The organism is Sporosarcina koreensis (assembly GCF_001531445.1).
In the GTDB taxonomy this organism is placed as follows: Bacteria; Bacillota; Bacilli; order Bacillales_A; family Planococcaceae; genus Sporosarcina; species Sporosarcina koreensis_C.
In genome coordinates this window covers 46,797-101,817 of sequence record NZ_LQYA01000053.1, presented here as the reverse complement: position 1 = coordinate 101,817, position 55,021 = coordinate 46,797, and the positions used below count along the sequence as shown (strand labels likewise).

59 protein-coding genes, 1 pseudogene, 1 riboswitch and 1 other annotated feature are annotated in these 55,021 nt (G+C 43.0%); of the genes and pseudogenes, 15 read left to right on the top strand and 45 right to left on the bottom strand.

All coding sequences use genetic code 11. The features are described 5' to 3' along the window. From AWV70_RS24425 to AWV70_RS08955, 10 genes and pseudogenes are all read right to left on the bottom strand, one after another. Positions 1–221: pseudogene (locus AWV70_RS24425) on the bottom strand (23S rRNA (adenine(2503)-C(2))-methyltransferase RlmN); the annotation flags it as partial. Between the two features lie 95 nt (positions 222–316). Continuing rightward, complete coding sequence (locus AWV70_RS08995; protein WP_060206301.1) at positions 317–499, bottom strand: hypothetical protein; 183 nt, start codon at positions 497–499, stop codon at positions 317–319. 80 nt (positions 500–579) lie between these two features. Continuing rightward, the gene (gene hisC / locus AWV70_RS08990; RefSeq protein WP_060206299.1) at positions 580–1,644 is read right to left on the bottom strand and encodes a histidinol-phosphate transaminase; all 1,065 of its coding nucleotides are present in this window, start codon (positions 1,642–1,644) and stop codon (positions 580–582) included. After that, positions 1,637–2,278, bottom strand: a complete 642-nt coding sequence (hisIE, locus tag AWV70_RS08985; protein ID WP_060206296.1) for a bifunctional phosphoribosyl-AMP cyclohydrolase/phosphoribosyl-ATP diphosphatase HisIE — start codon at positions 2,276–2,278, stop codon at positions 1,637–1,639. Before hisIE ends, hisC begins: the two co-directional genes overlap by 8 nt. Further along, positions 2,275–3,036 carry an imidazole glycerol phosphate synthase subunit HisF gene (gene hisF / locus AWV70_RS08980; protein ID WP_060206294.1) on the bottom strand — a complete coding sequence of 254 codons (762 nt, stop codon included), beginning with the start codon at positions 3,034–3,036 and terminating at the stop codon, positions 2,275–2,277. The genes hisIE and hisF overlap by 4 nt, the downstream gene beginning before the upstream one ends. Next, positions 3,033–3,749 carry a 1-(5-phosphoribosyl)-5-[(5-phosphoribosylamino)methylideneamino]imidazole-4-carboxamide isomerase gene (hisA, locus tag AWV70_RS08975; protein ID WP_060206292.1) on the bottom strand — a complete coding sequence of 239 codons (717 nt, stop codon included), beginning with the start codon at positions 3,747–3,749 and terminating at the stop codon, positions 3,033–3,035. The genes hisF and hisA overlap by 4 nt, the downstream gene beginning before the upstream one ends. 13 nt (positions 3,750–3,762) lie before the next feature. After that, positions 3,763–4,347 carry an imidazoleglycerol-phosphate dehydratase HisB gene (hisB, locus tag AWV70_RS08970; RefSeq protein ID WP_060206286.1) on the bottom strand — a complete coding sequence of 195 codons (585 nt, stop codon included), beginning with the start codon at positions 4,345–4,347 and terminating at the stop codon, positions 3,763–3,765. Beyond that, complete coding sequence (gene hisD / locus AWV70_RS08965) at positions 4,344–5,624, bottom strand: histidinol dehydrogenase (protein WP_060206284.1); 1,281 nt, start codon at positions 5,622–5,624, stop codon at positions 4,344–4,346. The genes hisB and hisD overlap by 4 nt, the downstream gene beginning before the upstream one ends. Then, positions 5,621–6,256, bottom strand: coding sequence for an ATP phosphoribosyltransferase (gene hisG / locus AWV70_RS08960; RefSeq protein WP_060206282.1), 636 nt, complete (start codon positions 6,254–6,256; stop codon positions 5,621–5,623). The genes hisD and hisG overlap by 4 nt, the downstream gene beginning before the upstream one ends. Before the next feature lie 14 nt (positions 6,257–6,270). Next, positions 6,271–7,233: an ATP phosphoribosyltransferase regulatory subunit gene (locus AWV70_RS08955; protein WP_060206280.1), complete on the bottom strand. Its 963-nt coding sequence runs from the start codon at positions 7,231–7,233 to the stop codon at positions 6,271–6,273. A gap of 106 nt (positions 7,234–7,339) precedes the next feature. Here AWV70_RS08955 and AWV70_RS08950 point away from each other — a divergent pair, with 106 nt between their 5' ends. Further along, complete coding sequence (locus AWV70_RS08950) at positions 7,340–8,134, top strand: histidinol-phosphatase HisJ family protein (RefSeq protein WP_060206279.1); 795 nt, start codon at positions 7,340–7,342, stop codon at positions 8,132–8,134. A gap of 228 nt (positions 8,135–8,362) precedes the next feature. On the opposite strand, the gene AWV70_RS08945 is transcribed toward AWV70_RS08950, so the two are convergent. The 7 genes from AWV70_RS08945 to gdhA all read right to left on the bottom strand — a co-directional run bounded on the left by AWV70_RS08945 (position 8,363) and on the right by gdhA (position 16,674). After that, positions 8,363–8,944, bottom strand: coding sequence for a YdcF family protein (locus AWV70_RS08945; RefSeq protein ID WP_235588593.1), 582 nt, complete (start codon positions 8,942–8,944; stop codon positions 8,363–8,365). Between the two features lie 63 nt (positions 8,945–9,007). Beyond that, on the bottom strand, positions 9,008–9,673 hold the full coding sequence (locus AWV70_RS08940; protein ID WP_306464379.1) for an ABC transporter ATP-binding protein: 666 nt from the start codon (positions 9,671–9,673) through the stop codon (positions 9,008–9,010). Position 9,674: 1 nt separating this feature from the next. Beyond that, complete coding sequence (locus AWV70_RS08935; protein ID WP_060206274.1) at positions 9,675–10,805, bottom strand: ABC transporter permease; 1,131 nt, start codon at positions 10,803–10,805, stop codon at positions 9,675–9,677. Continuing rightward, positions 10,802–12,025: an ABC transporter permease gene (locus AWV70_RS08930; protein ID WP_060206272.1), complete on the bottom strand. Its 1,224-nt coding sequence runs from the start codon at positions 12,023–12,025 to the stop codon at positions 10,802–10,804. Before AWV70_RS08930 ends, AWV70_RS08935 begins: the two co-directional genes overlap by 4 nt. Positions 12,026–12,043: 18 nt before the next feature. Beyond that, complete coding sequence (locus AWV70_RS08925) at positions 12,044–13,633, bottom strand: DUF6583 family protein (protein ID WP_060206270.1); 1,590 nt, start codon at positions 13,631–13,633, stop codon at positions 12,044–12,046. A 201-nt stretch (positions 13,634–13,834) separates the two neighbouring features. Next, complete coding sequence (locus AWV70_RS08920; protein WP_060206269.1) at positions 13,835–15,043, bottom strand: argininosuccinate synthase; 1,209 nt, start codon at positions 15,041–15,043, stop codon at positions 13,835–13,837. A gap of 251 nt (positions 15,044–15,294) precedes the next feature. Then, entirely contained in the window at positions 15,295–16,674 is a 1,380-nt protein-coding gene (gdhA, locus tag AWV70_RS08915; RefSeq protein ID WP_060206267.1) for an NADP-specific glutamate dehydrogenase, read from the bottom strand. A gap of 312 nt (positions 16,675–16,986) precedes the next feature. On the opposite strand from gdhA, the gene AWV70_RS24125 reads away from it, so the two are divergent. Beyond that, positions 16,987–17,127 (top strand): hypothetical protein, encoded by a 141-nt coding sequence (locus AWV70_RS24125; RefSeq protein ID WP_201024340.1) that lies wholly within the window; start codon positions 16,987–16,989, stop codon positions 17,125–17,127. Positions 17,128–17,183: 56 nt separating this feature from the next. Here the strand turns inward: AWV70_RS24125 and AWV70_RS08910 are convergent, their stop codons facing one another. Continuing rightward, positions 17,184–18,467, bottom strand: a complete 1,284-nt coding sequence (locus AWV70_RS08910) for a LysM peptidoglycan-binding domain-containing protein (RefSeq protein WP_060206265.1) — start codon at positions 18,465–18,467, stop codon at positions 17,184–17,186. Positions 18,468–18,627: 160 nt separating this feature from the next. Between AWV70_RS08910 and AWV70_RS08905 the strand changes: the two genes are divergently transcribed. Then, positions 18,628–19,266, top strand: coding sequence for a spore coat protein (locus AWV70_RS08905; RefSeq protein WP_235588592.1), 639 nt, complete (start codon positions 18,628–18,630; stop codon positions 19,264–19,266). A gap of 189 nt (positions 19,267–19,455) precedes the next feature. On the opposite strand, the gene AWV70_RS08900 is transcribed toward AWV70_RS08905, so the two are convergent. Continuing rightward, positions 19,456–20,355: an RluA family pseudouridine synthase gene (locus AWV70_RS08900; RefSeq protein WP_153009934.1), complete on the bottom strand. Its 900-nt coding sequence runs from the start codon at positions 20,353–20,355 to the stop codon at positions 19,456–19,458. A gap of 107 nt (positions 20,356–20,462) precedes the next feature. Between AWV70_RS08900 and AWV70_RS08895 the strand changes: the two genes are divergently transcribed. Then, positions 20,463–21,125 carry an HAD family hydrolase gene (locus AWV70_RS08895; protein ID WP_060206261.1) on the top strand — a complete coding sequence of 221 codons (663 nt, stop codon included), beginning with the start codon at positions 20,463–20,465 and terminating at the stop codon, positions 21,123–21,125. 179 nt (positions 21,126–21,304) lie between these two features. Here AWV70_RS08895 and AWV70_RS08890 read toward each other — a convergent pair whose 3' ends face one another. From AWV70_RS08890 to AWV70_RS08850, 8 genes are all read right to left on the bottom strand, one after another. Beyond that, complete coding sequence (locus AWV70_RS08890) at positions 21,305–21,607, bottom strand: hypothetical protein (RefSeq protein WP_060206259.1); 303 nt, start codon at positions 21,605–21,607, stop codon at positions 21,305–21,307. Between the two features lie 295 nt (positions 21,608–21,902). Next, positions 21,903–22,343, bottom strand: coding sequence for a histidine phosphatase family protein (locus AWV70_RS08885; protein WP_306464378.1), 441 nt, complete (start codon positions 22,341–22,343; stop codon positions 21,903–21,905). A 65-nt stretch (positions 22,344–22,408) separates the two neighbouring features. Continuing rightward, entirely contained in the window at positions 22,409–22,849 is a 441-nt protein-coding gene (locus AWV70_RS08880; protein WP_060206383.1) for an NUDIX hydrolase, read from the bottom strand. A gap of 124 nt (positions 22,850–22,973) precedes the next feature. Then, positions 22,974–23,969: an anti-sigma factor gene (locus AWV70_RS08875; protein ID WP_060206256.1), complete on the bottom strand. Its 996-nt coding sequence runs from the start codon at positions 23,967–23,969 to the stop codon at positions 22,974–22,976. 458 nt (positions 23,970–24,427) lie between these two features. Beyond that, on the bottom strand, positions 24,428–24,712 hold the full coding sequence (locus AWV70_RS08865; RefSeq protein ID WP_060206252.1) for a hypothetical protein: 285 nt from the start codon (positions 24,710–24,712) through the stop codon (positions 24,428–24,430). A gap of 60 nt (positions 24,713–24,772) precedes the next feature. Further along, on the bottom strand, positions 24,773–25,141 hold the full coding sequence (locus tag AWV70_RS08860; RefSeq protein ID WP_060206250.1) for a tetratricopeptide repeat protein: 369 nt from the start codon (positions 25,139–25,141) through the stop codon (positions 24,773–24,775). 79 nt (positions 25,142–25,220) lie between these two features. Continuing rightward, positions 25,221–25,592 carry a hypothetical protein gene (locus AWV70_RS08855; protein WP_060206381.1) on the bottom strand — a complete coding sequence of 124 codons (372 nt, stop codon included), beginning with the start codon at positions 25,590–25,592 and terminating at the stop codon, positions 25,221–25,223. A gap of 41 nt (positions 25,593–25,633) precedes the next feature. Continuing rightward, complete coding sequence (locus tag AWV70_RS08850; protein WP_060206249.1) at positions 25,634–26,152, bottom strand: hypothetical protein; 519 nt, start codon at positions 26,150–26,152, stop codon at positions 25,634–25,636. Positions 26,153–26,500: 348 nt separating this feature from the next. Here AWV70_RS08850 and AWV70_RS08845 point away from each other — a divergent pair, with 348 nt between their 5' ends. After that, positions 26,501–29,107: a cation-translocating P-type ATPase gene (locus tag AWV70_RS08845; RefSeq protein WP_060206247.1), complete on the top strand. Its 2,607-nt coding sequence runs from the start codon at positions 26,501–26,503 to the stop codon at positions 29,105–29,107. 57 nt (positions 29,108–29,164) lie between these two features. Here the strand turns inward: AWV70_RS08845 and AWV70_RS08840 are convergent, their stop codons facing one another. The 6 genes from AWV70_RS08840 to AWV70_RS08815 form a co-directional block, all read right to left on the bottom strand. Further along, entirely contained in the window at positions 29,165–29,479 is a 315-nt protein-coding gene (locus tag AWV70_RS08840) for a DMT family transporter (protein WP_060206244.1), read from the bottom strand. After that, positions 29,479–29,820 (bottom strand): DMT family transporter, encoded by a 342-nt coding sequence (locus AWV70_RS08835; protein ID WP_060206242.1) that lies wholly within the window; start codon positions 29,818–29,820, stop codon positions 29,479–29,481. Before AWV70_RS08835 ends, AWV70_RS08840 begins: the two co-directional genes overlap by 1 nt. Positions 29,821–29,921: 101 nt before the next feature. Continuing rightward, the gene (locus AWV70_RS08830; protein WP_414714825.1) at positions 29,922–30,491 is read right to left on the bottom strand and encodes a TetR family transcriptional regulator; all 570 of its coding nucleotides are present in this window, start codon (positions 30,489–30,491) and stop codon (positions 29,922–29,924) included. A gap of 277 nt (positions 30,492–30,768) precedes the next feature. Then, positions 30,769–31,482: a YetF domain-containing protein gene (locus AWV70_RS08825; RefSeq protein ID WP_235588591.1), complete on the bottom strand. Its 714-nt coding sequence runs from the start codon at positions 31,480–31,482 to the stop codon at positions 30,769–30,771. Between the two features lie 106 nt (positions 31,483–31,588). Further along, positions 31,589–32,497, bottom strand: coding sequence for a homoserine O-acetyltransferase MetA (metA, locus tag AWV70_RS08820; RefSeq protein WP_060206238.1), 909 nt, complete (start codon positions 32,495–32,497; stop codon positions 31,589–31,591). A 198-nt stretch (positions 32,498–32,695) separates the two neighbouring features. Continuing rightward, a riboswitch (SAM riboswitch) is annotated at positions 32,696–32,803 on the bottom strand. Positions 32,804–32,858: 55 nt separating this feature from the next. Continuing rightward, positions 32,859–33,716, bottom strand: a complete 858-nt coding sequence (locus tag AWV70_RS08815; protein ID WP_060206236.1) for a YitT family protein — start codon at positions 33,714–33,716, stop codon at positions 32,859–32,861. A 197-nt stretch (positions 33,717–33,913) separates the two neighbouring features. Between AWV70_RS08815 and AWV70_RS08810 the strand changes: the two genes are divergently transcribed. Together AWV70_RS08810 and AWV70_RS08805 are read left to right on the top strand one after the other, a co-directional pair. Next, positions 33,914–34,192, top strand: a complete 279-nt coding sequence (locus AWV70_RS08810) for an AbrB/MazE/SpoVT family DNA-binding domain-containing protein (RefSeq protein WP_060206234.1) — start codon at positions 33,914–33,916, stop codon at positions 34,190–34,192. A 92-nt stretch (positions 34,193–34,284) separates the two neighbouring features. Beyond that, positions 34,285–35,007 (top strand): glycerophosphodiester phosphodiesterase, encoded by a 723-nt coding sequence (locus AWV70_RS08805; protein ID WP_060206232.1) that lies wholly within the window; start codon positions 34,285–34,287, stop codon positions 35,005–35,007. Between the two features lie 48 nt (positions 35,008–35,055). On the opposite strand, the gene AWV70_RS08800 is transcribed toward AWV70_RS08805, so the two are convergent. Further along, on the bottom strand, positions 35,056–35,373 hold the full coding sequence (locus AWV70_RS08800; protein ID WP_060206230.1) for a thioredoxin family protein: 318 nt from the start codon (positions 35,371–35,373) through the stop codon (positions 35,056–35,058). A 153-nt stretch (positions 35,374–35,526) separates the two neighbouring features. Between AWV70_RS08800 and AWV70_RS08795 the strand changes: the two genes are divergently transcribed. Next, positions 35,527–36,501 carry a M23 family metallopeptidase gene (locus AWV70_RS08795; protein ID WP_414714826.1) on the top strand — a complete coding sequence of 325 codons (975 nt, stop codon included), beginning with the start codon at positions 35,527–35,529 and terminating at the stop codon, positions 36,499–36,501. Positions 36,502–36,533: 32 nt separating this feature from the next. Here the strand turns inward: AWV70_RS08795 and AWV70_RS08790 are convergent, their stop codons facing one another. Both AWV70_RS08790 and AWV70_RS08785 read right to left on the bottom strand, forming a co-directional pair. Further along, the gene (locus tag AWV70_RS08790) at positions 36,534–38,579 is read right to left on the bottom strand and encodes a prolyl oligopeptidase family serine peptidase (protein WP_060206228.1); all 2,046 of its coding nucleotides are present in this window, start codon (positions 38,577–38,579) and stop codon (positions 36,534–36,536) included. A 98-nt stretch (positions 38,580–38,677) separates the two neighbouring features. After that, positions 38,678–39,190 (bottom strand): DUF3231 family protein, encoded by a 513-nt coding sequence (locus AWV70_RS08785; protein ID WP_060206226.1) that lies wholly within the window; start codon positions 39,188–39,190, stop codon positions 38,678–38,680. A 342-nt stretch (positions 39,191–39,532) separates the two neighbouring features. Continuing rightward, positions 39,533–39,767 (top strand) — a binding site (T-box leader). A 63-nt stretch (positions 39,768–39,830) separates the two neighbouring features. Here AWV70_RS08785 and AWV70_RS08780 point away from each other — a divergent pair. Next, complete coding sequence (locus AWV70_RS08780; protein ID WP_060206224.1) at positions 39,831–40,991, top strand: pyridoxal-phosphate-dependent aminotransferase family protein; 1,161 nt, start codon at positions 39,831–39,833, stop codon at positions 40,989–40,991. Next, on the top strand, positions 40,991–42,577 hold the full coding sequence (serA, locus tag AWV70_RS08775; protein WP_060206222.1) for a phosphoglycerate dehydrogenase: 1,587 nt from the start codon (positions 40,991–40,993) through the stop codon (positions 42,575–42,577). The genes AWV70_RS08780 and serA overlap by 1 nt, the downstream gene beginning before the upstream one ends. A 174-nt stretch (positions 42,578–42,751) precedes the next feature. On the opposite strand, the gene AWV70_RS08770 is transcribed toward serA, so the two are convergent. Both AWV70_RS08770 and AWV70_RS08765 read right to left on the bottom strand, forming a co-directional pair. Further along, positions 42,752–43,543 (bottom strand): HAD family hydrolase, encoded by a 792-nt coding sequence (locus tag AWV70_RS08770; RefSeq protein WP_060206220.1) that lies wholly within the window; start codon positions 43,541–43,543, stop codon positions 42,752–42,754. Between the two features lie 67 nt (positions 43,544–43,610). Continuing rightward, the gene (locus AWV70_RS08765; RefSeq protein ID WP_235588590.1) at positions 43,611–45,659 is read right to left on the bottom strand and encodes a catalase; all 2,049 of its coding nucleotides are present in this window, start codon (positions 45,657–45,659) and stop codon (positions 43,611–43,613) included. A 140-nt stretch (positions 45,660–45,799) separates the two neighbouring features. On the opposite strand from AWV70_RS08765, the gene thpR reads away from it, so the two are divergent. Further along, complete coding sequence (gene thpR, locus AWV70_RS08760) at positions 45,800–46,354, top strand: RNA 2',3'-cyclic phosphodiesterase (RefSeq protein ID WP_060206215.1); 555 nt, start codon at positions 45,800–45,802, stop codon at positions 46,352–46,354. A 12-nt stretch (positions 46,355–46,366) separates the two neighbouring features. Here thpR and corA read toward each other — a convergent pair whose 3' ends face one another. Together corA and AWV70_RS08750 are read right to left on the bottom strand one after the other, a co-directional pair. Then, the gene (gene corA, locus AWV70_RS08755; RefSeq protein ID WP_060206213.1) at positions 46,367–47,329 is read right to left on the bottom strand and encodes a magnesium/cobalt transporter CorA; all 963 of its coding nucleotides are present in this window, start codon (positions 47,327–47,329) and stop codon (positions 46,367–46,369) included. Between the two features lie 197 nt (positions 47,330–47,526). After that, positions 47,527–48,126: a cupin domain-containing protein gene (locus tag AWV70_RS08750; RefSeq protein ID WP_060206211.1), complete on the bottom strand. Its 600-nt coding sequence runs from the start codon at positions 48,124–48,126 to the stop codon at positions 47,527–47,529. Between the two features lie 174 nt (positions 48,127–48,300). Between AWV70_RS08750 and AWV70_RS08745 the strand changes: the two genes are divergently transcribed. The 3 genes from AWV70_RS08745 to AWV70_RS08735 all read left to right on the top strand — a co-directional run bounded on the left by AWV70_RS08745 (position 48,301) and on the right by AWV70_RS08735 (position 49,684). Then, positions 48,301–48,606 (top strand): DUF3243 domain-containing protein, encoded by a 306-nt coding sequence (locus AWV70_RS08745; RefSeq protein WP_060206209.1) that lies wholly within the window; start codon positions 48,301–48,303, stop codon positions 48,604–48,606. 121 nt (positions 48,607–48,727) lie between these two features. After that, a complete protein-coding gene (locus tag AWV70_RS08740) occupies positions 48,728–49,432 on the top strand; it encodes a DUF421 domain-containing protein (protein WP_060206208.1) in 705 nt (234 codons plus the stop codon). Between the two features lie 66 nt (positions 49,433–49,498). Further along, on the top strand, positions 49,499–49,684 hold the full coding sequence (locus AWV70_RS08735; protein WP_060206206.1) for an H-type small acid-soluble spore protein: 186 nt from the start codon (positions 49,499–49,501) through the stop codon (positions 49,682–49,684). 95 nt (positions 49,685–49,779) lie between these two features. Here AWV70_RS08735 and AWV70_RS08730 read toward each other — a convergent pair whose 3' ends face one another. The 3 genes from AWV70_RS08730 to AWV70_RS08720 all read right to left on the bottom strand — a co-directional run bounded on the left by AWV70_RS08730 (position 49,780) and on the right by AWV70_RS08720 (position 51,469). Continuing rightward, positions 49,780–50,514 (bottom strand): sulfite exporter TauE/SafE family protein, encoded by a 735-nt coding sequence (locus AWV70_RS08730; protein WP_060206204.1) that lies wholly within the window; start codon positions 50,512–50,514, stop codon positions 49,780–49,782. Between the two features lie 96 nt (positions 50,515–50,610). Then, positions 50,611–51,006: a hypothetical protein gene (locus AWV70_RS08725; protein WP_060206203.1), complete on the bottom strand. Its 396-nt coding sequence runs from the start codon at positions 51,004–51,006 to the stop codon at positions 50,611–50,613. A gap of 1 nt (position 51,007) precedes the next feature. Next, positions 51,008–51,469 (bottom strand): GNAT family N-acetyltransferase, encoded by a 462-nt coding sequence (locus AWV70_RS08720; RefSeq protein ID WP_060206201.1) that lies wholly within the window; start codon positions 51,467–51,469, stop codon positions 51,008–51,010. Positions 51,470–51,598: 129 nt separating this feature from the next. Here AWV70_RS08720 and AWV70_RS08715 point away from each other — a divergent pair, with 129 nt between their 5' ends. Continuing rightward, the gene (locus AWV70_RS08715) at positions 51,599–53,053 is read left to right on the top strand and encodes an alanine/glycine:cation symporter family protein (RefSeq protein WP_060206199.1); all 1,455 of its coding nucleotides are present in this window, start codon (positions 51,599–51,601) and stop codon (positions 53,051–53,053) included. 268 nt (positions 53,054–53,321) lie between these two features. Here AWV70_RS08715 and AWV70_RS08710 read toward each other — a convergent pair whose 3' ends face one another. Both AWV70_RS08710 and AWV70_RS24420 read right to left on the bottom strand, forming a co-directional pair. Beyond that, on the bottom strand, positions 53,322–54,185 hold the full coding sequence (locus AWV70_RS08710; protein WP_060206194.1) for an RNA polymerase sigma-70 factor: 864 nt from the start codon (positions 54,183–54,185) through the stop codon (positions 53,322–53,324). Positions 54,186–54,190: 5 nt separating this feature from the next. After that, positions 54,191–55,021 (bottom strand): FAD-dependent oxidoreductase (locus tag AWV70_RS24420; RefSeq protein WP_235588589.1); only part of this gene is annotated, 831 nt, incomplete at its 5' end.

Below are 55,021 nucleotides of genomic sequence, written 5' to 3'. Positions count from 1 at the left end.
CTTGAAACTTGCTTCACCGACTGTTCAAGCGTCTCTATTACAAAATTATCTTCCATTAATTGAACGCATTCTTTATTTATATTCGACATATCTGCAAAGTTGGTGACGCGCTTTTTGTAAAGCCAGTCCCATACTTGTGCAGCACGGAATTTCTTTTGTCCATTTTCGACTAGCCAATTTGTCAATTGATCCAACGTCAAGCCGTAAATTGATTTTTTCATGTCAATTCCTCACTTCTCAGATTTGCATTCAGTCATTATACCATAATAGTTACAAAAACAGAAGAAAAAGCTGCATTATACAATGTCAGCTTTTCTTATTTTGACTCATTCGCCCTGTTTTTATCCTGTTTTATTTTCATGACAAGAACAAATACATTCATTACGGCCAAGACCGTGAAGAAGATGGCGATGCCCGTCTGTCCTTTTGTGAAACGGTCAACTGCAAAATAGCCTAAGAAAATGATTAGTGCAATATCGATAAATTTTGGTGTCGTCAACTGGAGGCTCCCCCCTTTGTGCCAAACATTCCATTTGACTACAGTATAACAGTTCCCTATCCTGCATTGCTATCCTATTATCAAACTAGCGTTAGAATCTGTTCCAGCTTCTCTAGCAGACAATCCATCTGTTCATCTGTACCAATCGATATGCGCAAATAGTTATTGATGTCGGGTTGATTGAAATGGCGCACGAGAATTCCTTCTTCTTTCAACTGGACATATAACTCTGACGCTGCCCTTTCCGCGTGGGAGGCAAAAACGAAATTTGCCTGTGACGGGAGAACATGAAAACCCATTCTCTTCAACGCAGCCGTAAAGCGATTCCGCGTCTCCTTGATTTGTTTAATAGTTGAATTGAAATACTCCTGATCTTGTAATGCAGCCGTCGCCCCGGCGATTGCAAGCCTGTCGACCGTATATGAGTTGATGGAATCCTTGATCCGCACAAGTGCTTCAATCAAATCGGGATGTCCGATCGCATAACCGACGCGCATACCTGCAAGCGACCGGGATTTCGATGTCGTCTGGATGATGAGCAGATTGTCATATGACTTCACTAACTCCACAGCGGATGCAGTTGCGAAATCGATATACGCCTCATCGATGATGACGACCTTTTCGGGGTTATTCACAACAATCGATTCAATCGATGAAAGTTCTATATAAAGACTTGTCGGTGCATTCGGATTCGGAAGGATGACACCGCCTTCCGAGTTAAAGAAAGATTCTTCTGGAATCGTGAAGTCTTCATTAACACGAATGGGCTCATACGGAATGTCGAACAGTTTTGCGTATACAGGATAGAAGCTATACGTGATGTTCGGAAAGCGGATTGGCTTGTCTGGATGGAAGAAAGCCATGAATGAAAAAGCAAGAACTTCATCCGACCCGTTCCCAATAAACACTTCTTCCTTTGAAACGCCGTAAGTTTCTGCAATGGCAAGGCGTAAGCTGTCTGCTGTTGGAGATGGATATAAGCGTAGTTGACCTTCCAGTTGTTCCAATATCGCTTCTTTGACGAATGGACTTGGTGGATAAGGATTTTCATTCGTATTCAACTTGATGATGTCTGGCTCATTCAATTGTTCACCCGGCACATAAGGCTCGGCCCGTTTCGCGATTTCACTCCAAAGCTTATTCATCTTGAGACCCCTTGCCTGTATGCTGTCTTCTGTTTTTTAAAATCGTCTTCACATCATCAATTGAAACGTCCAATAGTTCCATCAGGACAAGTGTGTGATACGTCAAATCTGCTAGTTCGTTCGTCAATTCATGCTTATCCCGATTTTTCGCGCCGATGACGACTTCCGTCGATTCTTCCCCAATCTTTTTCAACACTTTGTCTACCCCTTCTCGGAACAGATACGAAGTGTAAGAGCCTTCAATCGGGTTTGCGCGACGCTCCTTGATTTCGTCTACGATTTCATGAACGACTGTACGCACTGAACGATCTTCTTCAAATCCGTTTGTATAGAAGCATGTCGTTTCACCCGTATGGCAAGCGGGTCCTAACGGCTCCACATGCAAGAGGATTGCATCTTGATCGCAGTCGACTGATAGCCGTTTAACAATTTGGCGATTGCTGGAAGTCGCTCCTTTATTCCAAAGTTCCTGTCTGGAACGGCTGTAAAACCAAGTCTCTTTCGTTTCGAGTGTCTTTTGGATGGATTCCCGATTCATATATGCGAGCATAAGCACTTCACCTGTCGTCTCGTCCTGAATGATAGCAGGAATCAAACCGTTTTCATCAAATGTAAGTTCATCGAAATTCATCATGATTCATTCCTAACAACTTGTTTTTGTTCTTCCAAATACGTCTTCAATTCACCGAGATTAATTTCATCGAAGTGGAATACGGAAGCTGCAAGGGCTGCGCTCGCTTTCCCTTCCGTCAATACCTCCGCAAAATCTTCCAGCTTGCCAGCCCCGCCGCTTGCAACAATCGGTATATTAACCGCATCAGCCAACGCTTTGTAAAGCTCGATATCATACCCTTCCTTCACGCCGTCACCGTCAATGCTGTTAACGACGAGTTCACCGGCGCCCAATTGCTCTCCTTTTATCGCCCATTCGATTGCATCGATTTCCGTTTCTTCCATGCCGCCCTTTGCAAAGACGGACCACTTCCGAGGACCGGTCTTCTTTACGTCCATCGAAAGCATAACTCGTTCAGTTCCGAATTTCCTAGCAGCTTCTCGAATCAACTCAGGGTTCAGCAATGCAGCGCTATTAATAGAAACTTTATCCCCGCCGATGCTGAAGACTTTTTCAATATCTTCGATTGTCCGAATCCCACCACCGACGATGAATGGAATCGGGACCTCTTTTGCAATTTCTTCAATCAAATCAAGGAACATTCCCCGGTTTTTCGTAGAGGCGGATATATCATAAAAAACGAGTTCATCCGCGCCATCCGCGACATATTTTTTTGCTAGTTCAAGCGGGTCAGCCACCTCTTGAACATCTAAGAATTTTTTTCCTTTCACGACTTTCCGGTTATCGACGTCCATGCATGGAATAATTCGTTTTTTCATTTCCCCACTGCCTCCAATGCTGTTTCTAAGGATAGATTCCCTTCATACAATGCTTTTCCGATAATAGCGCCATACAGATCCATCATTTTCAATTTCACGATGTCAAGATTGGTTGATACCCCACCGGATGCGATGACGTTTATGTCTGATGCTTTGTTCATCACATATAGCTCGTCGAAATTGGGACCTTGCAGCATACCGTCTTTCATGATGTCGGTATAAACGACCGTTTTGACGCCAATTTCCTCAAGCCATCGCAACAACTTGACCGCTTTGACATCAGTCGTTTCCGTCCAGCCGTCCGTTGCGACAAATCCATTTCGCGCATCAATCGACACTGCAATCTTTTCAGCATATTTGGCGACCGCTTCTTCGACAAATCCCGGATTCTGAATGGCTGCCGTCCCGATAATGACCCTGCTGACGCCGTTTGCAATATGTGAATCGATCGTTTCCATCGTCCGTATCCCTCCGCCTACTTGTACAGGGATTTTTACGGCCTTCGCAATTTGCGCGATCGCTTCCTTATTCAATGAATCACCGGTCTTCGCGCCGTCCAAATCGACGACATGTATGTACTCGGCCCCTTGCTTTTCCCATTCTTTCGCCACTTCCAAAGGCGTTTCATGGTAGACGGTTTCCTGTGCGTAATCGCCTTGTATGAGACGAACGCATTTGCCACCTCTAATATCGATTGCCGGAAATAAAATCATTGACGACTCCCCCTTATAAGATGCCTTTTGTCGATGGAACCCCTTCTATTTCAGAATTTATTGAACTCGCAATACGCAAAGCCCTTCCAAAACTTTTAAAAATCGATTCGATAATATGATGACTGTTCTTTCCATATTGCAAATTGATATGCAATGTTACATTGGCATGTCTCGTGAAGGCGAGGAAAAATTCCTCCACCAATTCGGTATCAAAGTCCCCTACTTTGTCTTTCAGTCCTTCGACATTATAGACGAGAAAAGAGCGTCCGCTTATGTCGAGTGAGACAGTTGAAAGTGCCTCGTCCATCGGGGTTGACACCATCGAATACCGTTCGATTCCTTCCTTTTTTCCGATGCAACGGTTGAACGCCTGCCCAAGTACAATGCCGATATCTTCGACCGTATGGTGCTGATCGACGGTGAGATCACCGTTGCACTCGACTATCAAATCAAATCTGCCATGCTTCGCGAACAATATCAGCATATGGTCGAGAAAACCGACTCCTGTCCGTATATCCGTCTTACCTGTTCCATCGATCGCAAACTCGAGATCAATTGCCGTTTCCGCAGTGTTCCTCGAAATTTCACAGCTTCTCATTCCTCTTCCCCCTTCCGCAGTCGGATCGATTCGGCGTGTCCCGTCAATCGCTCTGCTTCCGCCATAACAATGATGTCGTCCGCCACTTCATTGAACGCATCCTCCGTGTATTGGATAATGCTCGATTTTTTAAGGAAATCATAAACACCTAACGGAGACGAGAATGCGGCAGTTCCGCTAGTCGGCAATGTATGATTCGGTCCCGCCATATAATCCCCCAATGCTTCCGGTGAAAACGGTCCGAGGAAAATAGCGCCAGCATTCCGTATAAACGGCAGTTGTTCCATCGGATTTTCAACCATGATTTGCAAATGCTCCGGTGCAATTTCATTCACAACGCCAATCGCTTCCTCCGGCGAATTAACAACGATGATTCTGCCAAAATCGTTTATGGATCGACTTGCAATATCCACCCGTTCCAGTTTAGACAACTGGATTTCGACTTCCGCCACAAGCTTGCCTGCAAACCGTTCGCTAGTCGTCACACAAATGGCCGCTGCCCTTTCGTCATGCTCCGCTTGAGACAGCAGATCTGCCGCCACGAACGCAGGGTTTGCCGTTTCATCCGCCAAAACACAAATTTCGCTTGGACCTGCGATCATATCGATCGCAACGTCACCAAATACCCATTTTTTCGCCCTAGCTACATATGCGTTGCCGGGACCAGTTATTTTCATCACTCGCCCGATCGATTCCGTCCCATAGGTAAATGCGGCTATCGCCTGTGCGCCGCCCACTTTATAGACAATATCGACACCGCACTCTTTCGCCGCCACAAGCACATGTGGATTCACTTTCCCGTCCGGCTGCGGCGGTGTAGTGATGGCAATATGGTCGACCCCAGCAATTGTTGCGGGGATAGCATTCATGAGAACAGTTGACGGATAGGCCGCCTTCCCACCGGGCACGTAGATGCCGACTTTTTCAATCGGAGTCACTTGCTGACCGAGTAAAATTCCTTTTTCTTGTCGGATGAACCATGAACGTTCCCGTTGTTCTTCATGAAAGTCAGTGATTCTTTGTTTCGCTTTCAGTAGAGATGCAATAAAGCTTTGGGAGACGAGCGTGTATGCTTCATCAAATTCGTCATCCGTGACAATTAGGCTTTCTTGTTTCACACCGTCAAACCGCTCCGTGTACGTAAGTATTGCCGCATCTCCATTCAAGCGGACGTCGTTTATAATCGCCAGCACTTTCCTATCGAATTCCAAATCAGTTGATTGTTTGTTCCGCTTTTTAATTTCCATCGTATAGTCGGTCGCGGTGACAATTTTCATGAATACACCTCCAAACCTTTTTTTACGTCGGCTATGAATTGTTGTATCCGTTCTGTCTTCAAGGCATAACTTGCTTTATTGACAATCAATCTTGCGCTCACTTCCGCAATTGTTTCGAGAACAACTAATCCATTCTCTTTCAATGTTGTCCCAGTTTCGACAACATCGACGATGCAATCTGCTAAGCCGATAAGCGGCGCCAATTCTACCGATCCGTTCAACTTGATGATCTCGGTACGAAGGCCTTTTTGATCAAAATGCATTTTTGCCAGATTCGGATATTTCGAAGCTATGGTGAGCTTTGGTTTGTCTATCATTTTTTCGCCAGGGAAACCCGCAACCGCTATTTTGCATTTCCCGATGCCAAGGTCCAATAGTTCATATACTTCTTTCGGATCTTCCAGTACGACATCCTTGCCAATCACCCCGATATCCGCCGCTCCGAGCTCAACATACGTCGGAACATCGACTGCTTTTACGAAGATCAGCTTGATGCTTCTCCCGTCGTCTGTGAAGATGAGTTTCCTGCTTTTTTCATCAAAATCCGAAAATAGGATTCCGGAATTCTCCAATAAGGAAAGCGCTTCGTTTGCGATCCTCCCTTTTGCCATTGCGATCGTTATCGTATCCATCCTTCATCCCCCTCCTATCCTTTCAACAATTTCTGATTATCGGAAGCCTTTAACAATGATTCGATTTCACAAGCGAATCCAATCGCCGGCAAATCGGCTCCAAATTCATAGCCTAAACGATCGTATCGTCCTCCCATCAGCACTGGCTTGCCAAAATGTCCAACATACCCTTGGAATAAGATGCCTGAGTAATAGTCCATTCGGTTGATCAACCCAAAGTCGATGACAATTTGCTCTTCAAAGCCTTGTGCAGATAACCTCCTGCAAACTTCCCCGACATATGAAAGGGTTTCTTCCATTCGGAAAGCTGTAGATATTTCCTTTGCACGACGCAGGACATCTTCCGGCTTTCCGTAGAGGTGTGGAATTTGCATAATGGCATATTTCATATCTGGATCTGCATCTACATTTTTAAGAAACGGTGCAATTTCAACACTGTTCTTTGCTTGAATCAATGCTTTCAACTGATCTAGCTGCAATTCGGTCAACGGTAGCTTTGCGATCATTTCTTGAAAAAAAGCGGTATGACCAATTTCAACCTTAATATCTTGGAACTTCAAATCCTTCATCGTTTGCAAGGCCAAGACAATCGTTTCTGCATCGACTTCTGGTGAACTTTCACAAAAATATTCAATACCGGATTGTGTCCTTTCAATTTTTTCAGTCGGATCAGATGACCGCCGAAACACTTCCTGTATATAATAAAAGCGGCGTTCGCTTGTCAGTTTGGTTTCAGAGTGAGACAATTCCTGTGTAATCGGAATCGTCACATCCGGTCTGAGGACAAGTACATCCCCAGCAGGATCGACTATTTTCACCATCTCTTTCCGGTTCACCGAGCTCGTCACTTTGGAATAAAGGTCATAACGTTCAAATGCCGGTGTCCTGACTCGATGGAACCCGTGAGTGGAAAAACGTTTGCTCAATACGCTCGTGACTTGTTCAAACTTTTCATCTTCAGTCAAATTCGGTATCATTTGCTTACCACCTTTTACTTTCACTTTATTACTTTACCTCATTAAAGTTATAACGTACTATAAATCTATATTTCTTATTTGTCAACTGATAGGGGGAATTTTTTAAATGTTTGATTACCATATGCATAGTTCATTTTCAGGAGATTGTAATGTAGACATGGAAGAAATGGTGAAGGGAGCGATTTCAAAAGGACTTGCGGAAATCTGCTTCACGGAACATATCGATTATGATTATCCCGATGATTCAATTGAATTTGATTTCGATAAAAGGAAATACGATGAGCGGATCGATGAATTGCGGAGGCGGTATGACGGGCAGATCCGCATTAAGAAAGGTGTCGAAATTGGTGTGCAGCCGCATTTATTGGAGCAATATGATGGAATGCTTCAATCGGAGAATTTCGATTTCATTATTTGTTCGATGCATACCGTTGCACGGAAAGGCTTGCATTACGGGGAGCTTTTCAAAGGGATTACTGTCGAGGAAGCATCTTTGAAGTATTACAATGAATTGCTGCATTGCGTGAAGAACTTTACGAACTATTCCATATTGGGACATGTCGATTTGATTAAACGGTACGCGCCTGAAGTGATCGATAATGATTTCCATGAAGTATTACGTGAAATTTTTAACGTTATCATTCCTGCTGGAAAAGGAATTGAGTTGAATACTTCAGGTGTCCGTTATGGGTTGCCGAACGGTTTGCCGAGTGATGACGTTTTGAAGCTCTATAAGGAATGTGGCGGGGAGATCATTACACTTGGATCGGATGCACATAAGCCTGAGGATATCGCTTTCGATTTCAAGGAGTCACTCGAGCTGTTACGGTCGATCGGTTTTCGATATATTTCAACGTTTGATGGATTGAAGCCGAGTTTTCATTCGATTGATTTGCTTTGAGCGCGTAGCACTCCCTTTGGATGCGGTGGGGCTCGCTTTGGACGCGCGACCTCTCGCTTTGGACGCGCGACCTCTCGTTTTGGACGCGCGACCTCTCACTTTGGACGCGCGACCTATCGCTTTGGACGCGCAACCTCTCGCTTTGGACGCGCAACCTCTCGCTTTGGACGCGCGGCCTCTCGCTTTGGACGCAAAACAGCCCGCTTTGGACGCGGGCTGTTTGCTTTTTTATTTTCCTACAATAACTGTCTTAATAAGTGCGAGTCTTTCTCTAACATGGTGCTTAGCTTCTACGGATTGTGGTGTTTTGGCTGGCAAAGCATCTGTCTTAAGGCCGAAACTGTCTGCAATCATCCTTGCTCTCGCAAGATGGAAGTCGCTTGTGATAATCGTTATTTCATTTACTTCTTCTGGCAGCAGCTTCTTTGAATAAAGGATATTTTCGTACGTCGATGTCGACTCGGTTTCGAGCAGCAGCCGTTCTTCCTGCACACCATTCTCCATCAAATATCGCCTCATCGCTTCCCCTTCGGCAATGTCCTCGTCCGGCCCTTGCCCGCCTGATAAAATGAATTTCACATAAGGATATGATTCTGCATAGGCTAACGCCTCTTCCAACCGATAGCGTAAAGTAAGCGAAGGTGTCTCCCCGTTCACTTTAGCACCAAGAATGATAGCATATTCATTTGATCCATCCGCCAATGGTTTCTGTCCATCTGTCATCCATTTACCTAACCAGAACCAAGTTCCTAACCCGAGTAAAACCGTTGCAATTCCTATCGTAATCCCCAACTTCTTTGTTTTCTTCACTTGATCACCTATTCAAGTCAATTTTAGTATATGAGGGGGCTGCTGAAAAAATGGCAAGTTCCTTCAGGATAACCTTTCGACGCCAATGCCGCGTTCCTTAAGCAAAGATAGATAAAAGGGATCTTCTCCGATTGAATAAACACGGTCGCATACATTCGTAATTTCGTCCATGTCATGGGACGTGTAAAGAATCATTTTTCCTTCTTTCCTGGCTAAGTTCAACAAATAATTTCCAATCTCCGTTTTTGACTTTAAATCAATCCCGACTGTCGGTTCGTCCAGTAAAAGTAGGATCGGGTCATGCAGCAGGCTGATGGCCAAGTTGAGCTTGCGCTTCATTCCTCCGGACAGTGAATGGACCGGTTCCTTCCACTGTGTCAACTGCATATCGAGACAGAGATTCCTGCATTCTTCGGGAGTTCTTCTTTTCCATGAAAGCTTCTCGAAAAAACGCATATTCTCTTCGACTGTATACTCTTCCCAAACCGAAATATCTTGAGGCACATAGCCTATTATTTGCCGCAACTGCTTGAAATCGTCTTCATATCGCTTACCATTTAAACGCAATTCTCCAGCAGAAGGTTCCATTGCCGTAGCCAAAATTTGCAATAATGTCGATTTTCCGGCACCATTCTCCCCAACTAGGCCGACAATTTCTCCTTCTTTCATTTGAAAAGAAACGTCTTTCAATATGTTTTTCCTTTTATATCGTTTTTGGACACCTGTCACTTCAAGCAATTCGTTTTCCCCCTTTCACCATCCATGCAGCCAGCAGCAACATCAACAACACGAGCCAGCCAATCGGAATTGTCGTAGTCATTAATGAGCGTACAGGACTAAGAATCTCGACCCATTCCCACCTTCTCGATAAAGCGTCGAGCGGTACGATTGCTCCTCCCGTGACGGTCAATAAAAGTGCTACGGCAATTCCCGTTATATAGTACATAAACAATTGACGGTAGACGACCGCAAGCAAAAAGGCAAACAGATTCAATGTCACCCTAAACGCTAGCATCGGGAAGATGAATGACAAGGTAACCGTCTCCTGTAAAACAAAGTGGAAAACAAACAAAGCAAGGACGTCCGATAAAACAGTCAATAATGAATACAAACCTAACATACGTATTGCGTGGCTTTTGAACGATGTTGATGTATATAACCATCTCACTTGCATCGAAGGCCGGCTTTCTTTGATCATCCAATCGAATAGGAAAAAGGCGGCGATTATTGTGAAAAATGCCCAAACTGCTCTGCTGTTCAAAAGCTCCATCGGCTTTTCATCAGGCTGTCCTGTTTGTTTGCCGTATGAAAAACTTGTGTGGAGCAGACTTTCTTTCCTCTGCTTTTCTATGCTCTTTTGGATGATTTCTTCATAATCCCATTGATCTTCCATGCCATAATCTAGGAACAGCTGTTGGATGACCCCTGCCGCTTTCGACCTTGAAATATCTTGTTGGGCAAGAGACATAATCGTTTCTGAAATCGCCGGATATGCGAAGGATCGATTGGAAAAATAGGCTTCAATCAATCCATACCGCCGATTCGCCAATACGGATTCGCCGTACCCTTCCCGGATGACGAAAACACTGTCGAGCTCATGCTGCTTCAACTTATGAAGGGCATCGTCAAGCTCTAAACGTCGAACGGACAACATTTCATTTTTCTCTATTTCTTCCGCCAACTGCGTTGCCAATATAGAAGAATCTTCAACGATAAGCGCAATCGGAACTCTCGACTCGCCTTGCAATATGCCAAATGTCTTCATGACGAACACCGTCAGTATAATTGGAGCAAGCAGCCAGCAGATTACGCTTTTCCATTCCTTTTTCAATCTGAAAAGTTGAGCGGGTTGTCGATTCATCTGCTCCACCTCTCTTTCCAGCTGAGCGACAGCCATAAGACGATACATGCACTGAACGCATAAATTGCTAATGAGGTAAAATCCGCATAGTTACGCCCTTCCAGCAAAAGATCTATCATCCATCCAAGTGCAATCGGCGAGAACAAATAAGGAATCCACTCTTGAAAAACTTGCGGAAAATATAGAGTGGGAATTAAAGCACCACTCACTACTACGACACCGAAAACAAATAAGCATTGTACAAAAAGAACAATCTTCTTTAATGGCAGCAATACATCGATCATAGCAATGCCGCAAAGAAGGATAAAAGCGTACAACAATGCAAATAAACCAAAACGCATCATATCGACAGCATAAAAATCGATTTGAAGAATTTTAATCATGACGTAAAAAGCAAGTCCTGCTAGCAATGAACTTGTAACTAGCGAAATGATCAGCCTTCCTGCAACCCGCTGGCCAACGCTAACGCCGAATAATTTGAGCCGCGTAGCCATCGCTTTTGACTCTTCCTTTTCAAGTACAATATAAAAGGACAAAAGCCATACTGAGAAGACAATGAACCAGCCAGACAGCACAAAGTAATGTAACGGCGACATTGTTGCTGAGTTCTTCAATACTTCTTCATCTAAAAGCTTATCTTTGCCTAATGTAAAGAGCGTGAAATCAACGAACTGATCAAACATCATCTCCATTCGCTCATCGCGGGGCATTGAGGTCTCCTTTGCATAATCATTGATCACTAAAATATTCGCCTGGGCGGCAGCAATATAGCGTGCCAAACTATCGACGAGCTGCTTTGCGATGAAACTATCGATTGGTCTGGCTGGATTGCCGACCATCGGAATTGTTACCGACTCCCCTTCATACAGGTCTTCCGTAAAATTTTTCGGCAATGAAAAAGTAGTGCTAATTTCGTTTCTTTCAATCAATAGCCCGGCTTCCTCACTCGATGCCGGAAAGATTTCTATGTAATTCTGATCGCTTGCCGCTTCTGTCAACAAGGTGCTGATCAGCTTGGATTCCTTCGTCTGATCCTCGTCGACTAACGCGACACGGATCGGTGCGTTCTCAGCAGGGATAATGAGACCCGCAACGAGGCCGACCAGTAATCCAATCAAAACGAGTGGAAATAGAAAAAGAAGAAGAAGGGTCGCCCGCTTCTTCTTCAGCTGTTTCAAATATTCATTCGTAAAAAATAGTATTCTTCGTATCGATTGCAAACAGCTCACTTCCAATCATCAGAAGTTTTCAAGCTCACTTTGGAGATCACCCATCAGGTCCGTTACCCATTTCTCGAACTCTGTAGCTAATTCATCTCCAAGTTCATCCATCTCGTCACTGCTCATTTTACCAACATCAACGGCGTTTTTGGAGTCATCCGGCATATCCACTTTCTTTGCAATTTTCCCTTCTTGTTTTAATCGAAGGTAAATATCGGACGTGGAAAGGTCACCAGTTGGATCGATAATTGTGAACTCATGATCCGCCTTCATTGAATCTTTCTCATGTTCCGCCGTTCCGCTCCAAACGAGTTTAGGAGAAAAGCTTCCATCGGAAATAGAGAACTCTCGGTTAAATGTACGTTTTTTTCCGTCCAATTCTTCTTTTCCTTTATACGAAACGTCCACATAGTCCGCAGTAATTGTCATCGTGTCATCCGACTTCCCGTCTTTCCACGCCAAGTTGCCTGTGAATTTAACGACAGTATCTTCCTGCGCATAAGAATCTGTGCCAGTAAATGAATAATCCCATTTCTGGCCGGATTTATCCAATGATTGGACACCCGCGATTTTCAATGTGGAAATTTCATCTTCAGTTACCCCTAATGACATAGCAAATTCCCGCTTAACGATACTGTTCGATTTATGCCAAATCGTCGATTCGATGCCATTCGGAATATGCCATCCATTCACTTCATCAACTGCTTCGTCCAGCGACGTTTCAAAATCACTAATCAATTCGGTTAGTTTCTGATCAGAAACATCGTCAGTCATCGTCGAAAATGCAATCTGTTCCTTCAAAAGCGCTTTCAGCTTTTCATCTTCCCGCGCTTTCTTGAATAGATCTACTAGCAAAGTTTTCACTTGTTCTTCAGAAAGCTTCATTGCCACTTTTTCTGTTTTCATCTTCTCGCCGAACACATCGATTTCTACTTTTTCACTTGTAAATGCGTCTTCAGGCAACTCATGATAGAGGTATTCCATATATTCCTCTTTCACGTATTTTTGAAATTCACCATCCATGGAAAATTGCTCTTCAAAAATACGAGATAAGCCAAGCTTTTCCGGACCTTCATAGAAAGCATCCGTTTCCCTCATCATTTTTCCGTAGTCCTCATCCATGAAAAACAGTAGTTTATCGGTGAATGGCAATGCTGCCATCATCTTTTCAGGTGTAAAATACAATGTCACGACTTCTGAAGAAACGGAGCCGAATTTCCCGCTGAAATCCATTTCCCATTCCTTCTTTACGGGATCTTTTGTTTGTTTCATTGTAAACGTCGTATTGTTAAGAATTCTTTGCAGTTCGACCATATCATAACCTGCACTCGGATCATTCCATTCAAAGGAAAGATCCTGGGTCGTTTCGACTGGCTTTTTCTTCTGAACATCCATCCAGTCAAACTCATTTTGATAACGCTCCTCGAAAAGCTCTCCCATTTGAGTAAACGTCTTCGTTTCAGCCAGCAAATATTTTACTTTTGGTGACTTGTTTAAAAGAAAGAATGCAGAAACCGATCCGACACCTATCACAAGCACCGCTGTTAGCACGGCAATCAATAGCGCGGGCGACTTCCTTTTCACTTTTGTTTCTTGCACATTCTCCACTGAGCTTCCTCCCTGTCGTAAATGTCTTTCGTAGATTGGAAATCTTATACACATAGAAATTCTACTATAAAAAAAGGATAAATGTTCCTTAATTCTTAAATTGATTAGTTATAGCTAGTTAGCAATCTTAGGAATTCCAGACTATTTAGGCATATGGACAGGAAAAAGCCTCCTGCACTTTTCTGCAGAAGGCACGGTCTATCAATTTCTCACTTTTTGCTTTTTATTCACCGAGCTGTGGACTTCCGTCGGCAGACCCCATAATTGGATGAAGCCGATAGCTGCCGATTGGTCGAACTCGTCATCGGACGTATAGGTCGCCAATTTTTCATCGTATAGGGAGTTGGATGATTTTCTTCCTTCGACAATCGCATGCCCTTTAAATAATTTGACACGGACAACACCGTTCACGTATTGCTGCGTCTCTTTCACGAAAGCTTCCAACGCATTTCGGAGAGGTGAGAACCATAGGCCGTTATAGATCAGCTCGCTAAGCTTCTGAGAAACGAGTGGCTTAAAGTGAGCGACATCTTTTACGAGTGTAATGTCCTCCAGTTCTTTATGCGCCTTCAGCAATGTGACGGCACCCGGACATTCATACACTTCGCGGGATTTGATGCCGACGAGCCGATTTTCAACATGATCAATTCTACCTACTCCATGTTTGCCGGCAACCTCATTCAACATCAAGATCAGTTCACTCAATGGATATTGTTTTCCGTCAATGCTGACAGGCACACCTTCCACAAATTCAATTTCGATAACATCCGGCGTATCTGGCGCGTCTTCGATTGATGAAGTCAATCCGAATGCCTCTTCTGGCGGCGCAGCCCATGGATCTTCAAGAATTCCACATTCATTGCTTCGGCCCCATAGATTTTGGTCGATGGAATAAGGGCTGTCTAGATTGATCGGAATCGGGATATTCTTCTCTTTCGCATACGCGATCTCTTCTTCACGCGACCAGCTCCATTCACGGACTGGAGCGATAACCTCAAGCGTCGGGTCAAGCGCTTTGATTGCGACCTCAAAACGGACCTGGTCATTTCCTTTACCGGTACAGCCATGCGCTACTGCCGTCGCATTTTCTTTATGCGCAACTTCGACAAGCTTTTTGGAAATTAACGGACGCGATAATGCTGAAACAAGTGGATATTTATCTTCATAGTACGTGCGTGCCTGCAATGCGAGCAATGCATATTCCTTTGCAAATTCTTCCTTCGCATCGATGACATAGCTGTTCACCGCACCGACTTGCAAAGCTTTTTGCTGAATGAATTGCAAGTCTTTCCCTTCACCTACATCTAAACAACAAGCGACTACATCATATCCCTTATCTGTCAACCATTGCACCGCCACCGAAGTATCTAGACCACCTGAATACGCCAAAACGACTTTTTTATTTCCCATTATTTTCGTCCTCCTTTATAGATCATGTTGTATCTTTATTCATCAGTATGTATTTTTATAATACCATAGATAATTTGGATTTCAATAGATTTGTATGTGAAAAAGGAAAAATTATTGTTCAATCGAGAGTCGTTGCTTGGAAACTGGGGTTATGAGCGCGGGGAGACTTTTATGAGCGCAGAGTAACATGACAGCAATCACTTCAAATAAAAAACCACCTTACCAACATATGTAAGGTAGTTTTTGTGTAATTATCGTATTCCATGCGCAACCATTGTGTCGGCTACTCTCAGGAACCCTGCGATGTTGGCGCCCATGACGAGATTGCCCGGCTTGCCGAACCGTTCGGCTGCGTCCTTGCAGCTTGCATAGATGTTTTCCATGACCGTTTTTAGGCGCATATCCACTTCTTCTTCTGTCCAACCAAGCCTCATGCTGTTTTGCGACATTTCCATCGCGGAGACTGCCACTCCACCCGCATTCGCTGCTTTTGCAGGGGCAAAAAGCACTTTATTCTCTAGGAAAATTTCGATTGCTTCGATATTGCATGGCATATTGGCACCCTCGCCTAGCGCTTGTAAACCGTTTGCAATCAGCATATGGGCTGCGATTTCATCGATTTCATTTTGTGTTGCACAAGGAAGCGCAATATCACAAGGGATAGACCAGATCGCCGAGCAATCCTCATGGTATTCGGCATCCGGGTGCTCCTTCGTATACTCCCAAATCCGTTTATTCTCCACTTCTTTCAACCGTTTTACCGTCTCAAGATCTATGCCATTCTTATCGTAAATATAGCCGCCGGAATCGCTGCATGCGACAACCTTCGCTCCAAGTTGTTGGGCCTTTTCAATAGCATATGTCGACACATTTCCGGAACCCGATACAACGACAGTGCTATCTTTGAAGGAAAGTCCGTTTTCATTCAACATCTCCTCAACGAAATAGACCGTTCCGTAACCGGTCGCTTCTTTCCGTCCTAGCGAACCGCCGTGTTTCGGATCCTTTCCTGTCAGAACGCCCGCCTCGTAGCCGCCTTTCAGCCGATTGTATTGGCCGAACATATAGCCAATCTCCCGTTTGCCGACACCGATATCTCCTGCTGGCACGTCAATATCCGGGCCGATGTGCTTGCTTAACTCGGTCATGAAGCTCTGCGTGAAACGCATAATTTCGCGTTCAGACTTCCCTTTCGGATCAAAATCGGAGCCGCCTTTCCCCGCACCGATCGGTTGCCCGGTCAATGCATTTTTGAAAATCTGTTCAAACGCAAGAAATTTCATGATGCTATTGTTGACGGAAGGATGGAAGCGGATGCCGCCTTTATACGGACCGAGATCGCTATTGAATTGAACGCGGAATCCTCGATTGACATGCACTTTCCCTTTGTCATCCTCCCAGGCCACACGGAAAGAGATGATCCGCTCCGGCTCTGTTATGCGCTCCAGTATTCCGTTCCGAATATATTCAGGATGCTTGGCAAAGACCGGTCGAAGCGAATCGAATATTTCTCTCGTCGCTTGTAAAAATTCTTTTTCATCGGGATTTCTCTTTTTTACCAGTTCATAAACTTCATGAACGTAATCATTCGCCCGGTTCCGGTTTTCTCTGGTGTTTTCCATATTTGTCATTTGCCTCATCCTTTCTTGAAACTACCGAAGAAAAAATTATATCGTGCGTAAAATCTCCATGAAAATTAATATTTCGAAATCGTTTCCTCGTTTCAATAAGTATTACTGAAAATATGAATATATTCAACAACTTTTTCGTTTCACTGAGATTTACTATGGCTATATTATGTCGGTTTCACGAGTCTTGTCGAAATTAGTAGAACGAAAATAAAATCATTTACCCATTTTTGAACATAGATTATTAGTAGACATATCCAAAACCATATTTTTGCGATTTGGAAAACAACTACAAAGAGAAAGAGGAGATGCTTTATGAAATTCAGCAAAATGCTGCGCACAGTAATAGGAGCCAATTTAGTTATTTTAATGGCTTTCGCATTCCTACCTGCTCTGTTAATCAATCCGGATGTAGACATTTTCCAAAGCGCAATCAATTATATTTCAAAAGAATAACAGTTGAGTTATTAAATGAACCATATGTGCAGCTTGCACATATGGTTCGCTTTACATTATCGTTTTCGCACATTGAAATTATCTGTGAGTAACAGCCAGTTTTGCGGGAATGCTAATCCCAGCTTCCAATACATCATGCCACGCAAATTGAATTCCTTCAACAAGTTAAATTTAGCTTGGATGCTGCGTGCATCTTCAAACCACACGTCATGGCGCACTCCGTCATTATCCCAATAAAGGAAGAACGGCGCTTGGGCAACGGTATCGTATTGGATATTCGCGTTCCGGCTAATAGCCAAATTAACTGCCTGTTGGGGGCTGAGCGCTTTTGCAGCAACTCCAGTCTCCGGAGGATATGGATACGTCCAGTCATAGCCGTATAAATTTTGCCCCAGGAAGATCTTTTCGGGAGGTATCTGACTGACTGCGAATTCTACGACTCGACGAACTTGATTGATTGGGCTGACGGCTTGCGGTTCACTATATGAATAACCCCATTCATACGTCATTAACGTGACGAAATCGCAAATTTCCCCGTGTGCTTTGTAATCAATTCCCCCGTAAAGCCCTGTCGGATCATCAGCAGTTTTCGGCGCCAATGCAGTAGATAGCGTCAAGCCCGCTGGATGGAAGCGGGCGCGGGCATTTCTCAGAAACGTATTATACAGTTGCCTATCCGCCGGCCGAATAAATTCAAAATCAAAATGAATATCGGAGTAGCCTATTCTTCTGGCAGTTTGGACAATATTCTCGAACAGGCGATTTTGTACCGTTTGATCTGTAAACAAAACATGTGCCAATTCAGCACTGAAAGCAAAATTCTCCAAGTTACTGATGACCATTGCATTCAGAACTCCGGCTTGCGCCGCTATTTCAGGAATATCATCAATCGGTGGTGTTTTCAATGAACCATCCCGTTGCGGTTCATAGCTGAACATTGCCAAGTAAGTTAAATCACCCACCCTATTCCTAACTTCCTGGACTGTTGATTCAATGATCGCTTCCCTTGGTTCAACGTATAGAAATACATCGATGATCGACTTTCTCCTTTGTGGAATATACAATCGTTGTCCTATATGCAAAATACTATTCGGGGAAATGCGATTGATTCTGGCGAGCTCCTCTACTGTCGTCCCGTACAATCTTGAAATGATATAAAGGGATTGGCCGGGTTGCACCCAATGGTAGCCGCCTGTGATGGGTATGACGAGTGCTTGCCCGACAACGATTCGGGATGGATCTATCAATTCATTTGCCCGTGCGATATCCTCATACGGTACACCATACGCTTGCCCGATCCCGTATAAGCTTTGCCCTTGCTGCACGACATGTATTTGCATTTCTATCCACTGCCTTTCATTGACAAAATGTCCTTTATCCTATGCTATTTTTAAAGACATGCGATTATGCGTATTTAGCAACTTTTACACGCATATACCTCCTCCTTGAAGCCATACTACTGTCGATTGAAAATCAATCTAAAAAAGGAGGATACTTATATTGACGCAAAATCAATTTGGTGAAACGCATCAAAATATGCATACAGGGGCAGTTCCACCACAGATGAACCACGGGGGACACGAGCTTTTTGATGTCCATGAGGTACTTTCAAGTACAATAGCAGCATTGAATCAGGCAATGATTTTACGGCCACATGTCAAGGACCCCGAGTTGCTCGACATTTTGGACAGGCAATACCGCTTTACATTGGATGAATATAATATTACGGTGGAAGCTTTTAAAACGGGTATGGATCCATCCCATCCGACAGGCAGCTATAAGATGAAACAAGGAAATGACTTTGTCTATGGCATGAAGCCATCGCAACCGAAGAAGCCAATTCAAAATGCGAGCGAAATTTCGGATGAAATCATTTCCGGTTTCCTTCTCGGATCAGCAAAAACGAACGCGTCGGGGAAGACGATGGCAGCTCTTGAGACGTGTAACCCTGTCGTCAGACGTGTGTTGCAGGATTCAGTGCCTAACTGCATTGAGATGGCTTACGAGCTTTCAATTTATCAAAACAAGCATCATTATTACCAGGTGCCTCAGCTCGCCCAGCAAGATATGCAGGCGATTTTGAATTCGTATGCCTCATCAGTAGGTCAACCAAGCATGCCGAATCCTACGGTGCAATAAATTGTAAAAATGAAAATCGCCAGAACGGCTCCCTTTCCGCGGGCTTTACCTTAGCCTCCTCACTTCATTGCGGGGTCTTCGGCTAATCCTTTTTCCGCAGGAGTGTCGCCTTTTCTGGCGATTTTCTTAGTGTTCATTTAACACAAAAAAGCGGTCTAAATTCAATTATTGAATTTAGACCACTATTTATTATAAAGATTTATTGATGAAGGATGATGGGATCTGTGATTCGAATTTCATTATTTCATTTGTTTCCGGGTGAACGATCGTTAATGCTGTTGCGTGCAAGCCGAGTCTTTTGATTGGATTGACAGTCGAGCCGTATTTTTTGTCGCCGACTACTGGATGGCCGATTTCCTCCATATGGACCCGTATCTGGTTTTTTCGACCTGTTTCCAATTTGACCTCCAGCAAAGAGTATTGGCGATTCGATCGTATTTTCTTATAGTGGGTAATTGCGAGTTGACCACCGTTGTCCGTCGGATTCGAGTAAACTTTGTACGTTCTCGTCTCCTTCAACCACGATTTGATCGTACCGGATTCTTTCCGGACATTCCCTTCCACCAAGGCCGTGTATATCCTTTCCTTCACGACTTCATCCCAATGATCTTGCAATACCATTTTCACTTGCTCGCTTTTCGCGAACAGGAGGACACCTGACGTATCCCGGTCCAAACGATGGACGATGAAAACTCTTTGCCGCAGGTCCTTCCGTTTCACGTAAGCCGACACTTCACTAAATGCCGTTCTTTCGTTTTTATCTTTTGCAGCCATCGATAACAGGCTGGCTTCCTTATCTATGACGATAATTGCGTCGTCTTCGTAGATAATTGTCAGGCCAGTAATTTTGCTTTCATTCAAAGCAGCTTTATTCGCGAGGATCTCCACTTTATGTCCTGGCAACAATTGATGATTATGCTTCGTTACTGTGCTGCCGTCCACAGAGACCTGTCCTCTCGTCAACATCGATTTAATGGAATTTCGGCTGTTCTTTTTCATGTTTTCTAATAAAAACGGTAATAACTCCGCTTCTTCATTCACCGTGAAAAGGAAGGAATCTTCCCTTTTCTTCTTTTGATTCTTATGCATGTCCTGTCTCCTCACTCTCTCCATCAATTATCCACAAATTGCCCTTTCATTTCAAACGCTGTATCATCAATACTAAATGCATTTGTATAATTAGGGGGATTTATTCAATGAAAGTTGCGATATTCGATTTTGACGGTACTTTATATGCGAAAGAGACTTTTCAATTATTAATGGACCATCTGAAGCATCACCCGACACACAGCTCGAAGTATAAAGACTTCTTTCGTAGGATTCTCCCACTTTACATAGGTTACAAATTGAAAATCGTTCCGGAAGCGAAAATGAAAGAACAATCGATGCAAATTTACGCAAACGCCTTACGTACTTTATCTAAAGCGGAGTATAAGCACTATTTTAATGAAATGAAGGAAGACATGCGGCAAGCTTTTAATGAAGAAGTCGTGAAAAAGGTCCGACAGCATCAAAGCGAAGGCATGCATGTCATGCTCGTATCCGGTGCGTATACGCCATTATTGTATGCCGTGACGGAAGGTATTGAATTCGATACGATCATCGGAACCGACATACCATTTACTGCAGAAGACGCGTTTGATAGCGAAACGGAAATTTATCATATTAATGGAAAGCGCAAAACCGAAATGATTATGGAGATATTCGAAGGACAGCAAGTTGACTGGGAACATAGCTTTGCATACGGAGACAGCTATTCCGACCTTCCCGTACTTGAACTTGTAGGAAACCCGGTTGCTGTAAGACCTGAGGACCGGTTGCTGAGGGTTGCTGAGGAGAGGAATTGGACGGTCATGTAAGTTTCAAAAAAAAGGAGGGACTGACTGGTAAGACCGAAAATCTACCAGAACAGTCCCTTTTCGTATTGTTGTTCATTAATGGTTACTTGTAACCATGTTAACTCATTTGAACCGCCTGATGTTGCTCAGTTACCGCCTGATGCTCACCAGTAAATCCGATTCAATTGCTTAATCTAACGTCAATTTTCACCTGTAAATATTATAAAAGCACCAATCACAATCACAAAGATAAATGCCAGTAAAGCAAGACCGAAAACAGACTGTTTGAAGAAAATACTAAAGATAACGATAGGAGTACTAATCATTGCTGCTATGGAAGTGAATTTCAAATAACGGACCATATTTGGAGAAACTTCAGGTTCCTCTTTGAACTGCCACCGCTTACCAAACAAAAAACTATCTTCGGGACAATTATAGGTCCAGATAAAGAATGCATACAACGGAATCATAAGAATTACTGTCAAGATCATCTCAGCTACCATATTGTTCCCCTTAGAAATAATGTTGTTCCCATATACTTAGTTTCCCAACTAATCATCTATACGAATAACAAATCAAATCGTTTCACAATAAGCCCCTGTATTAATGAAGTTTTATCCTGCCCTTTAATGTTAAAGGGTTATGAGCTGCAAAATCACATATCTACCAAATGTTTCGTACAATTGTATAATGTGCAGTCCCATTTTCCATTGGTATTATGTAAGATCGTTAAGGAGGAATTATCTATGTATGTCGATTGGAACATTGCGGGTAGTAACTGTTGTAAGGTCAAACCGATTAATGCCCGTGACTTACTATTAATATCCGCTTATCATTATATGTATGGACTATTTCTTCAAGAAATTCAACTCCTCTTTTCCCCACCACTTCAAAACTTTCCATCCCCAGATCTATTTCGCGCCAATTGCTTCCCCATTTTTCCTGTCGTATCTTTTCTGTAGTACCTTCAATTTCCCCACAGTCTATCTCTCTAATTCTTTTGTCATAATGACTAATTGATAATTTTATTCTACTCCCGATGATTTGCGCAGTTTCTATAGCTCTTGATAAATCACTGGAAATCATTACATCCCATTTACCTTCATCTAGTAGTCTATTGCCAACATTAACAGCTTGCTTTCTACCCAAATTATTTAACGGAATGTCTGATGTGCCTTGTGCTTTACCAAGATTATTCCAATCAGTAACTCCATGTCTAATCAGTCCTATAGTAGCCAATCCACATATCCTCCTTAACCGGCGCCTTCGCTATACTACAATGACGCCAGTTAGTTAAATAAGATTTAAATAGTATGAAAAACGTTCCCACGGAGAACATATGGAACAATGGTTTCATTATTTGATATCTCTTTCTCCATAATTGGAATATAGGCATGTTTTTTTGCCGTTACCGCATCCATCCATGTAATCTCTTCAATTTCTTCTGGAAGAGATATACTTATTTCACCATCGATTATTCTGCCTTTAAAAGTGAAAAGTACTGCATGATGCCGCCGCTCTTCAAAAAAAGCCTCACTTACAGCCACGATTCCCTCTAGTTCAACGTTTAACCCCGTTTCTTCTTTAACCTCACGGATAGCAGCATCTTCTAAAGTTTCTCCGCTTTCGACCGCCCCTCCAGGAAGTGTATAGTAAGAGGAGTGACTTCCTTTGTTTTTTACCATTAAAATATTTTCTCCATCGTTATCATATAAAAGCACATAAGCAACATCCACTCGTTTCAGCATTACTCCTTCCCCCTTAGTTTATTAGTGATAATGTCAAATTCATCCTTCAAAGGAGCGAGATTCTATATCGTTGAGCAGTTTCGGAAATCCAGGATTGTTCCTCATCACCTTTGCAATTCTTTCAATTCGACTGCCAATTCCACAACTCCACTTCCCCTAGTTGCTCCCCTTGGATAAATGAAGCATCCTGCAACTTCAATAATTCTTTTACAGGTCCTGTTACAACAGCTCCATATACAGTAAATCCGTTTTCCTTTAGATACTGGTATTTTTGCTCGAAATGGCCAAGCCCTAAGAATTGCTCATAATAACTCGAGGACTTAGTTAAAAGCTCTTCCATGTTCTTCAGCATTAATTGTTCACTTTCACGAAGAGTATCCTGAGTTAATCGGGTGATTACTGACGACTCATGAAAGTACTCATTCCGATCATTTCCACCTGACAGACCAAAGTGAGGAACCATGAGTGATTTATTGCTGCTACTACTCCAATAAGGTTCGTAATTTACAAACTCACTCGTATATAAAGGCATCCATAGTACGTGTAGATCATATTTATCCAGCAAATCGATTAATTGCTTAGATTCCATAAAACTGTTTGTGGAAAAAGCCATCTCCCCTACCGTGCCTTCAGGAAGCATTGATAAGGTATCCCAAACATTCGGCCAGGCATTTCCATCTAACTTTTTACCGTTACGCGGATCGATCGGCAATGAAAAAGAGAATTCATTTAATTGCTGCTTTCCGGGATGGGAAAAAGAAATAAATGAAGGATTTTTCAGACGCTTCGTCACGTTTGCTTCGCCTATGACTTTGTCGTCATTGCCCACCTTCTTGATCAAGTTATAGGATAATTTTTTTGTTCCGAACATCGTCATCTCTTCTTCTTCAAAGTTAAAATCCCCTCGGACATTCGGTATAGTCCACTCGATTGCAAGTTTCGAGTAATAGGCATGTTCATTCGCTACATTCAGTTTCTGGTCAATAAAATTAATTGAAAATACATACACACAATAGAGTAAAAACACGATCAGCATGATACGGAGAATCCGGTAGGTTAGCGTAAACCGGGATTTCCTAAGTATCCGTTTCTTCAACTCCTTATTCGATTCTGTCATTCTGCCACCCTTTCTTTTCGGCGAGACGCACCTTACTAGGCAACCTCTTTTTGAGAAGCCCTACGAAAGATAACCGTCAATGCAAAGAATAAAAGCGGCACAAAACCTAAGAAAGATATGGGTGGATTGCCACTTAAGAAATACATGGAAATCGGAAGACTCGCAATACAAGAAACTAACATGGCTTTCCATGAGCATTTGATCACTGCATAGAAAAGAGAAAGGAATAACAACATGATCGAAAATCCAAACGTTATTGTGATTATGATGGCAATGAAATCCACTACTCCCCCTCCCTAGTCATCTCGCCCATTTATGTTCTTGAGTAACTCTATTATTTCCTCATTTTGCTTAGTTACCTTTTTCAGATGGTTTTCTATAGTAAAAAGAGTAATGATAACGATAATTATACCTCCTATAAGCAGCACTTAAATCCCTCCTCATTTCTCAACAAAGAATTACGACCACCGAGAAAACACTTCAATTTCATAATGTTCTAAGTCATCCTTAGTCAAGTTAGCCTTTAGGTATTTTTCAACTTCAGGGATATCATTTTTATCGTATACATCAATCGATATCACAGGATCTGTCGCACCAATTTGCGTGCTTTGCACATCGAATTTATCAAACAAAGAGCTTACAATATGCTCTGTACTATATGGCTCTTGCGCATACCGAAATACTACTGACATTACAATTATGCTCGCAAAAATCAGAGCGCCCAACCTACTTTTTACATCCATTTTTCTCTCCTCCATCATTTGTAATTACAATGAACCCGTCTATAGCTTTCGTAAAGATGGTCAAAATTCATCAAGCATTCTATTTACCTCATTTACTCCCACATGGTCATCGCCATCTGTAAACGCTTGAATAGATTGTTCAAACTTACGTTTCGCCTTCTCAAACTCACCTGTGGCTTTATAAATCTCTCCAAGCCCGCGCAAAGAACATCCAAGTGCAATCAGATCGGTTGATCGCGCTTCATCGAATTTTTTCAGTTCACTTTTAACATATCCCATCCAATGCAGCGCAGCTTTGTATTTAGTAGAACTTGTATCAATTCGTTTGAGGCATTCCTGATATAATTCTTCCGCTTCAATAAGTTGATTACTTTCAAATAGTTCAAATGCCCGATTCAGCTTATCATCAATAACTTTTTCTCTATTCACGACCAGCCCTCCTTATTCCCATCATTTCGGCTATGATGTAAATAGATTTATCACTACGGTAGTCGAGCAAAGTCTCATTTTATAGTTCTGAAAAGAACACTCTAATTTCGTCGGGTAATTCTTCTATTGCAAGAACTTTTAACTTTTCACTTCCGGGAGATGTCATTATTACATATGACTTTGCATTGTACTCGAAAAGCGTGAATTGCCCTACTCTGTTAGCAGTATGATCTTGAATATATTGAAAATCCTCTTCTGTAAAATTGACCTCATAACCGTCCAAGAATAGCTCATGTACTTCATCGATGTTGTCTGCAAATTTTATAGCTTGATACAATTCAAGAGAATTTTTGGGTGTAAAAAAATATTCATAATACAAACCTCCACCTAGTATTAATGCTGCAACTAAGAAAATAGTGATGTCTCTTAGCTTCTTTTTGCCTCTGAACATCGCGTCACTCCCCCATTCTTCTCTCGGTTCTCTCCTTTTCATTAAGGATGTAATTCACCTATTGTCTCGAAAATTCTTGCGTACATTTCTTGAATATGTTCATCAGTCTTTTCATCATTATACAAACCATAACTCCAATGCCGCACCTCTTCCGGCATTGTAAGAACACCAACAGCATAACCAACGCCAGGAGCCCACTCCCAAGTTTTGTCGAATTCCACATCTTTCACAGTAAAAGGTATTGTATTAGACGCTCCAATAAAGAAAAATGGAATTGTAGAACGTAAGTAAACTTCTGCATATTGGCTTTCAGAAGCCTCTAACAGATTACTTTCCCTAATAATAACTGCATCATAATCTTCATCATCCTTCATTTCTGTAAACGTTATTTCTACAAACTCTACTTGCTCCTCTTTAACTTCAGGGGCTTCTCCAACCACTGCTATTTTCAAAGATTTCCCTTGATACAAATCGAAAACTGAACTTGGTGCACATGCGGATAGTGCAGTTAATAGAAATATCATCAAACATAAGTATCGCTTTCCTATTTTTCTATTCATTAGCCAACCTCCTCAAGATTATGACCGATTGAATATAATCATTAGTTACAGTTCATCATCTTTCCCTTTTGAAAATACAAAAAATTATCCACCTTCCCCGATTGTATAATATTGCCATAGAACTTGCTAGTTACTTTAAACTTTTACTTCCTCCGCCCCCTTAAGCAATCCGCCCGTTTGAATGCACATGAAAGACTGTCATACAGGGATGGAATAAAGAATAAGATTACTAGCATATGGTAGAGCGGAAGAAGCGCATAAGACACATTTCCCTTTAGGAAATGACTTCTATTGGACAAGTTAGCAGGTTCATTAGAAATATGTTTTATTAATCAAAGGGGGAACCAAATGTCAGTGTACTATCGACAAACTGCAGATGAGGTTATGAAGTTATTGGACGTGACGTCAACAGGCTTGGATGATTACGAAGTCCAAACAAGACAAGCCTTGCATGGCTTTAATGAATTAACGGAAGGAAAAAGGACAAGTATTTTTGCTGTATTCTTAAGCCAGTTCACTGATTTGTTAGTCGTTATTTTACTCATTGCCGCTCTCATTTCTTTTTTGTTGGGTGAAGTCGAAAGCACGGTTGTCATCCTGCTTGTTGTTCTGTTAAACGCTATTCTTGGAACTGTTCAACACGCGAAAGCGGAGCAGTCTTTAGAGAACTTAAAAGCATTGTCCTCCCCTACCGCAAAAGTGATGAGGAACAATCAAATCACCGAGATTGCTTCTGAGGATATCGTTGTCGGAGATCTTCTTTATTTGGAGACCGGTGACTTTATAAGTGCCGATGGAAGAGTAATTGAAAGCCACAATATGCATTGTAATGAAAGTTCGCTAACAGGCGAATCAATAGCTGTAGCAAAGCGGAATGCGTCCCTCGACGAAGCGTATGAAATGATTGCCGATCAAAATAATATGGTATTTGCCGGCAGCTTCGTCACCAAAGGACGTGGCCTTGTCGCTGTGACAGCAATCGGAATGGAAACCGAAATCGGAAAAATAGCAAATATGCTGGAGACCGCAAAAGAGAAGAAAACCCCTTTGCAAGTAAGCTTGGATGACTTTGGAGAAAAGCTGGCCCTTGCAATTACAATGATTTGTGTTGTCATTTTCTCGATTGACCTGATGCGCGGGCGGGAATTGGTCGAATCTTTTATGTTTGCTGTTTCACTTGCCGTCGCAGCCATTCCGGAAGCATTGAGTTCCATTGTGACGATTGTGCTTGCCTTTGGAACCCGAAAAATGGCGAAGGAAAACGCGATTATCCGAAAACTATATGCTGTTGAAAGTCTGGGCAGTGTGTCTGTTATTTGTTCCGACAAAACAGGAACCTTGACCGAGAATAAAATGAAAGTTCAATATATGTATGTTGACCAAAAAGTCATTCCTCAAAATGAACTGCAAACAGACCAACCAATCGTGAAGAAGCTTCTCATCCAAGCTTTATTATGCAATGACGCCTTGAATCAAGGTGAAAAGGAGATTGGCGATGCTACAGAATTAGCTCTTGTTAAATTGGGGAGACAGCTACAGTTGGACGAAATGCTTGTCAGAAAGCACTATACGAGAGTTGCGGAACTTCCATTTGATTCCGAGAGAAAGCTTATGAGTACAGTGAATCAAATCGATGGACAAACAATCATGATTACAAAAGGAGCCGTAGATGTACTCCTTCCCAAAATCGTGAAACTTGATACGTCAAATGGGATTATGACTATGACGGACGGACACCGAAGAAAAATCGAAGAAGTCAATCAAGATTTTTCCCAGAACGGTTTACGGGTATTGGCCATTGCCTACAAGGTTATTGAAAGCAATCGTCCTATCAATACCGTCGATGAAAGAGGGTTGACGTTTGTTGGCTTAGCGGCAATGATGGACCCACCAAGAAATGAATCGAAGGCGGCTGTTGAAAGCTGTAGAAAAGCTGGAATTAAACCTATCATGATTACGGGGGATCATAAAATAACAGCAATGGCCATCGCCAAACAAATCGGGATTTTAGAAGATCCGTCCGAAGCAATTGAGGGACATGAAATCGAAAAGCTAACGGATAGGCAATTACAAGAACAAGTCCAAAACTATTCCGTCTTTGCCCGGGTTACACCTGAGCATAAAATCCGGATTGTAAACGCCTGGCAGGAAAAAGGACATGTCGTGGCCATGACGGGAGACGGCGTCAATGATGGACCAGCGTTGCGGAAAGCCGATATTGGTGTGGCAATGGGGATCACTGGAACAGAAGTCGCGAAAGATGCTTCCTCTATGGTGTTGACTGATGATAATTTTTCAACGATTGTCAAAGCGATTTCAAATGGAAGAAGCATTTACACGAACATTAAAAATGCCATTCTTTTTTTATTGTCGGGAAATGCAGGCGCCATTTTTGTCGTATTATATGCGACGATATTCGGGTTACCCGTTCCCTTTGCGCCGGTTCATCTTTTGTTTATCAATCTGCTAACCGACAGCCTACCTGCGATTGCAATCGGATTAGAACCGCATAACCCGAAAGCGATGAGGGACAAGCCAAGAAACATCCATACACAATTATTAACGAAAACGTTTACGGCTCGGATTGTTGTGGAAGGCCTCTTAATTGCCACCTCTACGATTATCGCTTTTCTTACAGGATTGGAGTCAGGTGATCCACTGACCGCTAGCACAATGGCATTTGCAACTTTATGTCTGGCTCGATTAGTGCATGGGTTCAATTCCAGATCGAAAGCATCCATCTTTTCAATCGGGGTGTTTTCAAATAAATATTCTTGGTTTGCATTTATCATCGGGTTCATTAGTTTACATGGTGTCCTGCTGCTCCCGTCATTATCGGGCATGTTTAAAGTAGCTGCACTAAGCAATACGCAATTTATGCTTATTTATTGTTTGGCGATCCTGCCGTTCCTCGTAATCCAGTGGTTTAAACTACTGTTTGTGAAAAACAAATGAACAAACGGAAAGCAGGGAAGCAACTTTTCTCACTAGTTGCTTCCCCGCTTTACTATTTCACGACAATGCTTTCAATCCAACAACGCCGATAACAATCAATAACAAACTGGCGATCCGCCCTTTGCTTCTTGATTCACCGAAAAATAGCATATTGATAAGTACTGCGCCAGCGGTACCTACACCAATCCAGACAGCATATGCTGTGCTTACTTGTAGATAGTTGAACGACATGTAAAGGAACGCGAATGCCCCTCCAAATCCACCGCCGAAGAGAATTATATTGATGAATGTCTTCTGTTCATTATATTTATTCAATCCGACAACACCGACAAGCTCGCTTACTGCGGCCACGAAAACAAATAACCAACCCATTACTCTACAAATCCTTTCTTTTCATCCGCGCCATCAGCAATCTTCAATCCGATGACCCCAACAACTAAAACAATGATGAAAAATACTTTACCAGCCCCGAGTGTTTCCTCGAATAGAAAAACGTCCATTAATGCCGTTCCTACCGTACCAACCGCTGCAAACACCGCATAAACAGTGCCTGTCGGGAGATTTTCACAAGCCTTCGCCAAATAATGAAAATCGATGAAGATGAAAAAGATGATTGGAATCCAATGCCACCATTCAGATGCGACATTAAAACCAAAAATCCATACCAATTCAAAAAAGCTTGTCAACGCTACATAGATCCATGACTTATTCAAATAAATTACTCCTAACTTGATGACTGACTATCATTCATTTTCATCCAATGACAAGCTGCCAAAGATTTAGTACTCTTACTGCTAGTGAAGAAGCGCCGCTTTTAAAGCGCAAGGGCATGCTTCAAAAAGTTCTTCACTTCATTTTTTTGTATGATCGCCTCGTCTTCCTTATCGGTGTCGTATAAATAAATTTGTTCCGCAGCCGATTCCACGAGGCCGATGACGAGCCGTGACGTTCGTTCGGGATTGACAGAATTCCGGATCACCCCTTCGTCGATTGCTTGCTGCAGACCATCACTCACCCATTTATAGAACGGGGCATATACCGTCTCCCAATTTTTAAGATGTTCGGTTGATGCCAAACCCGAATAAATCAGCGCTTGAATTTCATGGTATTCCTCATTCACCTCAAAAATCGCGTCGACGAGTTGCTCCATCCGTTTTGAAAATGGTGCATCATCCGATACTCTGTCGATGACCATCTCCAATGTTTTTGCGACCATGACTTCGGCAATCGCTGGCATGATTGATAATTTTGACGGAAAATATAAATAGAACGTACCTTGTGCGATTCCTGCCACTTTCACGATATCGGATATTTTCGTCTTTTCGATGCCTTGCTTGCGAAACACTTCGATAGCCGCTTTTATGATTCTTTCCTTTTTATCCAATTGCCAACCCCTCCACTGAATGACTGTCATTCATTATAGCATAAAATAGTCATTTAGTGAAATCCTCATATTGGGGGTTTCGTTTACATCGGATAAGTTCTCGTTCATGCATAAAGTGTTCTCGTTTCCCCTGATAAGTTCTTATTCCTACGCAAAGAGTTCTCGTTTCCCCTGACAAGCTCTCATTCCTACGCAAAGTGTTCTCGTTTTCCCCGGATAAGTTCTCGTTCTTCCTATATGAGGGGGCAGAAAAAATCTCTCCCCCTATATGAAGGTCCTACTTTTTCTCTGTACGCAAATCAATATGGAGATGGCCATCTGCAAGGATTTCAGCATAATACACTTGCTCCAATTTACCGACACCATTCTTTTTCAGTTGCTCATACACCCATTCTTCAGTCAGTTTGAGCTCGGTTAAGTTTTCCTTTATCAATTTTCCATCCGAAATGATTTCTGTCGGTATATACTTCGGCTCATTGCCAGGCGCCTTTACGTCTTTGCGCGTCGCTGCCTCCTGGGCCGCTTTTTTCATGACACTTAACTGCCCGTTTGTTTCAAGAATGGCATAGTTCACGTCTGTGACAGTAAAAATACTTTGCTCACGGAGCATCATATTCAAATCATTTAATGTTAGACGAGCTTTCTTCATTCCTTGTTCACTAATTTTCCCTCTGTGAATAATAATGGTTGGTTGATCATCAAATAATATTCTCGCTTTTTTAGACTTTACCGTTAACAAGTTCACCAATACGGTTAATATTGCCCACCAAATCATCGCAACAGCCCCATTTAAAAAAGGGGTTTCTGACTGAGCAGATATCTCGGCTGCGATGGAGCCGATTGTAATACCCGTCACATAATGGAAAAATGTCAGCTGTGAAATCTGTTTTTTCCCCATCAATCTGGCGAGTATCATAAGAATGATAAAAGCAAAAGTTGTTCGAAGAAGCATTTCCCAAAAATCCATATTTTCAATTGCATCTGATATCATCTCTTCACACCTCCACTAGAGCTAGTGTGTGACCGCACTATTAAAATATACGGCAAAAAAAAAGCAAAACAGGAATTGCTAAAATCCCTACTTTGCTTGTAAATGATCATTCCCACTCAAACGGTGTTTCCTGATAAACATAATAGTTCAGCCAGTTTGAGAACAAGAGATGCGTATGTGAGCGCCATGTGTTCAACGGCTGTTTACTTGGGTCATCGTCCGGGAAATAGTTTTCCGGCACATTAATATCGATCCCTTTTTTCAAGTCCCGTGCGTATTCCTCGCCGAGCGTGCATGCATCGTATTCCAAATGTCCAGTGACCATAATATGTTTGCCGTCTTTTGACAGGATGATGAATGCGCCAGCACCTTCTGAAACCGCCAATAATTGAAGGCGCGGCTCTTGTTCGATATCCTCGATTGAAACGGATGTATAACGTGAATGCGGCGCATTGAACTGATCATTGAAGCCGCGTGCCAATTCGACAGTCGGATCAGTCAATTGATGGCTGAAAACACCGGACAGTTTTTTCGGCAACTCGTATTTGTCGATGCCGTAATGATGGTAAAGCGCGGCTTGCGCTCCCCAGCAAATATGTAAAACGGAAGTTACATTTGTTTTCGACCAGTCCATGATTTGTTTCAATTCATCCCAATAGACAACGTCTTCGAACTCCAAATGCTCAATGGGCGCTCCAGTGATAATAAGTCCGTCGTAGCGCCGATTCTTCACATGCTCGAATGTCGTGTAAAAGGAATCCAAATGATTTTTACTTACATTTTTCGACTCATACGTCGCCGTGTTCAAAAATGAAACATTTACTTGCAATGGCGTATTGCCGAGCAGCCGAAGCAATTGAAGCTCGGTCCTTTCCTTTTCAGGCATTAAATTCAGGATGAGGATAGTTAGCGGACGTATATCTTGGGTAGTTGCCCGTCCTTCATCCATGACAAAAATCTTTTCCTCTTTCAACAGTTCGCGTGCCGGTAATTGTTCAGGTATATTGATCGGCATTCTTGCTCCCCCTTTTCTAATCAAAAGCGCAGGGCGCCTGCCTATAGGCGACAGGCATAAGGCGAAGATGCGACGTGGCGCTTTTTGCCACAAAGCAGCTTTGACTTATGACCCAAGCCTATGGCGCCCGAAGTCTAGATGTAACAAATAAAAACCCCGCTCCCAAAGATAGGAACGAGGATTTTCATCTGTTTTTCGTTCTTATCTCTCAAGACATAACATCTTGTTGGAGGTAGCACCTTCCTGCAATTGCAGAGGTTGCTGAAGCTTCATCGGGCCAATTCCCTCAGCTTCTCTTGATAAGAAATATTCAATTGTAACTATTATATCATTGTTATCCGAATTGTATACTGTTTTCTTGTCATCGATGAACTTTCGCTTTTGAAAAACCGAGTCCCAAAATTTCAGAGGCATTCAGGAAAATGACAAACGAAGATGGCTCTGCAGTCTGAAGCAGTTTCTTCAAATAGACCGCCTCAGATTGTTCCACCACGCAAAGAATCATTGTCTTTTCGTCGTCTGAATATCCCCCTGTTGACTTCACTTTCGTCAATCCACGGTCAATTTCATTTTGGATGACCGACTGAATCTTATCTGCATGGTCAGTAATTATTAGGACCAGCTTAGTCGGTGACGTTTGCAATTGGACGAAATCGATCACTTTGCTCGTCACATAAATTGACATAAGTGCGTATAATGCAAGTTCAAAATTGAAGACAAAAGCCGAAGTGACGACGACAATACCATCAACAATCAATTGGGAAAAGCCGCTCGATATTCCTGTGTATTTTTTTAGGAGTTGGGCAATTAAAGCCGTTCCGCCTGTGGACCCATTTCCCCTGTAAACGAGTCCCAGCCCGATTCCAAGCATGATGCCGCCATATATGGAGCTGAGAAACGGATTGTCAACGGGTAACTGAAGACCGCTTGTCAAATAGATGACGAAAGGGACAAAAAAAGTACCGACGAGCGTCTTTGCACTGAACTCCTTCCCTACGAGCAACAGCCCAAGTATGATAAGCGGGATATTGATAATCCATTGCACATATGCAGGATTATATCCGAATAATTCATAAAGGATCGTACTGACACCTGAAATGCCGCCAGCAGCGATACGCGCAGGCAAGAAAAATATATTGAAAGCAAGTCCGACCAAAGTCGCTCCTGCAATGATTTGAACATAGTCAAAAACGATGGGTCTCTTCTGGATGAATGACATAGTTAGTTCCCCTTTCTTAGCAGACTTACCTATTCTATCAGAAAAAATCGCGGACAGAAACGTTTTAAAGCCATGATAAGAGGAATACAGAGAATAGAAAACAAGAAGAAAGTATACTCACTTTTTTGTATTTTTCTAATTTAATAGTATAATAGTAGGTACATGTAACAATAAAACATAATGTTAGGGAGGATATTATGCGTAGTTTAGGTATCGTCAGAAAAGTCGACCATCTAGGAAGAATTGTCATCCCAAAGGAATTACGAAATACGTTAAAACTTGAAAAAGGGGCTCCGATGGAAATTTTCGTTGATGATGATATGATCATCCTGCGGAAGTATGTTGTAGATTCGGCATGTATCGTAACCGGCGAAATTACACCTGAAAATAAAAGACTTTCCAATGGCATGTATATAAGTCCTAAAGGAGCAGAAATCCTGAAAAAGGAAATTGAAGAACGAAAGACTTGGGAATGAGCATATTTCCATGCGAACGGGCAACGGTAAGAGAACCGTGGCCCTTTTGCTGAAAGCAATCTGTAGAGCCCATTGGAAATGGAGGAAGCTGAATGGATATTTTTGCACATAGAGGCGCATCAGGAAACTTTCCGGAGAACACAATCGCAGCATTCAAGGAAGCAGCCCGTCTTCCGGTTTTCGGTGTTGAATTCGATGTACATATGACAGCAGATGGCGAACTTGTCGTCATCCATGATGAATCGATTAACCGCACATCAGATGGGACAGGTTATGTGAAAGACTTGTCACTAGGGGAATTAATGAAACATGACTTTGGCAGCTGGTTTTCTTCAGACTTTCAAGGGGAGACGATACCGACACTTGTAGATGTCCTCGATGTTTTCGATTCGACTGAGCACAAGCTAAATATCGAGTTGAAATCAGATATTTTTCCGTATGAAGGAATGGTCGGGAGAGTGCTCGATGTAATTGCTGAAAGACAGCTGGAATCACGCGTCATCATTTCATCATTCGATCATAGCGCAATCCAGGCTGTAAAGCGGCTTAATCCTCAAATCGAGACAGCTGCCTTATTCATGGAAGTGCTTGTTCATCCGTTGGACTATATACACAGAATTCCTGCGGATGCTCTTCATATCCTCTTCCCTGCCGCAATCCGCCCGCCAATGGCCGAAGTAATTAATAGCGGCATGCCCGTTAGAACATTTACCGTCAATGATGAAAAATATGCAATGCTAGTAAAACAAGCAGGCGTACAAGCCATTTTCACCGACTACCCCGAAAAAATGAATGCTTTTTTACATTCCAGATAAAAAAAGAGATATCGCAATCCATTGCTAGGATGACGATATCTCTCATCATTATGCATTCAAACCGTTAATGAATGCCTCGATCTCTTCCTTTGTCTTACGGTCCTTGCTTACAAAACGGCCAACTTCTTCCCCACTATGGAACGCAATAAAGCTTGGAATTCCGAACACGTCCAACTGCTGGCAAACATCGATAAAATCATCACGATCCACATAAATGAAATTATACTCAGGATAATCCGCCTCAATAGCTGGCAAGAACGGCTCGATCACCCGGCAATCCGGGCACCAATCCGCTGAAAACATAAACATTGTCCGTTCCTCATTTTTCAATTGCTCAAACTGTTCGACCGATTGTAGTTTTTCCATTCGTCCTCTCCCCTTCTATTTTATCTCTTCTAAAGTATAACACCCAAAAACAAATCCATCCTATAACGATGCATGGAGAGCTAAAAACAAAACTCATGAAATCGACCGTTCGGGGAATTCTAATCTTTCAACAAAGGAGGTTTCCCCTTGCGTATCCATTATATGATTGCATCGATTTGTGCAATGATCTGTCTTTGTCTGACGCTCAATATCGTCTCCGCTTCTGACCAAATGACCGAAAAGGAGATGATGGAGGAGCGGATGGGTCTTTATTTGCAATTCGCAAATGAATTGGTTCCTTGGTATCATCTTGCTGCAATTGATCAATATGAACGGAATATCCAGCAAGTGCGCAACGATCTTCCAAAAGTCGACGGGCCCATTTCCATCCAATTTCCCGTTGAGCACTGGTTCGGCGTATTGAATCCAGAGCCAACCGATACCTCCGCGAACACGATCGCAATTTTCGGTGGTTCCGGAACCGACGGCAATGGAGACGGGATCGCGGACCGATCCGACCCAACCGATGTACTGTTGACGATGTATTCCCATTTAGCCATGTACGGACCTGACGAACATGAATTTAAAGCGGCATTATGGCACTATTATAAACGGGAGGCTACAGTCAATCAGATCATAACGATTGCCAAGCTGTACAAGCATTTCGAAACGGTTGCGCTCGATAAGCATGTGTTTCCGATTCCGAAAGGACACCACTATACGTATCGCAGCACATGGGGTTCCAGCCGCGGATGGGGCGGTCGCCGAATCCATGAAGGAACGGATGTTTTTGCGGGCTACGGCGTTCCAGTAGTCGCCACTTCCTACGGCGTCATTGAAGTGATGGGGTGGAACGAATATGGAGGATGGCGCGTCGGTATTCGCGACAACCATAACACCTATCATTACTTTGCCCATTTGGCTTATTTTGATAAAGGCATCAAAGAGGGAGATATTGTGGAACCCGGCACACTTCTCGGCTTTGTCGGCAGCTCTGGATATGGGAAAGAAGGGACTTCAGGGAAATTCCCTCCTCATCTCCATTATGGATTGTATAAGTATAACGGCCGGACGGAATGGGCTTTTGATCCATTCCCTGCACTTCGGAACTGGGAACGACAAAAATAGAGGCTGTCTCGACGCTGAGACAGCCTTCCTTCTTAGATTTGAACACCTAATGTTTTGCAGAGGAAAGAATAGACATCCGTTTGCTCTTCGATAATTTTGACAGTCGGCTTACCGAGACCGTGTCCCGCATTCTTTTCCACGCGTAGCAAGATCGGATGTTCACCTGCATATGCTGTCTGCAAAGTTGCGGCAAATTTCATCGCATGCGCAGGCACGACCCGATCATCCGTATCAGCCGTCGTGATCAAAGTCGCAGGATAATCAACGCCTTCCTTTACATTATGGAGCGGCGAATACTTGATCATGAAACCGAAATCATCGGCGTTTTTTTCGGCATTTCCATAATCCGTCACCCAATAGCGACCGACCGTAAATTTATGATAACGCAGCATGTCCACTACAGGAACTTGGCAAACGGCCGCTCCAAATAAATCCGGACGTTGCGTAATGCTTGCCGCCACGAGCAATCCTCCGTTGCTGCCGCCCATGATTGCAAGCTTTTCCTTCTTCGTATATCCTTCTGCAATCAGCCATTCGCCAGCAGCTGCAAAATCATCGAAAACATTCTGTTTGCGCTCCAACGTTCCCGCCTTGTACCACTCTTCCCCGAATTCACCGCCGCCTCTCAAGTTGGCAACCACATAGACGCCGCCTTCTTCGATCCACATGCGCACTGCTGGCGAGAAGGATGGTGTCAAACTGACATTGAACCCTCCGTATCCATAAAGAAGGACCGGATTTTCTCCATTTTTGATCAAGCCTTTTTTATGGGTCAGGAACATTGGAATTTTTGTCCCGTCTTTCGATGAATAAAAGATTTGGGATGTCTCAAATTCTTCCGTGCTGATTTTATCCTCATCCTGAAACATGCCAGTAAGCTCACCGTTTCCAAAGTCATAAGCCGCAATAGCACTTGGCGCCAAATAAGATGTGTAGCCGATGAACATCCAGGATTCTTCTTTCTTACCTGTCAAACCGGTCAATGAAATGTATCCAGGCAACTCCACGTCCTTCTCATGCTTGCCATCCAACCCGAAAATCTTCAGTTCATTATGGGCATTATGCAAATAGCAGACAACAAGTCGACTGTTGATGATTTTCCCGAATGATAATACATCGTCTTTTTCCGGAATGATTTCGATCCAGTCTTCCTTTGAAGATTTATCGAGATCGACTGAAATGATTTTTTCACGTGGTGCATCGACATTTGTGAGGAAATAGAAAGTGCGTCCTTCATTTCCGATGAAAGAGTACTCACCATCCCCTTTATCGAACAGGTGGACAAATTCTCCGCCTTCTTCAAGGTCTTTATAATAGATCCGGCTTTTATTTTCTGTACCCTTCCAAACATTCAGAATCAGATAACGGTAATCATCCGACATTATCGGATTGAAGGAGAATTCCTTGTTTTCTGCGTCCTCGTAGACGAGCACATCTTCCTCTTGGGAAGTTCCCGCTTCATGCCAATACACTTTATTGTAAAAGCTTTGCTCCTCAGGAGAAACAGTTGATGGATCAGGAAAACGGTTATAGTAGAAGCCTGTCCCTTCTTCATTCCAAGCAATGCCGGAGAATTTGCAGAATCGGATCAGATCGGCTTCGTCCTTGCCAGTTTCCAAATTCCTCACTTTAATTTCCTGCCAGTCGCTTCCGTTGAGTGAAATCCCATACGCGAGTCTTTTGCCGTCGTTTGTAAATGAAAGATTTGTAATGGCTGCAGTACCTTCTTCATTCATCGTATTGGGATCTAATACAATTTCCAATTCCCCGGAATCCAAATCTTTTGTACGGTAGAAGACAGCTTGGTTTTGGAGTCCATCGTTTTTATGAAAATAAAAATGATCCCCTTCCTTCCGAGGCACTGTATACTTCGGAAAGTTCCATGCTTCTGTCAATTTCCCTTTCACTTTTTCCCGATCAGGAAACGTTGCTAGAAATTCTTGCGTCTGTTTGTTTTGTACATCAACCCATTGCTGTACTTCTAGGTCTTCCGGATTTTCCAGCCATCTGTATGGGTCGCGAATTTCAGTTCCATGAAAATTTTCTACGACATCTTCTTTTCTAGTGAATAACACCATCACATATCCCCCTTTTCTATCTTACAATTGACATTTTACCATATTGTTCAGAAAAGTAAGCATAAGAAAAGCAGCTGATCATCGTCAGCTGCATCTTTTTATTTTTTCGAGGAGGGCTCAACTTGCATTGGAGGGGGGATGATCCAACCTTTTTCCTTGTTCAAACGTAGTAATTTCGCGCCAAACAGTAACCGTTCCGCATGAAATTTACTGAACATCATCGCGATGTCTTCTCTGATGCATTGACCGATAACCTGACTGCATGATACAAGTCCTTGACCGACGTTAATGGATACTGCTCCACTGATTTCAGGATCCATGAATCGTGCGCCAGCCGGAATATCTTCCGCTTTAGCAACTGCCCTCTCAGGCAATGATGGAGGAGGTGTCACACCGTTCTCTTTTAACACTTTCTCGACTTCCTTATTTTCGTTCTTCATCATGTCTACCGCTTCTTTTAGCAATCCGATCAGTTCCTTGTCGCCAGCATGATTGATGAAAGCCTCATATCCGCTGATCAATCCTTTGTTTGCACCTGCAAACGCCCAACATCCAATCACTTCGCCATAATGCAACGGCTCGTCCTTTGGGTTTCCATTTAAAATGCCCAAGTCTTCTCCCTCTTTCCTTAAACTTTTCCATTATGATAATGGAACTACAATTATGATGTGTAGACTGCAGTTTTTAATACATCCAATTAGTAATTACTAATTTGAATTGACATTTGATAAATGTCTGATATGATACATAACAATATTATTTTTAGTGAAGACTGAAGTTCTTACCACAAATCAAATGGCGAACATTTTTAAATAAAACTTTAAATTAGTTCGTTTTTCGGTCCGAATTATACTTGTCGATAATTGTTTTTCTTCATTTTTATAAAAATAAACGAATTACTGGTTGACATCTTGAAACACCGTGTTATGATTGTGACTAATTAAATAACTCGATGAATGATTTGGATGGAGACAGGCTTTGCGGATCGGAATCTTTAGAGAGCTGATGGTTGGTGGGAATCAGCGTTTCTGACGCAGGGCAGCACTCCTGAATCGGTGCACTGAAATTTCATTTCTAGTTTGTTCAGTAGGTTCACCCGGCACATGCCCGTTATGCATGCAATGAAGGCTGTCGTCATGACAGCGAAAAAGGGTGGCACCGCGTAGCTAATAGCTTTTCGCCCCTTGCATATAGTTGCAAGGGACGGAAGGCTTTTTTCTATTTCTTTTATCTAACCAAGGAGGAGATTTCATGTTGCAAGATCAGCAATACTTACGAATTCCAGGACCGACTCCCATTCCGCCAAGCGTTCAACGGGCGATGGCCCAACCGATGATCGGCCACCGCGGGAATGAGACGTCCGAATTGCTCCGCTCCATCAAACCACGTCTACAAAAAGTGTTTGGGACAAAGCAGGATGTCATGATTGTTACAGGAAGTGGAACCTCAGGCTTGGAAGCGGCTGTTGTCAATGCCGTGAAACCGCTTGACGAGGTGCTCGTCATTGTCACCGGCGCATTTGGTGCTCGTTTTGTTGCCATTTGTGAAGCGTATGGAATCTGCGTACACACATATGATGTCGAATGGGGGGAGGCTTTTGATCCCCAAGAAATTAAGAAGCATCTTCGCAACCACCCAAAGGTCAGCGCCGTTTTTGCCACATATTGTGAAACGTCGACTGGTGTCATGAATCCAATTCAAGAACTGGCTTCCGCGGTGGATGAAGTGTCCGACGCCCTTATTATCGTCGATGGCGTTTCCTGTGTCGGCGGCGTGGAGACGAGAATGGATGATTGGGGCATCGACATTATGGTGACAGGCTCTCAAAAAGCGTTTATGCTGCCTGCAGGATTAATGTTCATCGCTGCAAGTGAGCGGGCCTGGAATGTTATTCATTCCAACCCAAACCGAGGTTTCTATTTGGATTTGTCGAAATACAAAGGTGATCTGGCAAAGGATACGACTCCTTTCACCCCTGCCCTTTCCATACTTTTCGGGCTCGATCAAGCGCTTGATATGATGGAAAAGGAAGGACTGGAAAATGTATATGGACGCCACACGCTCATGAAAGAGATGACGCGAGCGGCTTTCCGGGCACTCGATATTCCTTTATTGACGAATGATGAAGATGCATCTGACACAGTCACCGCCGTCCAACCGGATGATTTTGATGCAGAGGCGTTGCGAAAAGTGATTCAGAAGGAATTCAAACTATCCGTTGCAGGTGGTCAAGGCCGTTTGAAAGGGGACATTTTCCGTATCGGGCATATGGGCTACTGCTCTCCTGCCGATGTTTTGCATACGCTTAGTATGATCGAAATTGGGTTGATTAAATCCGGCAAGGAAATTGAGCTTGGCAAAGGAGTCGCGGCAGCACAGCGAATCTATTTGGAAAAAGGGGAGAAAAATTGATGACGTATCATATATTGGTTGCTGATCCGTTAAGCGAAGACGGCATCTATCCGCTCAGGCATGCGGATGGGTTGGAAATTACATTCGCCACTGACTTGCCAAAAGAGGCGTTGCTTGAGAAGATTAAGGATTTTAATGCTTTGCTCGTCCGCAGCCAGACACAAGTGACACGTGAAGTGATTGAAGCCGCTAGCAATTTAAAGATTATCGGACGTGCGGGTGTCGGAGTCGATAATATCGATTTGGACGCCGCCACGGAACACGGTATCATCGTCGTCAATGCGCCTGACGGCAATACGAATTCGGCGGCAGAGCATACAATTGCGATGCTGACTGCACTAGCAAGGAAAATCCCGCAAGCGTTCAACTCATTGAAAAGTGGCAATTGGGACCGCAAATCATTCATTGGAGTTGAGTTGAAGAACAAGACGCTCGGTGTCATCGGTCTTGGACGAATTGGTGCGGAAGTCGCTGCGCGGGCAAAAGGCCAACGAATGAATGTCATTGCATATGATCCCTTTTTGACAGAGGAAAAAGCGCAAAAAATGGGGATCGGGTTCGGAACTGTGGATGATGTATTGAAAGCTGCTGATTTCATCACAATCCATACTCCTTTATTGAAGGAGACGCGGCATTTACTTAATGAAGAGGCATTCAAAAAAATGAAAAACGGCGTGCAGATCATCAACTGTGCAAGAGGAGGAATCATTGACGAAGATGCGCTCTACGGGGCAATCGTGTCAGGAAAAGTCGCTGGGGCAGCTCTTGACGTTTTTGAAACAGAACCATTTGTCGATCATCCGCTGCTCACCTTGCCAGAAGTGATTGCGACGCCGCATCTAGGGGCCAGCACAGTGGAAGCGCAGGAAAGCGTGGCGGTCGATGTCAGTTTGGACGTCGTGAATTTCTTTAAAGGGGAAGCAGTACGAAATCCAGTCAACCTTCCTTCCGTATCGAAAGAAGTGATGACGAAAATAGCACCTTTCTTCGACTTGGCCGAAAAGCTCGGGACATTCCTTTCTCGAATGACTGATGAAGCAATCGAAGAAGTGAACATCAAATATGCCGGCGAGCTCGCCAATTATGACGTACGTGCTTTAACCCGCAATACTGTGAAAGGCATTTTGAAACGCAATCTTGGCAATCATGTCAATGACGTCAATGCGAAGTTTTTGGCCGAGCGGTTCGACATTAAAGTGAATGAACATAAAACAACGACTAGCAAAGGCTTTCTCCATTTGATCACAGCGGAAATCGTAACGGCAAAGTCTACCCATCGCGTAGCGGGCACTTTGCTAAACGGTCTAGGAGCGCGCATCGTGAAAGTCGATGATTATGTTGTCGATATCGTACCGGAAGGTCATCTGCTGTTCATCAAGCATAAAGACCAGCCGGGAGCAATCGGGCGCGTCGGAACATTGTTGGCACAGAAGAATATCAATATCGCGACGATGCAAGTAGGCCGATCGACAGTCGGCGGCGACGCCATCATGATGCTCACAATCGATAATCGGGTGGAGCAGGAAGAAATTGAGGATTTGACAGAGCTTGCGGATATTTATGAAGTGAAGGCGATTGATCTTTGATGTGAGATTTGACGTTGGAGGCGTGAATGGACCTTGAATGCTAAAGAACGGGGCCTTGTTGCGAAAGAATGGACATTGAACGAGGAAGAATGGGCCCTTGTTCAAAAGAATGGACATTGAACTCGATTAATGGAGCCCTTGCAAGTTAAAAGGGTGAGTCCCACCAATGGCGACTCACCCTTTTATCTTGTCCAAAATCGGAAACAGCTCCTCGAGATGGCTTATTTCATAAGTTGGTTGGATGTCCGGATTCCCTGATTTCTCTTCACGGTTAATCCACACGGAACGCATTCCGACCTTTGATGATCCCAAAATATCTGTCAGTAAATTGTCGCCCACCATCAGCGCTTCGTCTACGGAACTTCCGGTTTCCTCTAATACATGCTCGAAAATGGAAGGATCCGGCTTTCCTATTCCAAAAGCGCCCGAAATGATAATTCGATCGAAATAAGGTGCGATCTCCGGAGTGATCTCCAATTTCGTTCGTTGGAGTGACGGAGAACCGTTCGTTAAAAGGACTAGTGTATAATCACCTTTCAACTGATCAAGCACGGAAAATGTTTCGTCGTAAACGAATGGCGCGTTTTTTCGCTCTTCAATAAATCGTGCAGCAAGCTCAGCGCCGAATTCATCGTCTTGTATGCCTAGTTCAGCAAGACCATACTTCCAAGCATTGCGCTGATAATCAGGAATGATTTCCTTCATCCGTTGGAACTGTTCGCTCGGGTCATCGAACATGCCCCAGAGCCCTTCGAATGGGTTGATTCCGATTAGTTGGGTGTGTGCGTATGTATCGTAGGAAGCGTAAAGTTCCCGTGCCGATTGACGGACCGCCGTTTCCAAATCCGCCGATTTCATATTGAATCTTTCAGCGGCAAATTCACATGTCTCACGGAATGCTGTAGCAATGCTCTTCGCATCCCATAAGAGCGTATCGTCCAAATCAAAAATGATTGTGCGGATCATCTGTCATCTCCCCTTTGCCCCATTATACATAAAAAAGGCGCTCCAAAAAGGAGTTGGAGCGTCTTTTTCAATTTGTATAGATATTTCGGTTCCAAAAGCGCTGTTCGGTAATGGCTTGAATGAACGTGCTCGGGAATTCGACTCCGGATTCGGAAGCGATAATAATGCCTGGACCAGGCTTTGCATCAGATTTATTAAAGATGGCTTCTCCGGTCGATGCAACACCGATCGGTTTATAATGTCGATACGCTTCGTTGATGAATTCCCTTATATCACTTTCAAATTTTGCTTGATTCTTCGATTTCCCACCAACGATGTATAACGAATCGAAAAGGACCGGCGAAGTTGTAAGAAATGTTTCATTCAACATAACTTTCACACCATCGGCTCCTGTAAGGCTACCTAAATGCTCGCCAACAATATCGACGGCAACGCCTTGGTTCAATAATGCTTTGACGACCGCTTTCACTTCTTTGCCATTGAACCCGCTGCCGATCAGCACGCCAACTTTGAGCGTGTTCGGATATTTCGGTGTCGTGGATTGGCTTAGTGCAGGAGACGAAGCTGTTACGTCAACTTGCTGGCCTTCAGGACGGTTGACACCTACTGCATCCGCTATCGCTATTGCCAATCCCCTATCGACATTGACAAACATATCGACAACTTGCTGCCTAACACTGGCTGACTGCACTTTCCCGACTTCAAAAATGAATGCATCGGTAATATGTCTCTTCTCAGGTCCTGTCATGCTGTTCCAAAACAGCCTCGCTTGTGAGAAATGATCATTGAATGATTCACTTCTCGCTTGAATGACACGCCCCTCGACCTTTTCAGCATAATGAACATAGCCCCCCTCTTTCCAAGTAGAGGTGGACGGTGTATTATTGGCTAGCGAGTTTTTATGGTAAGCTACCTGCCCAACATCGATCCGCTGGCGGCTGAACCCATCTCTTTGATTATTATGGAACGGACAGACTGGGCGATTAATCGGTATTTCTGCAAAATTCGGGCCGCCCAATCGTAACAATTGCGTATCCAAATATGAAAAAAGCCTTCCTTGCAGCAGCGGATCGTTCGTAAAGTCGATGCCTGGCACGACGTTCCCGATATGGAATGCGACTTGCTCCGTTTCCGCAAAGACATTATCGACATTCCGGTTCAATGTGATTTTGCCGAACATCCGGACTGGAACAATTTCTTCCGGCCAAATCTTTGTTGCATCCAAAATATCGAAGTCAAACATGAACTCGTCATCTTCATCGATCATCTGCACACCAATTTCATATTCGACGACATTTCCGTGCTCGATATTTTCCCATAGGTCCCGTCGATGGAAGTCCGGATCTTTCCCAGCAATCTTCTGCGCTTCATCCCAGACGAGCGAATGGACGCCAAGTAACGGCTTCAAGTGGAATTTGACGAATTTCGCTTTTCCTTCTTCATTGACAAGGCGGAACGTATGCACACCGAACCCTTGCATCATCCTGAAGCTTCTCGGAATCGCCCGATCGGACATGAGCCACATGATCATATGGGCTGTTTCCTGGTTATTCGCGACAAAATCCCAGAACGTATCATGCGCGGAAGCAGCCTGAGGCATTTCGTTATGCGGTTCAGGCTTAATGGCGTGCACGACATCCGGGAATTTGATGGCGTCTTGTATGAAAAAGATAGGAATATTGTTGCCGACGAGATCGAAATTCCCTTCCTCAGTATAAAACTTAATGGCAAAACCACGGACATCCCTTACCGTGTCAGCTGATCCTTTGCTCCCAACAACCGTTGAAAACCGGATGAAAACAGGCGTCTTCGTCCCGGGCTCTTGAAGGAATTTCGCACGAGTAAATTCTTTCATGGATCTATGCAGTTCAAACTCGCCATGTGCTCCAAATCCCCGTGCATGGACGACCCTCTCCGGAATTCGTTCATGGTCGAAATGGGTCAACTTCTCACGTAGATGGAAATCCTCCATCAATGTCGGCCCACGTACACCCGCCTTTAATGAATCTTCATCATTTGACACTTTCAGACCTTGGTTTGTCGTCATTTTCTTTCCAAAATTATTGACGCGGAACTGTTCCAGCTGAGCCTCTTTCCGATTTTGGCTATTCTCCACAAAATCCCCTTCCAATAGTTTTAGATCACCATTACTATCTATATGTCACTTGAGGACATACGGGCACTTTTCCCGATGTTTCACCAACTTGGGATTAGGTTACAATAAGAGACGAGAAATGTATATTGGAGGCGACAAAGATGCAACATCATTATTTCATTGGAATCAAAGCTCCTGCTTCAACCGACCAGCTTGTAACACAATATAGAGAGAAATACGGTTTATCCGACGCCTATAAAGTCATTCCGCATATGGATGATTTGCATATTACCTTGCTGTTCATAGGTGCACTTCCTGAACAGCAAGTCGGACCTTTACAGGAACGTCTAGCCGCACTAGCTGACAATCATCGTCAATTTCAACTCGCAGTCGACGGCCTTTCCTTTTTCGGATCACCGAAAGGTCCACGGGTCGTTTATTTGTCCATTCAGCAATCAAACGAGCTACATGCATTGCAACAATCCATTGCGTCAATCGGAGCTGATCAGTTGGGCGTCGAACAGGATAATCGATTCACTCCTCATATTACTATTGCCAAAAAACGCAAGGTCAATGGAGAGTTTCCTATTCAAAAAGAAACAAACATACCACTTCCATTTCATGTGGATGGATTTTCACTCTTTCGAATCCATCCGGCACAGACGCCAAAATATGCGGCTGTCCACTCCTTTCCATTCAAACAGCCCTCTCCATAAGAGAGGGTCACATTATGTTTTATTGATCCAGAACCAACCTTTATATGCGAACCAACCAACCATTGCAATCCCGATGACTAGCATAATGACAAGGACTGCAGGATAGCTGTAACGCCAATAAAGCTCAGGCATATGATCAAAATTCATCCCATACACACCGGCAATGAACGTCAATGGAATAAAAACGGATGAAATGATTGTAAGTGTCATCATGACACTGTTCATTTGGTTCGAATTGATGGATAGTTGGCTATCCCGAATATCCGAAGTCAGCTGCCGATTGGAGTCGATCATATCACTTAAACGAATGAGGTGATCGTAAATATCAGAGAAATACGTATGCTCATGTGGAATGAAATCTAATCTTTTCGATTCGAGCATTCTGTACAGCAGTTCCCTCATCGGAAAAATCGTCCTCCTCAGGCGTAAGAGATCGCCACGCACTTCAAATACGTACTCCATCGATAGTTGAACGGTAGTCGGGGATAATTTCTCCTCGATCTCGTCCAAATGGTCTTCGATATCATAGAGAATCGGAAAGTATTGATCGACGATTTTGTCCATAATTTCATAAGTGACATGGACATGTCCACGTTCCCATTTCTTCGGATTTCGCATAATTGTTTCTCTCGCTTTATCGATTTCCTGCAATTGTGTGTAATGAAATGTGACGATGAAATTATCACCTAGAAACAGATCCACTTCTTCCGCATTCAAATTTTCCTGGCAGATGGAATGGAGAGCGAAGAATGTATAGCCGTCATAATGATCCAGCTTCGGCCGCTGAAGACGGCTGAAACAATCCTCCAATGCGAGGGGATGAAACGCAAAAAACGAATGAAGCAATGATGCCTCTTCCTCGTCCGGCCGATCAAAATCAACCCAGTACCATTGCAAAGCGAGCTCGGAGATTTCATGTACGGGGAAGTCGTAAATGAATTTATTGTCTGTTGTCAACCCCATTGTCCAAATCACTTTTCCACCTTCTTCATGTTCGAATTGAATTTCCCCTAACCGGAATGCGATGAATACCCTTAACGTATCATAACCATTTTCCCCTCACATACTACATACGATAGAGTAAAACGTAAACATATTATTCAAACTAAAGGCACTCCGAAAATCATGAACAAACGGCTTGGATTATTACCAAGCCGTTTCCCTTTCTTGTATCAGCCAATATACAAATTGCCATGACCGTAACCTTCCTCAGCAGCCAATGCATCTGCTTTCGTCAAATGGACAGTTCCAAATGGATGGTTAGGAGGAGCGTATATCGAGTATAGCCTGAGTGGAATATTCCCGGTGTTAATTAGATTGTGCCATGTTCCAGCGGGCAGCATGATTGCGGAATCATCATAGACACTTCTTTCAAAGTTTAAATTGTCTTTACTCTTGCCCATACGAATAATACCCTGGCCTTGTTCAATACGTAAGAATTGATCAACGTCTGGGTGCATTTCCAAACCGATATCTTCACCGACATTGAGACTCATCAAGGTAACTTGCAATTGATTTCCTGTCCATAAAGCGGTACGGAATGTACTGTTCTGTTTCGTAGCGTCATTAATATTGACGACAAACGGATCCGTGCCATAGTCTCTTAACAATATATTGTAATCACCATCTGAAGAGTGGAGAGAGCCAAATCCATTTCCATACTCCGCCACAACTGGAATAGCCCAATACCCAGACTGCGTTCCATAGTAATACATCGTTACATTCCTGGAATAAGGATTTTGATATTGATACGTATTTGGACCAAAATACATGTAATCAACCCTTTCACAACTTGTCAATTATCCTATGCTTGTTGTATGGGGATTGTACGTAACATGAAGAGAATTCGAAAAGGCTGGAGCAGGATATTTAATGCAAATTTTTCTATGTTTACTTTACTACTAATAAGCGCACCGTATGAGTACAACGACAAAGGAGTGTTTGTTATGGAAATGAAAGATAAAGTGCAAAAGGAACTATCGAAGATCAATGAAGAAGAAAAAGATCAGATTTTAGAGAACTTTAATCGATTCAAACAATACCTCTCCGAAAAAGTGGAGCTGGGCGAAAATATAGGCTTGAGTGATGAAAAGCTTGCGAAAACTACCGAAATAGTTGCGAATTATCTCGCCAATCATGAAGAACCCCGTAATCGTGAAGAAAAGCTTTTAATGGAACTTTGGAAATCCGGCTCTAAAGAAGAGCAACGCGTGCTTTCACATCTACTTTTGGAAATGGTTAGGAAATCATAATTTACAGCGATAATTGCGATAAAGAAGCTACCACTAAAATGGGTGGTAGCCTTTTCCATGAATAGTAGATACCCCTTATTTTTTGAAAGAATCCGGATTGATTTAAGGGATGTGAGCATTGATGGATTTTTTCCATGGGCAAGAAACATTGACAGCAATCCAATGGGTGTTGCGTGCAGTAATCGCTTTTTTCTTTTTATTAATCGCATCAAAGCTGATGGGCGAACGTTCCATTTCACAATTGCGGCTGATCGATTTTACGATCGCCTTGATTGTCGGCAATATTTTAGCGCATCCCCTATCCGATGAAAATCTTGGGCTGAAAGGGTCTTTGATTACGACAACTGTCTTAATCATCCTGTACATTGCTTCCGTTTACGCAACGTTAAAATGGGGAGGTTTGCGGAAATTGATGGAACCTTCTCCTTATCCACTTATCAAGCACGGCGAAATGATTTATCCGAACCTCAAAAAAGCGCGGATTACAATCGATCATTTATTATCAGAACTGCGAAAAGAGAAAATTGAAGATATGCAGAAAGTCGCATTGGCCTTATGGGAACCGGATGGAACCATTTCCTTCTTCCTTTCCCCTCAATATCAAGCTTTGACACCTACGGATATGCAACTCGTTACAAACCCATTTTCCTATCCAACGATCGTTATTAAAGAAGGGAGAGTCGATCAGGAGTCTTTGAAGAATGTAGGGAAGGATATGGATTGGTTGCATCATAAATTCACGCTTTATAATGTGCAAACTACAGACATATTATTGGCGACTGTTGACGATAGCGATAATTTGAAGATCTACCTATATGATGAATGAGTAAGTTTCACGTATTCAACCATAGTAAGAGGGCTGAAGTCTGAATTAGAAATGGAGGGATTTACTTTGGATAGTCAACGAGCACGTCAGATTGTGTCGTCACCGGATGAGATTATGGTAAGTTATAACGGAGTTTCTGTCTGGATCGATAAGGTTCACGAGGATGATCGAACTGCTACTGTTCATTTGCGTCAAGCGATGGAAGAAAGGTCAGAAGTTGCGATTTCGGAATTGAAGGAGCACAGACAATAATGATTGAAGCTGTCCAGAAATTTTCCGGACAGCTTCAATCATTATTGATATTGTATTCAAAGAATAAAAACCTCTACCGGGTTTTCACACGGTTTTTATCCCATATTCTCAACGATAATTTGGACGATCAACATGACTGTCACAACCCGTAGTATCGGTTTCACGTATTTCGGTTTCAGCTTTTCCACAATCCTGACGCCTGTCTGCGCTCCGGTGATTGACCCCAACATGAGCATAAGTGTAAGAGGCCACATGATTTTCCCCGCTGCAATATAAGTGATCGCCGCCCCAAAACAACTTGAAAATGTCGCAAGGCGGACATAACCGACAGCCTTTATATAGGCCACTTTCAAATGCCCAAATAAATACAGCATCAACGTGCCTTGTCCCGGACCGAAAAGTCCATCGTAAATCCCGATTCCATACAATCCGGGCACACTCACTTTGCTGAATTTCAATTTCTCCTGCCCATCGAAATCTCCTTTTCCGATGAACGAAGTAATGAAAGCGAACGATAGAAGAATGATCGCCAAAATATATAAATGGTCTTCTGAAAGCTTAGTCGCAATAAATCCCCCGCTGATCCCGCCTACAAGACTGACAGGAATAATCCAGAAAGATTCACGCAATGAAATCTGTTTATGTTTCAATAGAAATAAGAAGCTTGAAAACGAGCTTACCGTGTTGGAAACTTTATTTGCGCCAATTGCAGAGTGGATTGGCACCCCGAGCAAAAGCATCGCGGGAAGGCTGATCAATCCACCGCCCCCTGCCAATGTACCAATTGTCGTTGCAATCGCACCAATGAAAAAGAGTGAAATAGTTTCCATCTTGAACACCCCCTGTGTATAATTCTATTATACGCATCGGATGCTCATTAGAAAAATCGATTGTTATTATACAAGTTGATAACTATTACTTATCAATCAGAAGCTGATCTCATATTCTTCACCTTCTTCGTTAAAGACCTTCAATGTACCGTTTTTACGTTCAAGGCCGATTAAAATGAAAGGATTGATTTCGTCGCTATCCGCCTCGACTTCTCTTACCGTGACAATTGTTTCATCATCTGATACTTCTACGTCCAATGCTTCCAGTTCGAGCTTGTTCGTGCCGGTTGAAACGACAACCATCTTTTTTCCTTCAGCGATATCAATCATTTTAAAACCTTTCCGATCCGGCTTTTCATCTTGCAAGTAATTGACATATTGCCTGACCCCAGGCTCTTTATCGATTTCTTTCTTATTCCATACCCAATAGTCTTTACCGCAACCACTTAGAATCATCACCATGACAAATAAACCAACGAAAACTTTTTTCAATTCAATTTCCCCCTTCTCCCTTGCTATAGAAACTTTTCTCTAAATTGATTCGATGAACTCCTTCATCGTCAATAAACGTTTCTGTAATGTCAAACCCATGTTTAATATTCAATATCAACATATTTCTCCATTTATTTCTTGTCTTCGTTTCGATTGTTGCATACCTTGCATCCTTAACAAGCTGATGTTGCAGATCCATTAACTTGGATGCAATTCCCTTTCCCCTGTATTGCTCATGAACAGCACCATACCAACTATAATACCGGGCCGCTGACAGACTATAACCAATCTTATAGCCGGTTACTTGATTGTCTTCCTTTGCAACTACAAAAAGGACGTTCGGTCGTAGTGAAGCCTTCTCTACCAATTCATCTGCGTTCTCAAAAATACGATTATGTATTTGCAAAATCCCATCCAACGTTTCTTCATCAGGCATTCCCCAGAAATAGTGAACATTCAACATAGCAACATCCTCCCTTTCCAATAGTATACTATGAATTTAAATTATTCATATCTTTAAATGAGGTAATCAACTTGTCTCTTTCCTCATACAATAGACAAAAGATTCAGACTTAACGAGAGGAGAAAAGAAATGGATCAGATTTTAGAAACGATTGTCGGATGGTTATGGGGACTGCCGCTCATTTTTACGGTATTGTTTGTCGGACTTTACTTTACAATCGGAAGCAAATTCTTTCAGATCAGCTTTTTGCCGCATATTTTCAAAGCGACATTCGGAAGGCTTTTCACGAAAAAGGAAAAGCTCGAAAATGCAAAAGGGATCTTGACGCCATTTCAGGCTGTCAGCACGGCAATTGGAGGCAGTGTGGGTGTCGGTAATATAGGCGGAGTGGCAACGGCCATTGCGGTAGGCGGTCCCGGCGCGGTATTTTGGATGTGGATTACGGCTCTTTTAGGTATGATGACAAAAACAGTTGAAGTGACATTGGCTGTCCATTATCGCGGCACGGATGAAAAAGGCAATCCTTATGGCGGACCGACGTATTATATGGAAAAAGGATTAGGCGAGGAAAAGAAGTTCAAGTATTGGAAAATACCAGCTATCCTTTTTGGATTCGGCATCTTCACTACGTTTTTTATTACCCTCCAAAATTACACAGTTTCGGAGGCCGTCAGCTCAACGTTCAATATCGGCATGATTCCTTCTTCTCTCATTTATGTGACACTCATTTACGTCATCATCTACGGGGGCATTAAGCGAATCGGCGAGATTGCGACCAAGCTTATCCCATTCATGAGTATCTTTTATGTATTGGCTTCCCTGTTTATCATCTTCAAGAATTTCGATCAAATAGGTCCTGTGTTTGCACTTATTTTTGAGAGTGCCTTTACAGGAATGGCCGCTGTCGGTGGCTTTACGGGTGCAGTCATCGCACAAGTGATACGGATGGGGGTTGCACGGGCGGTTTACAGTAATGAAGCCGGTTGGGGAACTTCCCCTATGATCCACTCCACAGCAAAAACAAACCATCCGATCAAGCAAGGAATGTGGGGGGCTATGGAAGTATTCGTCGATACGATCATCGTCTGTTCGATGACTGCATTCACGATCATTATTACTGGCGCTTGGTCGTCAGGATTAGATGGCGCTGCTTTGACGTTATCCGCATTCGAAATCGGAATCGGAGAAACAGGCAGGTACATCATCGCCTTGTCCGTGTTCCTATTCGGCTTGACGACGACGACCGGCTGGTACACGTATTACGAAATCATTTTGCGCCATCTGTTCGGTGGAGAAAAGAAAGTCAAAGTGAAGAACAAGACAATCGCCTTCTATAAATGGCTCTATCCAGTTCCTGGCTTGCTCATGGTCGTCTATGCCGTCTATTATGACATGCCTGGGAAAGCGGTCTGGTATTTCGCGGACATCACAACAGCAATCCCGACATTCATCAACCTTGTCGTCATCATGTTTTTGAGTAAGAAGTTCTTCGAATTGCTGCGCGATTATAAGGCGAGACATTTGAATATCGGAACGATTGATCCAAATTTCAATGTGTTTTATGAGGATAAAGTGAAAAAGTGATTTCAGATGCTTTTGAATGAGAATTTTTCTGTGACAGACGAGAACTCTTTAGGGGAGAACGAGAACTATTCCACGATGAATGAGAACTCTTCTGGGAAGAACGAGAACTTTTTGGGCAGCAATGAGAACTCTTTCCCGATGAACGAGAACTTGTCTGGAAAGAATGAGAACTCCGGGTGAGAAACTGAAAACGGGTGAAGAATAGCGTTTTGCTGTTCTCCACCCGTAATTTTTTCTATAAAATATCCACCTTTTTCACGTGCTTTATTTATTTTTGCAAGTGCTCCAATTTATCCGGGTTGGACACCATAAAAATACGCCAAATTTTATCATTTTTGAACTCTATCGAGACGACATAAGCAACTTTTCCATTAATTGATACGACAACGCCAGGATATCCATTTACAACTTCGAAATCCAGTCTTGCGTTTTCAGGCAGTTTTTTCATAATGCTTGTAAACAATAAGACAATGCGCTCTGATGTATGGATTGGAATTAGCGCGGCTTTTACTTTGCCGCCTCCGTCAGAAATAAACACGGAATCCGCCTTTAATAACTCCAACATTTTAGGAATATTGCCTTTCTGCAACGCCATCGTAAATTGTTCAACGCTGCTTCTCATCGATTGGTAATCCAATGCAGAAGCTTTCGGGCGGTTATCCATGCTTTTTTTAGCTCTATGAAAGATCTGCCTGCAATTGGTAGAGGATTTTTCAATAATAGCTGCAATTTCTTCATAGCTATACTGAAAAACGACCCGCAACAAGTAGACAGCTCGTTCATCCTCAGTTAACTGCTGCAAAAGCAGGAGATAAGCGGTCGAGATTGATTCCTTCATCAAATACGTATGTGCAGGGTCATTTCCTGTATCTACCAATGGTTCCGGCAACCACTCTCCAACATAAACCTCGCGCTTGCTTGCCGCTGATCGCAATTTGTCTATGGAGCTATTCATCACAATTTTACATAAATACGCTTTCTCGTTTTCAATGACTTTTTCACTACTAACACGGTTATAGGTTAGGAACGCCTCATGTACAAGATCTTCTGCATCCGCAACACTTCCCGTCATTCGGTAGGCGATCGAAAATAACAAAGGTTTATACGTCTGATATAAATGTTCAGTCTCCAAAACGATTATCCTTCCTTTGCTAAAACCATTTCGTTTACATGTAAAATTTCTAGCGCTGCACGCTTTCCACTCGCAACTGCCGCATCAGCTAATACTTCTTCATGTCCTGCCCAATCTCCTGCTATAAAGATTCCTTTCATCTCTGGTATGCTTGGGCCAGGATTCCTTTTTCGTTTAACATGTGGAAAATCATACGATACCGTCAGTTTCGGTAAAAATTGTTGCACCACGACTTCTTTTCTCCATCCAGGATGAAGCAAATCCATTACTGATTCTAATTGTTTCTTATCGGCGTTTACATTTAATTCTTCCATTGGATTATGATATTTCGCTATGCTTACTACCGATATCCCGTCTTCACTTAACTTTGCAGCCCTTGATTGGTTCGTGAAAAACAAAGCTTGATCGATTCCTATCGCAAATTGATGTTGTGGATTAGGCAACTTTTTAATTCCGATATCTAAACAGCATGCCGTAACGGGAATTGCTTGTTCATTCCACAAACGTAACGAAGTATGTTCTGCACCATTCAGCATGTTCATTGCCTCTTTTGGAGGGGCTGCAATGATGCAATTTGGAACGTGAATGGTCGTGCCATCTGAGCATTGTATGATTTGGTATTCATCGTGATGTTCAATAGTTGTTACATTTTTATTCGTTACGACTTCAGCACCCCGCGCTTCTGCCTGCGTCTTAAGTTTTTGAACAATTGTTTCCCAACCTCCATCGACGTATAAAACACCAGCATGTAATGAGCGCTTTACCTGTTTCAAAACAGGTTTTGCCAGCTGTAAAGTCGGGGCATTCGTATAGGAAGTCAAACGACAAATCGAGTA

What these genes read in the sequence shown, in the direction of transcription:
- hisC (WP_060206299.1), bottom strand. Translation starts at nt 1,644, where the DNA reads ATGAATAAGCTTTGGAGTGAAATCGCGAAACGGGCCGAGCCTTATGTG.
- hisIE (WP_060206296.1), bottom strand. Translation starts at nt 2,278, where the DNA reads ATGATGAATTTCGATGAACTTACATTTGATGAAAACGGTTTGATTCCT.
- hisF (WP_060206294.1), bottom strand. Translation starts at nt 3,036, where the DNA reads ATGAAAAAACGAATTATTCCATGCATGGACGTCGATAACCGGAAAGTC.
- hisA (WP_060206292.1), bottom strand. Translation starts at nt 3,749, where the DNA reads ATGATTTTATTTCCGGCAATCGATATTAGAGGTGGCAAATGCGTTCGT.
- hisB (WP_060206286.1), bottom strand. Translation starts at nt 4,347, where the DNA reads ATGAGAAGCTGTGAAATTTCGAGGAACACTGCGGAAACGGCAATTGAT.
- hisD (WP_060206284.1), bottom strand. Translation starts at nt 5,624, where the DNA reads ATGAAAATTGTCACCGCGACCGACTATACGATGGAAATTAAAAAGCGG.
- hisG (WP_060206282.1), bottom strand. Translation starts at nt 6,256, where the DNA reads ATGGATACGATAACGATCGCAATGGCAAAAGGGAGGATCGCAAACGAA.
- AWV70_RS08955 (WP_060206280.1), bottom strand. Translation starts at nt 7,233, where the DNA reads ATGATACCGAATTTGACTGAAGATGAAAAGTTTGAACAAGTCACGAGC.
- AWV70_RS08950 (WP_060206279.1), top strand. Translation starts at nt 7,340, where the DNA reads ATGTTTGATTACCATATGCATAGTTCATTTTCAGGAGATTGTAATGTA.
- AWV70_RS08935 (WP_060206274.1), bottom strand. Translation starts at nt 10,805, where the DNA reads ATGAATCGACAACCCGCTCAACTTTTCAGATTGAAAAAGGAATGGAAA.
- AWV70_RS08920 (WP_060206269.1), bottom strand. Translation starts at nt 15,043, where the DNA reads ATGGGAAATAAAAAAGTCGTTTTGGCGTATTCAGGTGGTCTAGATACT.
- gdhA (WP_060206267.1), bottom strand. Translation starts at nt 16,674, where the DNA reads ATGACAAATATGGAAAACACCAGAGAAAACCGGAACCGGGCGAATGAT.
- AWV70_RS24125 (WP_201024340.1), top strand. Translation starts at nt 16,987, where the DNA reads ATGAAATTCAGCAAAATGCTGCGCACAGTAATAGGAGCCAATTTAGTT.
- AWV70_RS08910 (WP_060206265.1), bottom strand. Translation starts at nt 18,467, where the DNA reads ATGCAAATACATGTCGTGCAGCAAGGGCAAAGCTTATACGGGATCGGG.
- AWV70_RS08900 (WP_153009934.1), bottom strand. Translation starts at nt 20,355, where the DNA reads ATGCATAAGAATCAAAAGAAGAAAAGGGAAGATTCCTTCCTTTTCACG.
- AWV70_RS08895 (WP_060206261.1), top strand. Translation starts at nt 20,463, where the DNA reads ATGAAAGTTGCGATATTCGATTTTGACGGTACTTTATATGCGAAAGAG.
- AWV70_RS08890 (WP_060206259.1), bottom strand. Translation starts at nt 21,607, where the DNA reads ATGGTAGCTGAGATGATCTTGACAGTAATTCTTATGATTCCGTTGTAT.
- AWV70_RS08875 (WP_060206256.1), bottom strand. Translation starts at nt 23,969, where the DNA reads ATGACAGAATCGAATAAGGAGTTGAAGAAACGGATACTTAGGAAATCC.
- AWV70_RS08865 (WP_060206252.1), bottom strand. Translation starts at nt 24,712, where the DNA reads ATGGATGTAAAAAGTAGGTTGGGCGCTCTGATTTTTGCGAGCATAATT.
- AWV70_RS08855 (WP_060206381.1), bottom strand. Translation starts at nt 25,592, where the DNA reads ATGTTCAGAGGCAAAAAGAAGCTAAGAGACATCACTATTTTCTTAGTT.
- AWV70_RS08850 (WP_060206249.1), bottom strand. Translation starts at nt 26,152, where the DNA reads ATGAATAGAAAAATAGGAAAGCGATACTTATGTTTGATGATATTTCTA.
- AWV70_RS08845 (WP_060206247.1), top strand. Translation starts at nt 26,501, where the DNA reads ATGTCAGTGTACTATCGACAAACTGCAGATGAGGTTATGAAGTTATTG.
- AWV70_RS08840 (WP_060206244.1), bottom strand. Translation starts at nt 29,479, where the DNA reads ATGGGTTGGTTATTTGTTTTCGTGGCCGCAGTAAGCGAGCTTGTCGGT.
- AWV70_RS08825 (WP_235588591.1), bottom strand. Translation starts at nt 31,482, where the DNA reads ATGATATCAGATGCAATTGAAAATATGGATTTTTGGGAAATGCTTCTT.
- metA (WP_060206238.1), bottom strand. Translation starts at nt 32,497, where the DNA reads ATGCCGATCAATATACCTGAACAATTACCGGCACGCGAACTGTTGAAA.
- AWV70_RS08815 (WP_060206236.1), bottom strand. Translation starts at nt 33,716, where the DNA reads ATGTCATTCATCCAGAAGAGACCCATCGTTTTTGACTATGTTCAAATC.
- AWV70_RS08810 (WP_060206234.1), top strand. Translation starts at nt 33,914, where the DNA reads ATGCGTAGTTTAGGTATCGTCAGAAAAGTCGACCATCTAGGAAGAATT.
- AWV70_RS08805 (WP_060206232.1), top strand. Translation starts at nt 34,285, where the DNA reads ATGGATATTTTTGCACATAGAGGCGCATCAGGAAACTTTCCGGAGAAC.
- AWV70_RS08800 (WP_060206230.1), bottom strand. Translation starts at nt 35,373, where the DNA reads ATGGAAAAACTACAATCGGTCGAACAGTTTGAGCAATTGAAAAATGAG.
- AWV70_RS08790 (WP_060206228.1), bottom strand. Translation starts at nt 38,579, where the DNA reads ATGGTGTTATTCACTAGAAAAGAAGATGTCGTAGAAAATTTTCATGGA.
- AWV70_RS08780 (WP_060206224.1), top strand. Translation starts at nt 39,831, where the DNA reads ATGTTGCAAGATCAGCAATACTTACGAATTCCAGGACCGACTCCCATT.
- serA (WP_060206222.1), top strand. Translation starts at nt 40,991, where the DNA reads ATGACGTATCATATATTGGTTGCTGATCCGTTAAGCGAAGACGGCATC.
- AWV70_RS08770 (WP_060206220.1), bottom strand. Translation starts at nt 43,543, where the DNA reads ATGATCCGCACAATCATTTTTGATTTGGACGATACGCTCTTATGGGAT.
- thpR (WP_060206215.1), top strand. Translation starts at nt 45,800, where the DNA reads ATGCAACATCATTATTTCATTGGAATCAAAGCTCCTGCTTCAACCGAC.
- AWV70_RS08750 (WP_060206211.1), bottom strand. Translation starts at nt 48,126, where the DNA reads ATGTATTTTGGTCCAAATACGTATCAATATCAAAATCCTTATTCCAGG.
- AWV70_RS08745 (WP_060206209.1), top strand. Translation starts at nt 48,301, where the DNA reads ATGGAAATGAAAGATAAAGTGCAAAAGGAACTATCGAAGATCAATGAA.
- AWV70_RS08740 (WP_060206208.1), top strand. Translation starts at nt 48,728, where the DNA reads ATGGATTTTTTCCATGGGCAAGAAACATTGACAGCAATCCAATGGGTG.
- AWV70_RS08730 (WP_060206204.1), bottom strand. Translation starts at nt 50,514, where the DNA reads ATGGAAACTATTTCACTCTTTTTCATTGGTGCGATTGCAACGACAATT.
- AWV70_RS08720 (WP_060206201.1), bottom strand. Translation starts at nt 51,469, where the DNA reads ATGTTGAATGTTCACTATTTCTGGGGAATGCCTGATGAAGAAACGTTG.
- AWV70_RS08715 (WP_060206199.1), top strand. Translation starts at nt 51,599, where the DNA reads ATGGATCAGATTTTAGAAACGATTGTCGGATGGTTATGGGGACTGCCG.